52 protein-coding genes (2 of these 52 running past the window's edge) are annotated in these 56012 nt (G+C 71.8%); 29 read left to right on the top strand and 23 right to left on the bottom strand.

The annotated features are described in order from the left end of the window. A protein-coding gene (locus ACERZO_RS16625) for an AurF N-oxygenase family protein (protein WP_372665584.1) crosses the window boundary here: on the bottom strand, window positions 1-449 show its 5' portion. The gene continues 442 nt to the left of window position 1, outside the view; the window shows 449 of its 891 coding nt (coding positions 1-449); its start codon is at window positions 447-449; its stop codon lies off the left edge, out of view. A gap of 86 nt (window positions 450-535) precedes the next feature. Here ACERZO_RS16625 and ACERZO_RS16620 point away from each other — a divergent pair, with 86 nt between their 5' ends. Beyond that, window positions 536-1183 (top strand): TetR/AcrR family transcriptional regulator, encoded by a 648-nt coding sequence (locus ACERZO_RS16620; protein ID WP_372665541.1) that lies wholly within the window; start codon window positions 536-538, stop codon window positions 1181-1183. Here ACERZO_RS16620 and ACERZO_RS16615 read toward each other — a convergent pair. Both ACERZO_RS16615 and ACERZO_RS16610 read right to left on the bottom strand, forming a co-directional pair. Next, window positions 1180-2205, bottom strand: coding sequence for a DNA polymerase IV (locus ACERZO_RS16615; RefSeq protein WP_372665540.1), 1026 nt, complete (start codon window positions 2203-2205; stop codon window positions 1180-1182). The genes ACERZO_RS16620 and ACERZO_RS16615 overlap by 4 nt on opposite strands. Window positions 2206-2221: 16 nt before the next feature. After that, complete coding sequence (locus ACERZO_RS16610) at window positions 2222-2485, bottom strand: DUF3040 domain-containing protein (protein ID WP_372665539.1); 264 nt, start codon at window positions 2483-2485, stop codon at window positions 2222-2224. Window positions 2486-2714: 229 nt separating this feature from the next. Between ACERZO_RS16610 and ACERZO_RS16605 the strand changes: the two genes are divergently transcribed. After that, a complete protein-coding gene (locus ACERZO_RS16605) occupies window positions 2715-3773 on the top strand; it encodes a cobalamin-independent methionine synthase II family protein (RefSeq protein WP_372665538.1) in 1059 nt (352 codons plus the stop codon). Window positions 3774-3801: 28 nt separating this feature from the next. Here the strand turns inward: ACERZO_RS16605 and ACERZO_RS16600 are convergent, their stop codons facing one another. Further along, entirely contained in the window at window positions 3802-4431 is a 630-nt protein-coding gene (locus tag ACERZO_RS16600; RefSeq protein WP_372665537.1) for a LysE family translocator, read from the bottom strand. Between the two features lie 158 nt (window positions 4432-4589). Between ACERZO_RS16600 and ACERZO_RS16595 the strand changes: the two genes are divergently transcribed. After that, window positions 4590-5195 carry a GTP cyclohydrolase II gene (locus tag ACERZO_RS16595; RefSeq protein WP_372665536.1) on the top strand — a complete coding sequence of 202 codons (606 nt, stop codon included), beginning with the start codon at window positions 4590-4592 and terminating at the stop codon, window positions 5193-5195. Here the strand turns inward: ACERZO_RS16595 and ACERZO_RS16590 are convergent. Further along, window positions 5192-5725 carry a MarR family winged helix-turn-helix transcriptional regulator gene (locus ACERZO_RS16590; protein ID WP_372665535.1) on the bottom strand — a complete coding sequence of 178 codons (534 nt, stop codon included), beginning with the start codon at window positions 5723-5725 and terminating at the stop codon, window positions 5192-5194. The two genes, ACERZO_RS16595 and ACERZO_RS16590, sit on opposite strands and share 4 nt — an antisense overlap. 98 nt (window positions 5726-5823) lie before the next feature. Between ACERZO_RS16590 and ACERZO_RS16585 the strand changes: the two genes are divergently transcribed. Then, complete coding sequence (locus tag ACERZO_RS16585) at window positions 5824-6786, top strand: MBL fold metallo-hydrolase (RefSeq protein ID WP_372665534.1); 963 nt, start codon at window positions 5824-5826, stop codon at window positions 6784-6786. Beyond that, window positions 6783-8318, top strand: coding sequence for an FAD-dependent monooxygenase (locus ACERZO_RS16580; protein ID WP_372665533.1), 1536 nt, complete (start codon window positions 6783-6785; stop codon window positions 8316-8318). The genes ACERZO_RS16585 and ACERZO_RS16580 overlap by 4 nt, the downstream gene beginning before the upstream one ends. On the opposite strand, the gene ACERZO_RS16575 is transcribed toward ACERZO_RS16580, so the two are convergent. Then, window positions 8220-10433, bottom strand: coding sequence for a discoidin domain-containing protein (locus ACERZO_RS16575; RefSeq protein WP_372665532.1), 2214 nt, complete (start codon window positions 10431-10433; stop codon window positions 8220-8222). The two genes, ACERZO_RS16580 and ACERZO_RS16575, sit on opposite strands and share 99 nt — an antisense overlap. A gap of 473 nt (window positions 10434-10906) precedes the next feature. Here ACERZO_RS16575 and ACERZO_RS16570 point away from each other — a divergent pair, with 473 nt between their 5' ends. Both ACERZO_RS16570 and ACERZO_RS16565 read left to right on the top strand, forming a co-directional pair. After that, entirely contained in the window at window positions 10907-12613 is a 1707-nt protein-coding gene (locus tag ACERZO_RS16570) for a discoidin domain-containing protein (RefSeq protein ID WP_372665531.1), read from the top strand. Next, the gene (locus ACERZO_RS16565; RefSeq protein WP_372665530.1) at window positions 12610-15531 is read left to right on the top strand and encodes a glycoside hydrolase family 3 C-terminal domain-containing protein; all 2922 of its coding nucleotides are present in this window, start codon (window positions 12610-12612) and stop codon (window positions 15529-15531) included. The genes ACERZO_RS16570 and ACERZO_RS16565 overlap by 4 nt, the downstream gene beginning before the upstream one ends. Here the strand turns inward: ACERZO_RS16565 and ACERZO_RS16560 are convergent. Together ACERZO_RS16560 and ACERZO_RS16555 are read right to left on the bottom strand one after the other, a co-directional pair. Continuing rightward, window positions 15474-16520: a LacI family DNA-binding transcriptional regulator gene (locus ACERZO_RS16560; protein WP_372665529.1), complete on the bottom strand. Its 1047-nt coding sequence runs from the start codon at window positions 16518-16520 to the stop codon at window positions 15474-15476. The two genes, ACERZO_RS16565 and ACERZO_RS16560, sit on opposite strands and share 58 nt — an antisense overlap. A 70-nt stretch (window positions 16521-16590) precedes the next feature. Continuing rightward, complete coding sequence (locus tag ACERZO_RS16555; RefSeq protein ID WP_372665528.1) at window positions 16591-19608, bottom strand: discoidin domain-containing protein; 3018 nt, start codon at window positions 19606-19608, stop codon at window positions 16591-16593. 649 nt (window positions 19609-20257) lie between these two features. Here ACERZO_RS16555 and ACERZO_RS16550 point away from each other — a divergent pair. The 6 genes from ACERZO_RS16550 (at window position 20258) to ACERZO_RS16525 (ending at window position 26777) form a co-directional block, all read left to right on the top strand. Then, window positions 20258-21010, top strand: a complete 753-nt coding sequence (locus tag ACERZO_RS16550) for a sulfite exporter TauE/SafE family protein (RefSeq protein WP_372665527.1) — start codon at window positions 20258-20260, stop codon at window positions 21008-21010. 45 nt (window positions 21011-21055) lie between these two features. Then, window positions 21056-23320 (top strand): xanthine dehydrogenase family protein molybdopterin-binding subunit, encoded by a 2265-nt coding sequence (locus tag ACERZO_RS16545; RefSeq protein WP_372665526.1) that lies wholly within the window; start codon window positions 21056-21058, stop codon window positions 23318-23320. Next, window positions 23317-23787 (top strand): (2Fe-2S)-binding protein, encoded by a 471-nt coding sequence (locus ACERZO_RS16540; RefSeq protein ID WP_372665525.1) that lies wholly within the window; start codon window positions 23317-23319, stop codon window positions 23785-23787. The genes ACERZO_RS16545 and ACERZO_RS16540 overlap by 4 nt, the downstream gene beginning before the upstream one ends. Continuing rightward, window positions 23784-24593 (top strand): FAD binding domain-containing protein, encoded by an 810-nt coding sequence (locus ACERZO_RS16535; RefSeq protein WP_372665524.1) that lies wholly within the window; start codon window positions 23784-23786, stop codon window positions 24591-24593. Before ACERZO_RS16540 ends, ACERZO_RS16535 begins: the two co-directional genes overlap by 4 nt. Window positions 24594-24686: 93 nt before the next feature. Further along, on the top strand, window positions 24687-25382 hold the full coding sequence (locus ACERZO_RS16530; RefSeq protein ID WP_372665523.1) for a flavin reductase family protein: 696 nt from the start codon (window positions 24687-24689) through the stop codon (window positions 25380-25382). A gap of 168 nt (window positions 25383-25550) precedes the next feature. Beyond that, on the top strand, window positions 25551-26777 hold the full coding sequence (locus tag ACERZO_RS16525) for an HNH endonuclease signature motif containing protein (RefSeq protein ID WP_372665522.1): 1227 nt from the start codon (window positions 25551-25553) through the stop codon (window positions 26775-26777). An 847-nt stretch (window positions 26778-27624) separates the two neighbouring features. On the opposite strand, the gene ACERZO_RS16520 is transcribed toward ACERZO_RS16525, so the two are convergent. Beyond that, a complete protein-coding gene (locus ACERZO_RS16520) occupies window positions 27625-28539 on the bottom strand; it encodes a hypothetical protein (protein ID WP_372665521.1) in 915 nt (304 codons plus the stop codon). Window positions 28540-28655: 116 nt separating this feature from the next. Here ACERZO_RS16520 and ACERZO_RS16515 point away from each other — a divergent pair, with 116 nt between their 5' ends. From ACERZO_RS16515 to ACERZO_RS16480, 8 genes are all read left to right on the top strand, one after another. Beyond that, entirely contained in the window at window positions 28656-29579 is a 924-nt protein-coding gene (locus ACERZO_RS16515) for a 2-dehydropantoate 2-reductase (RefSeq protein WP_372665520.1), read from the top strand. Window positions 29580-29731: 152 nt separating this feature from the next. After that, window positions 29732-30574 carry an ESX secretion-associated protein EspG gene (locus tag ACERZO_RS16510; protein WP_372665519.1) on the top strand — a complete coding sequence of 281 codons (843 nt, stop codon included), beginning with the start codon at window positions 29732-29734 and terminating at the stop codon, window positions 30572-30574. A 20-nt stretch (window positions 30575-30594) separates the two neighbouring features. Next, a complete protein-coding gene (locus ACERZO_RS16505; RefSeq protein ID WP_372665518.1) occupies window positions 30595-31062 on the top strand; it encodes a hypothetical protein in 468 nt (155 codons plus the stop codon). An 8-nt stretch (window positions 31063-31070) separates the two neighbouring features. Further along, window positions 31071-33038: a hypothetical protein gene (locus tag ACERZO_RS16500; RefSeq protein WP_372665517.1), complete on the top strand. Its 1968-nt coding sequence runs from the start codon at window positions 31071-31073 to the stop codon at window positions 33036-33038. A 4-nt stretch (window positions 33039-33042) separates the two neighbouring features. After that, window positions 33043-33384 (top strand): type VII secretion target, encoded by a 342-nt coding sequence (locus ACERZO_RS16495; RefSeq protein ID WP_372665516.1) that lies wholly within the window; start codon window positions 33043-33045, stop codon window positions 33382-33384. Further along, window positions 33381-33926 (top strand): YbaB/EbfC family nucleoid-associated protein, encoded by a 546-nt coding sequence (locus tag ACERZO_RS16490; protein WP_372665515.1) that lies wholly within the window; start codon window positions 33381-33383, stop codon window positions 33924-33926. Before ACERZO_RS16495 ends, ACERZO_RS16490 begins: the two co-directional genes overlap by 4 nt. Before the next feature lie 54 nt (window positions 33927-33980). Then, entirely contained in the window at window positions 33981-34526 is a 546-nt protein-coding gene (locus tag ACERZO_RS16485) for a GNAT family N-acetyltransferase (RefSeq protein ID WP_372665514.1), read from the top strand. Next, complete coding sequence (locus tag ACERZO_RS16480; protein ID WP_372665513.1) at window positions 34523-35797, top strand: MFS transporter; 1275 nt, start codon at window positions 34523-34525, stop codon at window positions 35795-35797. The genes ACERZO_RS16485 and ACERZO_RS16480 overlap by 4 nt, the downstream gene beginning before the upstream one ends. On the opposite strand, the gene ACERZO_RS16475 is transcribed toward ACERZO_RS16480, so the two are convergent. Both ACERZO_RS16475 and ACERZO_RS16470 read right to left on the bottom strand, forming a co-directional pair. Further along, window positions 35783-37003: an SGNH/GDSL hydrolase family protein gene (locus ACERZO_RS16475; RefSeq protein WP_372665512.1), complete on the bottom strand. Its 1221-nt coding sequence runs from the start codon at window positions 37001-37003 to the stop codon at window positions 35783-35785. The two genes, ACERZO_RS16480 and ACERZO_RS16475, sit on opposite strands and share 15 nt — an antisense overlap. 403 nt (window positions 37004-37406) lie before the next feature. Beyond that, window positions 37407-37673, bottom strand: a complete 267-nt coding sequence (locus ACERZO_RS16470; protein ID WP_372665511.1) for a hypothetical protein — start codon at window positions 37671-37673, stop codon at window positions 37407-37409. A gap of 228 nt (window positions 37674-37901) precedes the next feature. Between ACERZO_RS16470 and ACERZO_RS16465 the strand changes: the two genes are divergently transcribed. Next, on the top strand, window positions 37902-40253 hold the full coding sequence (locus ACERZO_RS16465; RefSeq protein WP_372665510.1) for an alpha-L-fucosidase: 2352 nt from the start codon (window positions 37902-37904) through the stop codon (window positions 40251-40253). Here ACERZO_RS16465 and ACERZO_RS16460 read toward each other — a convergent pair. Genes ACERZO_RS16460 through ACERZO_RS16450 form a run of 3 tightly spaced genes read right to left on the bottom strand, consistent with a single transcriptional unit; the run spans window position 40250 to window position 44284 of the window. Continuing rightward, window positions 40250-41434, bottom strand: coding sequence for a 4-hydroxybenzoate 3-monooxygenase (locus ACERZO_RS16460; protein ID WP_372665509.1), 1185 nt, complete (start codon window positions 41432-41434; stop codon window positions 40250-40252). The genes ACERZO_RS16465 and ACERZO_RS16460 overlap by 4 nt on opposite strands. Before the next feature lie 26 nt (window positions 41435-41460). Next, window positions 41461-42954: an ArnT family glycosyltransferase gene (locus tag ACERZO_RS16455; protein ID WP_372665508.1), complete on the bottom strand. Its 1494-nt coding sequence runs from the start codon at window positions 42952-42954 to the stop codon at window positions 41461-41463. 40 nt (window positions 42955-42994) lie between these two features. After that, window positions 42995-44284: a diaminopimelate decarboxylase gene (locus tag ACERZO_RS16450; protein ID WP_372665507.1), complete on the bottom strand. Its 1290-nt coding sequence runs from the start codon at window positions 44282-44284 to the stop codon at window positions 42995-42997. Window positions 44285-44366: 82 nt separating this feature from the next. Here ACERZO_RS16450 and ACERZO_RS16445 point away from each other — a divergent pair, with 82 nt between their 5' ends. After that, on the top strand, window positions 44367-45260 hold the full coding sequence (locus tag ACERZO_RS16445; protein WP_372665506.1) for a LysR family transcriptional regulator: 894 nt from the start codon (window positions 44367-44369) through the stop codon (window positions 45258-45260). A 172-nt stretch (window positions 45261-45432) separates the two neighbouring features. Next, on the top strand, window positions 45433-45627 hold the full coding sequence (locus ACERZO_RS16440; RefSeq protein WP_091388895.1) for a DUF2630 family protein: 195 nt from the start codon (window positions 45433-45435) through the stop codon (window positions 45625-45627). A 4-nt stretch (window positions 45628-45631) separates the two neighbouring features. On the opposite strand, the gene ACERZO_RS16435 is transcribed toward ACERZO_RS16440, so the two are convergent. The 3 genes from ACERZO_RS16435 to ACERZO_RS16425 are packed head-to-tail and all read right to left on the bottom strand — an operon-like array spanning window position 45632 to window position 48635. Next, window positions 45632-46750 carry an Rv2629 family ribosome hibernation factor gene (locus ACERZO_RS16435; protein ID WP_372665505.1) on the bottom strand — a complete coding sequence of 373 codons (1119 nt, stop codon included), beginning with the start codon at window positions 46748-46750 and terminating at the stop codon, window positions 45632-45634. Window positions 46751-46786: 36 nt separating this feature from the next. Beyond that, window positions 46787-47335, bottom strand: a complete 549-nt coding sequence (locus ACERZO_RS16430) for a hypothetical protein (RefSeq protein WP_372665504.1) — start codon at window positions 47333-47335, stop codon at window positions 46787-46789. A 10-nt stretch (window positions 47336-47345) separates the two neighbouring features. Beyond that, on the bottom strand, window positions 47346-48635 hold the full coding sequence (locus ACERZO_RS16425) for an NAD(P)/FAD-dependent oxidoreductase (protein WP_372665503.1): 1290 nt from the start codon (window positions 48633-48635) through the stop codon (window positions 47346-47348). Window positions 48636-48802: 167 nt separating this feature from the next. Here ACERZO_RS16425 and ACERZO_RS16420 point away from each other — a divergent pair, with 167 nt between their 5' ends. Continuing rightward, the gene (locus ACERZO_RS16420; protein WP_372665502.1) at window positions 48803-49165 is read left to right on the top strand and encodes an STAS domain-containing protein; all 363 of its coding nucleotides are present in this window, start codon (window positions 48803-48805) and stop codon (window positions 49163-49165) included. A gap of 39 nt (window positions 49166-49204) precedes the next feature. On the opposite strand, the gene ACERZO_RS16415 is transcribed toward ACERZO_RS16420, so the two are convergent. Genes ACERZO_RS16415 through ACERZO_RS16405 form a run of 3 tightly spaced genes read right to left on the bottom strand, consistent with a single transcriptional unit; the run spans window position 49205 to window position 50183 of the window. Then, complete coding sequence (locus ACERZO_RS16415) at window positions 49205-49468, bottom strand: DUF4235 domain-containing protein (RefSeq protein WP_372665501.1); 264 nt, start codon at window positions 49466-49468, stop codon at window positions 49205-49207. Then, the gene (locus tag ACERZO_RS16410) at window positions 49465-49773 is read right to left on the bottom strand and encodes a DUF3618 domain-containing protein (RefSeq protein ID WP_372665500.1); all 309 of its coding nucleotides are present in this window, start codon (window positions 49771-49773) and stop codon (window positions 49465-49467) included. The genes ACERZO_RS16415 and ACERZO_RS16410 overlap by 4 nt, the downstream gene beginning before the upstream one ends. Continuing rightward, entirely contained in the window at window positions 49770-50183 is a 414-nt protein-coding gene (locus ACERZO_RS16405) for a phage holin family protein (RefSeq protein WP_372665499.1), read from the bottom strand. The genes ACERZO_RS16410 and ACERZO_RS16405 overlap by 4 nt, the downstream gene beginning before the upstream one ends. A 129-nt stretch (window positions 50184-50312) precedes the next feature. On the opposite strand from ACERZO_RS16405, the gene ACERZO_RS16400 reads away from it, so the two are divergent. The 3 genes from ACERZO_RS16400 (at window position 50313) to ACERZO_RS16390 (ending at window position 52225) form a co-directional block, all read left to right on the top strand. Further along, a complete protein-coding gene (locus ACERZO_RS16400; protein ID WP_372665498.1) occupies window positions 50313-50774 on the top strand; it encodes an SRPBCC family protein in 462 nt (153 codons plus the stop codon). Between the two features lie 80 nt (window positions 50775-50854). Further along, a complete protein-coding gene (locus tag ACERZO_RS16395) occupies window positions 50855-51688 on the top strand; it encodes an aldo/keto reductase (RefSeq protein WP_372665497.1) in 834 nt (277 codons plus the stop codon). Window positions 51689-51763: 75 nt separating this feature from the next. Beyond that, window positions 51764-52225 carry a hypothetical protein gene (locus tag ACERZO_RS16390; RefSeq protein ID WP_372665496.1) on the top strand — a complete coding sequence of 154 codons (462 nt, stop codon included), beginning with the start codon at window positions 51764-51766 and terminating at the stop codon, window positions 52223-52225. A 94-nt stretch (window positions 52226-52319) separates the two neighbouring features. Here the strand turns inward: ACERZO_RS16390 and ACERZO_RS16385 are convergent, their stop codons facing one another. Together ACERZO_RS16385 and ACERZO_RS16380 are read right to left on the bottom strand one after the other, a co-directional pair. Further along, a complete protein-coding gene (locus tag ACERZO_RS16385; RefSeq protein ID WP_372665495.1) occupies window positions 52320-53120 on the bottom strand; it encodes an ANTAR domain-containing protein in 801 nt (266 codons plus the stop codon). A gap of 35 nt (window positions 53121-53155) precedes the next feature. Continuing rightward, on the bottom strand, window positions 53156-53716 hold the full coding sequence (locus ACERZO_RS16380; RefSeq protein WP_372665494.1) for a hemerythrin domain-containing protein: 561 nt from the start codon (window positions 53714-53716) through the stop codon (window positions 53156-53158). A 124-nt stretch (window positions 53717-53840) separates the two neighbouring features. Between ACERZO_RS16380 and ACERZO_RS16375 the strand changes: the two genes are divergently transcribed. Further along, the gene (locus ACERZO_RS16375; protein WP_372665493.1) at window positions 53841-55355 is read left to right on the top strand and encodes a CYTH and CHAD domain-containing protein; all 1515 of its coding nucleotides are present in this window, start codon (window positions 53841-53843) and stop codon (window positions 55353-55355) included. Between the two features lie 96 nt (window positions 55356-55451). Here the strand turns inward: ACERZO_RS16375 and ACERZO_RS16370 are convergent, their stop codons facing one another. Further along, a protein-coding gene (locus ACERZO_RS16370) for a SigB/SigF/SigG family RNA polymerase sigma factor (RefSeq protein WP_372665492.1) crosses the window boundary here: on the bottom strand, window positions 55452-56012 show its 3' portion. The gene runs 231 nt beyond the window's last position; only the last 561 of its 792 coding nucleotides appear in the window; its start codon lies off the right edge, out of view — the gene reads right to left on this strand; it ends in the stop codon at window positions 55452-55454.

Below are 56012 nucleotides of genomic sequence, written 5' to 3'. Positions count from 1 at the left end.
GCGGTCGCGCCGAACACCTTCGCGGCGCGGTGCACGACCTTCGGGACGCCGTAGCGCGGCACGCCGAGCCGGTCGGCGGTGCGGGCGAACATCACCGAGTGCCGGGTCTCGTCGCCGATCTCGGTCATCGCGTACTGCGCGTGCTCGGTGCGCGCGTCGAGGTCGAAGACGTACCGGGCGAGCAGCTGCATGAGGACGATCTCGAACCAGAGGCCGACGCTCATGATGCTGGCGATCTCGTGCTTGGACAGCTCGATCCGCTGCTCCGGCGTCAGCTTCGCCCACAGGACGGTGCCGTAGAGCGAGACGCGCTCGAGCGGCATGTACGCCTTGCCTTCGGCGAGCGGCGCGGCCCAGTCGATGTCGACGTACGGGTCGTAGGAGTTCTTCGCGGAGCTTTTCAGCAGCCTCGCCGCGGTGACGTCCCGGTCCTGGGCCTCGACGCCCATGGCGACCTCCGGAAGTAGGGGGTACACGCTGTACTAGTTACTTTGGGAGCGTACACCGGTTCGCGGGGCTTGAGTAGGCTTCCCGGGTGACCAAGGTCGACGGACGGGCTACGCGCTGGGCGGGCCAGCAGGAACGCCGGCGCGCGGAGTTCGTCGACGCGGCCCTGGCGGCGATCGCGGAGCACGGCCCGGACGTCTCGACCGAGCAGATCGCCGAGCGCGCCGGCGTCGCCCGCACGCGGCTGTACAAGCACTTCGCCGACGCGGCGGACCTCCAGCGGGCCATCGCCGAGCGCGCGGCCGAGCTGGTGACGGCGGAGCTCGAGCCGCTCTGGCACCCGTCGGGCTCGCCGAACGAGATGATCTCGACGGTGATCGCGACGCACCTGCGCTGGCTGACCGAGCACGTCCACCTGCACCGCTACCTGGCCCGCGCGGCCCCGGGACCGGTGGACGTCCGCGGCACGATCGCCCGCCACCTGAGCGGCCTGTTCGCGGGCTACCTGACGGCGTTCGGCCGCGACCCGGCCCCGGCGGACACGATCGCGTTCGGCCTGGTCGGCTACGTCGAATCGGCGACGACCCGCTGGCTCGACCACCCGGGCGCGCTCACCCTGGACCAGCTGACGGCCCAGCTGAGCGGCACGATCTGGGCGATGCTCGACCACACGCTGCGGGCGGTGGGCGTGGAACTGGACCCCGACCGGCCCCTGCCGCTCCCCGACGGGCTCTAGTCCTCGCGCGGGAACTCCGCGCGCACGCCCAGCAGCCGCACCGCGCGGGTCAGCTCGAACATCCCCAGCACCTCCTGGGCCGCGCGGTCGATCTCCGCCGCGTCCGACGTCGGCTCGGGCAGCGTGACGCTGTGCGTGTGGGTCAGGAACGGCACGAACCGGACCTTCACCGCGACCCGCGCCGCCGGGCGGCCTTCGTCCAGGACGTCCTGCGACACGCGCTTCGCCAGCGCCGACACCTCTGCCGCCATCTCCGCCGGGTCGGTGAGGTCGCGCTGGAACGTCGTCTCGCGGCTGCGGGAGCGGGCCACGTACGGTGTCGCGCTCACTTCCGCGTCGCTGATCCCGCCGCCGAGCAGGCGCAGCCACGGGCCGGTCTTCGGGCCGAACCGGGCCGCCAGCTCGGCCGGGTCGGCGCCAGCCAGGTCGAGGACCGTCGCGATGCCCAGCTCGGCCAGCTTCTTCGCCGTCTTGCCGCCGATGCCCCACAGAGCGTCGGTCGGGCGCGCCGCCATGACCTCCCACCAGTTCGCCTGCGTCAGCCGGAAGATCCCGCCCGGCTTGCCGAACCCGGTGGCGAGCTTGGCCCGCAGTTTGTTGTCCCCGATCCCGACCGCGCACGACAGCCCGGTCTCGCGCGCCACGGCCTCCTTGATCGCCGCCGCCAGCGCCTCCGGGTCGTCGGTTTCCGCGCCGACGAACGCCTCGTCCCAGCCCAGCACCTCCACCACGACGGGGAATTCCCGCACGGCGGCGAAGACGTGCTCGGAGACCTCGAGGTAGGCCGGCGGGTCACTGGGCAGGAAGACGGCGTCCGGGCAGCGCTTGGCCGCGATCCGCAGCGGCATGCCGGACTGGATCCCGAACTCGCGGGCCTCGTAGGACGCGGTCGCGACGACGGCGCGTTCGGTGGGGTCGCCGTTGCCGCCGACGACCACGGGCTTGCCGCGCAGCTCGGGGTGGCGGGCGATCTCGACCGCGGCGATGAACTGGTCGAGGTCGACGTGCAGGACCCACTTCACGCCGCCCAGTGTTGCCTCAGAGGCGGTGGCGCGCCACGTGGGTCCAGACGGTGCCGGTCAGGGCGAGGATCCCGCACAGCGTCACGCCGGGGTCGGGCAGGATCAGCCCGAGCACCAGCAGTGTCACGGCGACGACGTCGACGACGATCAGGAGAGCGCTGCGGAGCGCGCGCGACTTCGGGCGCCGGCCTTCGCGCAGCGCGGTGGCCAGGTCGGGGTCGGTGACCTCGAGGTGCCGCTCGATCTTCTCGAGCTCGGTGCGATCGTGGTGGCTGAGCATCGGGGTACTCCTTCGGCGCCGAACCCGCCGTATCGCCAGAGCGAATACCCAATCGTCCTCCCGGCGAACCGCCAATCGCCTTCTCATTTCGTGCTTTTTGCTGCTCCGACCGGGTGATCCGCGCTCCGTGACCGGCCGGGAACACGTTACGTTCGCGGAGCACGAGGCCGGTCCGGCCGGCTTCGCGCCGGTCGAGGCCGGTCAGGACCTTCAAGCAGCGGAGGACTCCATGACCCTGCCCACCGAACCGATCGGCAGCATCCCGCGCCCCGAGTACCTGATCGAGGGGCTCGGCGCTTTCACGGCCGGACGGATCGACGCCGCCGCGCTCGCCGAGCTGGAGAGCCGGGCGCTGACCGACACGATCAGCCGGTTCGAGGAGACCGGCTCGCCGGTCGTGTCCGACGGCGAACAGGGCAAGCCGAGCTTCGCGACCTACCCGCTGGCCGGGCTGACCGCGTTGGCGCCGGACGGCGTCGTCATCCCGTTCGCCGACGGCCACACCCGGCAGCTGCCGCGGCTGACCGCGGGCCCGTTCCGCTACGCCACGCACGCGGACGCTTACCTGACGCGCGCGAAAGCCCTCACCGGCAAGCCGGTCAAGCAGGCCGTGATCGCCGCTTCGGCGCTCTCGCTGATCTACCCGGCCGACGGCATCGACGGGTATTCGCAGGAGCAGTTCGTGGCGGATCTCGTCGACGAAGCCGAAGCCGACATCCGGCGCAGCCTCGACGCGGGGGCGCACAGCGTCCAGATCGACTTCACCGAGGGGCGGTTGTCGCTGAAGCTCGACCCGTCCGGCGGGCTGCTGCGGCAGTTCGTCGACCTCAACAACGCCGTGCTGGACCGCTTCACGGCGGAGGAGCGCGCGAAGATCGGCGTCCACACCTGCCCCGGCGGCGACCAGGACTCGGTGCACAGCCTCGACGTCGACTACGCGGGTCTGCTGCCGGCTCTCTTCGAATTGAGGGCGGGCAACTTCTACGTCCAGCTCGCGAGCGAGGCCGAGCCGGAGCGCGCGCTGCAGGTGATCGCCGATCACCTGCAGGACCACCAGCGGGTGTTCGTCGGCGTGATCGACCCGATCGACCCGCGGGTGGAGACGCCGGAGGAGGTCCGCGACCGCGTGCTGACCGCGGCGAAGTACCTGCCCGCCGAGCGGCTGGGCACCTGCGACGACTGCGGGTTCTCGCCGTTCGCCGACGACACGTCGACGTCGCGGGACATCGCGTTCGCCAAGATCAAGGCGCGGGTCGAGGGGACCGCGCTGGCGGCCGAGCAGCTGTGACGGGCCGGGGCCCGCTCCGGCGGGCCCCTCAGGCCGTCTCGGCGGCGACTTTCAGCCCGAGGGCGACGAGCACGCTGCCGAGCACGGCGTCGAGACCCCGGCGGACGCGGCCGTCGGCGAAGAACCGCTTGAGCGCGCCGACGACCAGGGCGAGGGCGGCGAACCAGACGACGGTGCCGGCGGTGGCGATGGCGGCCAGTTCGAGGGTCTGCAGGGTGGAGCCGTCGGCGGGGAGGAACTGGGGGAGCAGCGCCAGGAAGTACACGGCGACCTTGGGGTTGAGCAGGTTGGTGAAGAGCCCCTGCCGGAAGGCGGCCCCGGCGTTGAGGGCCTTGGTGGTGTTCTCGCCCAGGTCGCGGTACTCCCCGCGCCGCACGGCGAGCCAGGCCTTGACGCCGAGGAAGACGAGGTAGCCGGCCCCGGCGAGCTTGACGACCATGAAGGCCACGGCGGAGGCGGTGAGTACGGCGGCCACGCCGAAGGCGATGGCGACGACCCAGGCGAAGACCCCGAGCGAGATCCCGGCCCCGGCGGCGATCCCGGCCCGCCGGCCCCCGGTGAGGGAGGAGCGGGTGACGACGACGAAGTCGGGCCCGGGTGACATCGCGCCGAGGATCACGACCAGCAGGAACGAGGCGGCGGTGGCACCGGGGATCATGGGTTGAGCATACGAGGCGAAGGCCACTGGTTTTCGCGCACCGGATCGGGAAGAAGCGGTGATCCACTGGTGTTGCCACGGGTACCGGCCCGAGCCCGGATGTTCGAATTTGAACTTCCGGTAGGGTCGGCCGAGTGGGCGATCCCAGGGGAGAGAGCATGACGGCTGAGGTGCGGACGCGGGTGCGGATCCCGCTGCGGCTGCACGGCGGCATCGAGGTCGACGCCGAAGCCGTCACCTTCCGGAACCTCGCCGATGACGGTGAGCACCTCGCCCTCGTGCTCGGCACCCCCGGCGACGTGCCGCTCGTGCGGCCGCACTCCGAATGCCTCACCGGGGACGTCTTCGGCTCCGCGCGGTGCGACTGCGGCCCGCAGCTGGCCGAGGCCGTCGGCCGGATCTCCGCCGCCGGTGGCTACCTGCTCTACCTGCGTCAGGAAGGCCGGGGGATCGGCCTCTACAACAAGCTCGACGCCTACGCCCTGCAAGACCAGGGCCTCGACACCTACGCCGCCAACGCCGCGCTCGGCCTGCCCGAAGACGCCCGCGACTACACCGTCGCCGCGCAGATGCTCGAAGCGCTCGGGGTCGCGGAAGTGAACCTGCTGTCGAACAACCCCGACAAGGCCGCGCAGCTCGAAGCGGCCGGGATCGCCGTGCGCGAGCGCGTGCCCACCGGGGTCTTCGCCACCGACAACAACGTCCGCTACCTGCGCGCGAAGGCCGAGCAGACCGGGCACACCCTGCCCGGGCTGGCCAGCTAGGCGAGCCGCTGCGCCGCCGCGGCCGCCGGGCTCGTGGTGAGCTTCTCCAGCAGTCCGATGAGGACCGTCTGCTCCGCCTGCGTCAGCGTCCCCGCCCAGGCTCGTTCACGCGCATTGTGCGCCTGGTAGGCGTCGGTCACCGCCCCGTGGCCCGCGTCCGTCAGCGCGAGCTGCACCGCCCGGCGATCGCGCGGGACCTGTGTGCGCGTCACCAGCCCGTCCCGCTCCAGCGTCTTGACCAGTGCCGACACCGCCGCGCGGCTCATGCCGGCCAAGCGCGCCGCGTGGCGGGACTCGAGCGGGCCGGCCAGCCACAGCACGAACAGCACCCGGAAGCCGCCCCAGCTCAGGCCGCGCGGGCGGTGCACCGTCGACTCCCAGTCGTAGACCAGCGCGCCCGCCAGCCGGTGCAGCGTCAGGCCGAGGCGCATCGCGACGGGGTCGGTGTCCGGCAGCTCCGCCTTCGTCTTCCCGATCGCGTAGTCGACGAACGAAAGGTAGTCGAGGTCTTCGGCCGGTCGGTCGGTCATGCGGCCCAGGTTAGGCGACGAGGGGGTTCCGCGCGGCGGCCCGGCAGGTTAGCCTGGCGCGGCCGGTAGTCAAACCTTTGATCAAAGGAGCGCTCGCCGTGACGAAGAAAGCTTTCGCCTCTTCGGCCGACCTGGCGGAGAAAGCGCAAACCCTCGAAGTCCTGGACGACGGCGTGTACGCCCTGACCGCCGAGGGTGACCCGAACATCGGCGCGATCGAAGGCGAGGACTTCCTCGTCTGCTTCGAAGCGCTGGCCACGCCGGTCGCGGCGGGCGAGTGGCTCGCGAAACTCCGCGAGCACACCGACAAACCCGTGCGCTACCTGGTGCTGAGCCACTACCACGCGGTCCGCGTGCTGGGCGCGTCGGCGTTCGACGCGGACGTGATCGTCGCGCACGAGAACACCCGGGCGCTGGTCGCCGAGCGCGGCAAGGAGGACTGGGAGAGCGAGTTCGGCCGGATGCCGCGGCTGGCCAAGGGCGCGGACTCGGTGCCCGGCCTGACCTGGCCGACGCTGACCTTCTCCGACCGGCTCACCATCGACCTCGGCGGCGACCGCGGCGACCTCGTCCTGCAGTACTGCGGGCGCGGCCACACCGAAGGCGACATCGTGGCGTGGCTGCCACGGCAGAAGATCCTCTTCGCCGGCGACCTCGTCGAAGCCGAAGCCGCGCTCTACACCGGCGACGCGTTCCACCGCGACTGGGCATCGTCTACTTTGGACCGGGTGGCCGCGTTCGGCGCCGAGTCGCTGATCGGCGGCCGCGGCGGGGTGAGCCGCGGCCGGGAAGCCGTCGACGCCGCCATCGCGCAGACCCGGCACTTCCTGGACACGATGATCCGCGAGGTCGGCGCGGTCCGCGAGGCCGGCGGCACGCTCAAGGAAGCCTTCGAGCGCACGCACGCCGCCCTGAACGACCAGTACGGCCACTGGCCGATCTTCGAGCACTGCCTGCCCTTCGACGTGTCCCGGCTGTGGGACGAGCTCGGCGGTATCGAACGGCCGGTGGTGTGGACGGCCGAACGCGACCGCGAAGTCTGGGACCAGCTCCAGGGATGAGGGTCGCCGTCCTGGGCAGCGGCCCGGTCGGCCAGACGGCCGCGCTGCTGCTGGCGCGCTGGGGTGTACCGGTCGTGCTCGTCGACGAGCACGAGGTGCGCGATCCCGTGGGATCCAAGGCCATCTGCCAGCAACGGGACACTTTGGACGTCTGGGCGTCACTCGGCGCGGGCCGCCTCGCCGAGGAGGGGCTCACCTGGACGACCGCGCGGACGTTCCACCGCGCCACCGAACTGTTCTCCCTGAAGCTGCCCGACGGCGGATCGGCGCTGCCGCCGTTCGTGAACCTGTCGCAGGCCCGCGTCGAGGAGGTCCTGGACGAGCTGATCGAGCGGCAGCCGCTGATCGACGTGCGCCGCGGCCACCGCGTCCGGGGCCTGACCCAGCCCGGCCGGGTGGTCGTCGAGTGCGACACGGCGGACGGGCCGCGCCGGATCGAGGCCGACTTCGCGATCGCCTGCGCGGGCGCGCGCGGCGACACCGTGCGGTGGGCGCTCGGGCAGCACCTCGACGGCGTCTCGTTCCGGGACCTGTTCCTGATCTGCGACATCCGCGCCGACCTGCCGGGCTGGGCCGCCGAACGGCGGTTCTACTTCGACCCGCCCTGGAACCCGGGCCGCCAGGTGCTCATCCACCCGTGCCCGGGCTCGCAGTTCCGCATCGACTGGCAGGTGCCCGAGGACTACGACCTCGCGGCGGAGGAGTCGGGCGGGGCGATGGAGGCGCGGATCCGGGCGATCATCGGATCGGCGCCGTACGAGGTGATCTGGCGGTCGGTGTACCGCTTCCACACGCGGCTGGTGCCGCGGATGCGGGTCGGCCGGGTGCTGCTGGCCGGCGACTGCGCGCACCTCGTCGCGCCGTTCGGGGCGCGCGGGCTCAACTCCGGCGTGGCCGACGCGGAGAACGCGGCGTGGAAGCTGGCCGCCGTCCTGCGCGGCGACGCGGGGGAGGAGCTGCTGGAGAGCTACCACGCCGAGCGGCACGCGGCGGCGGTGGAGAACGCGGCCGTCACCACGGCCACGATGGACTTCCTGGTACCGCAGGACGACGAGCAGCACCGGCGCCGGCTGGACGTCCTGACGCGCGCGGCCCACGACCCGGCAGCTTGCGAACAGGTCGACTCGGGCCGGCTGGCGGAACCGTTCTGGTACGTGGATTCGCCGTTGACCACGACGGATCCGCTACGGCCGTTCGCCGGCCGGCCACCGCGTGGAGCGGTCCCGCCGCCGGGGCCGGGCGTGCTGCTGCCGGACGTGACCGTCGCGAGTGGACGGGTGCGCGACCTGGCCCGGCAGGGGTTCCTGCTGCTGACGACACCCGGCGTGCGGGCGGAGGGCGCGCGGTCGGTGGAGATCCCGGTGGGCGGGGTGCTGGGTGCGCGTCCGGGCGAAGCCTGGCTGGTCCGCCCGGACGCGTACGTCGCCGCCGTGCTACGGGTAGGAGACCAGCGGGCTCACCTGGTGCCCGGTGTTCGCGGCGTCCCCCGAATCGTTGATGACGTGGGCGATCGTGCCCACGCCGCCGAGTGACACCGACACGAGGTTGTGGAACCGGACACCGCTGGTGTTCGGCACCTCGAACGAGTGACTGGCCACAATGGACGGGTTGGTGTTGAAGAAGCAGTAGCTCCCCAGCCCCCAGCCTTCGTGACTGGTCACCGAGTCGGCCACCTTGTACGCCGCCCAGCCCTGCCGGCCGCCGCCGCTGGACCAGGACGCCTGGTCCGGCGGGTCGTAGGGCATTTCGTTCTGGAAGAAGTACGTCCGCCCGCCGTTGCCGTTCCAGAGCACCTCGTACTGCTGGTAGTGCTCGACGAACAGGCCGTACATCGTCACGTTCGCGCCGTTGACGACGAGACCGTTGGCCGCGGTGTTGACGTTCCAGCCGACGCCGTAGGAGTGGTCGCCGCGCCAGAGCCACATGTGGTCGCCGATGACGTTGTTCGAGTTGACCACCAGCGTCTGCGTGGCCTTCCCGACGGCCGCGCCGCCGATGCGGAAGAACACGTCGTGCAGCGACGTCGGGTCGGCCGCGTGGTTCGCGGTCGACCCCGGCTGGCCGACCTGGACGAGCACCGGCGAGTTCACCGCGCCCGCGTCGATCAGCAGCCCCGCGATCTTCACGCCGTCCACATCGGACGTGGTGATCGCCGCGGTCCCGTTGGTGGGCATCAGCGTCGCCAGGCCGAGACCGAGCACCACGGTGTCCGGGCGCGTGACGTTCAGCGCCTGGTCGAGGTGGTAGACACCCGGCGTGACGAGCAGGTTCTTGCCCGCTGCCAGCGCCGCGTTGATGGTCGCGGCCGAGTCCGACGGGTGCGCGACGTAGAACTCGCTGAGCGAGATCGACTGCCCGGCCGGGGCGCCGTGGCCCCAGCTCGTCCCGGAGGAGTTCTGCCGCAGCGCCGGGACGAACACGTTGTAGCTGCCCGAGCCGTCGACGTAGAGGAACGGCTTCTCGCGGACCACCGGGGTCTGGCCGACGACCGTCTCCGGCGGGTTCGGGAACGACGCCGGCGGGGTGCCGGTCGAGCCGACGAACACCATGTTCCAGACGCCGCCCTGCCAGCCGCCGAGCTCGCTGTTGCGGGTCAGGAACTGCTGCTGCGAACCGGAAACGGCGACGCCGTCGATCTTGCTGTCGGCGATCAGGCCGCCGCTGGCCCAGCCGTCGCCGCCGTTCCACAGCTGGATCTGGCTGCCCTTGAGGTGCATCCGGCGGTAGGGCGCGGCCTGCGCGACGGCCCAGCGCTCGACCTGGCCGGCCGGCAGCGTCACCGACAGGTTTTCGGCCGACCGCCAGAAGTTCTGCGTCGCGTTGCCCTTGTTGTTCGGGTTGTCGCCTTGCTGCAGCCAGTCCGCTTCGACGCGGACGTGGCCGTTGAGGTTGACGTCGTCGGGCGAGAGGCCTAGCCCGGCGACCTGTTCGTAGAAGCCGAGGTTGACGTCGGCGTTGTAGCTGCCCGGCTTGAACAGCACGGCGTAGCGCTCGTTGCCGAACTGGTTGGTGTGCTGCTGGTCCGCGATCTGCGTCAGCCGGTTCTGAATGGTCGCGGCCGGCGTCGACGGGTCGAACACCGACACGTTGGGCCCGAGGTCCGGGTTGCGCGGGTCGGTCGGCGGGATGGTCGTCCCGCCGCCGGTGCCGTGCACGGCGACTTCCCAGAGCGAGTAGCCGTAGCCGGTCGCCCGCTGGGTGCCGTAGACCCGCAGGTAGCGCGCGGTCCCGGTGAGGGGCACGGTCTGCGTGCCGCCGGCGCCGGTGGTGGTCGAGTACGCGGTCGTCCAGCTGTTCGCGTCCGAGGACAGCTGCACGGAGAACGCTTTCGCGTACGCGGCTTCCCAGGTGAGGACCACGTCGCAGAGCTGCTGCGCGGAGCCCAGGTCGACCTGCAGCCACTGCGGGTCGCTGAACGCGCTGGACCAGCGCGTGCCGGTGTTGCCGTCGACCGCGGCGGACGCGGGCGTCCCGCCGTTCTCGGTCGAGGACGCGGTCGCCGGGTGGCCCTGCGCGAGGTTCGCCGTGCCGCACGCGGCGGCCTGGGCCGGCGCGGAGCCGACCACCGCCGCGGTGGTGACCGCGGTGACGAAGGTGGTGGCGATGACTAGGAGGCGGTGTACGGGGGAGAACGTCGTTGATCTCATCGGCCTGCCTGCTGATCGGGGGGAGGACGTGCGAAACGGACCGGGCGAGCCCCACAGCTCGCGCCGGCGTCGGGTGGTGCGGCGGGTCCGCCCCCAGGTCACCCGCCCGGCGCCGTGAGCCGGAGGAGCGGTACCGGGTGGTGCGAGGAGCGCGAACCAGTCAGCCCGAAGGGTGCGTGTCGCGGCGGAGCCGTCCCGGTGGCGGTCACGGAACCGGTTCCGTCGGTGAGATCGCAGTTAACAGCGCCGGGTTCGGCGGAGTCAAGGCTCCGGCGCGGATTCTCCTCGCCCGGACCAGTCCGTGGGCCGGCCGCGACCGTCCGGCGCAGGGAAGTTGACATTTTACGGTCCTTTATTTATATCCTGAACTAAGAGCGTGCCGACGGCGGGCCCCACACCCGCGCCGAGGACCACGTGAGCCGATCCGCGCCGGGGCAAGGCCGTCCCGGCGCCGGTTCGCCGTGGAGGTGCCCATGCAACGCCGCATGCCGAGGATCCGGGTTCTCGCCGTCCTCGCCCTGACCCTGGCCGCCCTGCTCACCGCGCCGGTGGCGCAGGCCGCGCCCGTCCTGCTCTCCCAAGGCCGTCCGGTGACGGCGTCCTCGACCGAGTCCGCCGCGTTCCCCGCGTCCGCCGCGGTCGACGGCGACCCCGGTACCCGCTGGTCCAGCGGCTTCAGCGACCCGCAGTACCTCCAGGTCGACCTCGGCTCCGGCCAGCAGCTCTCGCAGATCGTGCTGAACTGGGAAGCCGCCTACGCCAAGGCGTTCACGATCCAGGCCTCCGCCGACGGCGCCACCTGGAGCACCCTCTACTCGACCACCACGGCGACCGGCGGCAACCAGACGCTGACCGTCACCGGCAGCGGCCGGTACGTCCGGCTGACCGGGACCCAGCGCGCCACGCAGTACGGCTACTCGCTGTGGGAGTTCCAGGTCTACGGCGGGGGCGGCACGACCCAGCCCGGTGACGTCCTGCTGTCCTACGGCAAGTCCGGCACCGCGTCCTCCTACCAGGACGACGGCGCGTGCCCCGGCTGCCTGCCGGCGAAGGCCTTCGACCACGACCCGGCCACGCGCTGGGCGACCAGCGCGACCACCGGCTGGGTCGACCCCGGCTGGATCACCGTCGACCTCGGCGCGTCCGCGACGGTCCACCAGGTCGTCCTGCAGTGGGACCCGGCCTACGCCGTCGCCTACCAGCTCCAGGTGTCGAACGACAACGCGAACTGGACGACGCTCTACTCGACCACCACGGGCAAGGGCTTCAAGGAGACGCTGACCGTCAACGGTTCCGGCCGGTACGTCCGGATGTACGGCACCGCCCGCTCGAACGGCTACGGCTACTCGCTGTGGGGCTTCGACGTCTACGGCACCGGCGGCAACCCGACGCAGCCGCCGCCCGCGCCGCCGGCCCCGCACTTCCCGGGCACGCTGATCTGGAGCGACGAGTTCAACGGCGCCGCGGGCGCGAACCCGGACGCGAGCAAGTGGACCGCCGAGACCGGCCCCGGCGTCAACAACGAGCTCGAATACTACACGAACAACAACAACGCCAAGCAGGACGGCCGCGGCAACCTCGTCATCCAGGTCCGCCGGGAAGCCACCCCGGGCAGCGCGTGCCCGGTCGACCCGGTCAGCGGCAGCGGCACCTGCCAGTACACCTCCGGCCGGATCAACACCGCGGGCAAGTTCAGCTTCACCTACGGCCACGTCGAGGCGAACATCAAGGTGTCCGGCACGCAGGGGCTGTGGCCCGCGTTCTGGTTGCTGGGCGCCAACTTCTTCAGCGGCACGCCGTGGCCGAACTGCGGCGAGATCGACATCATGGAGCACGTCGGCAAGTCGCCGAACCTCGCCTACTCGACGATCCACGCACCCGCGTACAACGGCGCGGGCGGCATCGGCGCACCCCTCGACCTCGGTCAGGACGTCTCGGCGGGCTTCCACAAGTTCGGGCTCGACTGGGACGCGAACCACATGACCTTCTACGTCGACGGGAACGCGTTCGAGACGATCAACCGCGACACCGTGGAGAGCACGCGCGGGCCGTGGGTCTACGACCACCCGTTCTTCCTGATCCTCAACAACGCCATCGGCGGCGACTTCCCCGGCCCGCCGGGAGCGGGGACCGTGCTGCCGCAGGACATGGTGATCGACTACGTGCGGGTCTACCAGTGAGGCGGCTCGCCCTCGGCGCGGTGGTCGCGGTGGGCCTGCTCACCGTGCCGCTGTTCACCGCCCAGGCGGCTCCGGCGCTGCTCTCGCAAGGGCACGCCGTGACCGCGTCGTCCACCGAGAACGCCGCCTTCCCGGCGTCGGCCGCGGTGGACGGCGACCCGGGCACCCGGTGGTCGAGCCTGGCCGCCGACCCGCAGACGCTGCAGGTCGACCTCGGTGGATCGCACACCCTCAGCCAGGTTGTGCTGCAGTGGGAAGCGGCCTACGCCAAGGCGTTCACGATCCAGGCGTCGGCCGACGGCAGCCAGTGGTCCACTGTGTACTCGACGACGACCGGCACCGGCGGCACGCAGACGCTGCCGGTGTCCGGCACCGGCCGGTACGTCCGCCTGACGACGACCCAGCGCGCGACCCAGTGGGGCGTGTCGCTGTGGGAGTTCCAGGTCTTCGGCGACGGATCGGCCCAGGCTTGTGGCAGTGCCAACGCGGCTCTGCGGCAACCGGCGACGGCGTCGAGCGTCCAGTCGGACGCGTTCCCGGCGAGCGCGGCGTTCGACGGTGACGGCGGGACCCGCTGGTCGAGCCTGGCCGCGGATCCGCAGTGGATCCAGGTCGACCTCGGCAGCTCGCGCCCGGTGTGCGGCGTCGATCTGACGTGGGAGGCGGCGTACGCGAGCGCGTACACGATCCAGCTGTCCACCAACGGCACGTCGTGGACGACGGCGGCGACCGTGACCGGCGCGGGCGGCACCGAGCACCCCGCGGTGTCCGGCACCGCTCGTTATGTGCGGCTCAACGCGACCGCGCGGGCGACGCAGTGGGGGATCTCGCTGTGGGAGTTCGCGGTGCACACGTCCGACAGCGCCCCGCCGACGACCACGCCCACCAACCCGGGTGGCTGCCCGTGGGTGGGATCGACCGCACCCGTCGCCGACCGCGTGAACCAGCTGATGGCGGTGATGACCGCGCAGCAGAAGATCAAGGTGCTGCACGGCAACGGCGCGACCGGGCCGTACATCGGCAACACCGACGCCGTGCCGGAGCTGTGCATCCCGGCGCTCGGGCTGCAGGACGGCCCGGCCGGGGTCGGCGACGGCCTCGACGGCGTCACCCAGTTCCCGGCGCCGGTGTCGGCCGCCGCGACCTGGGACACCGCGCTGATGAACCGCTACGGCAGCGCCATGGGTGCCGAGTTCGCGGGCAAGGGCGTCGACATCGCCCTCGGCCCGACGATCAACCTGGTCCGCGACCCGCGCTGGGGCCGCAACTTCGAGACCTACAGCGAGGACCCGTACCTCGCCGGCGCGGCCGGGACCTCGACGATCCAGGGCATCCAGAGCCAGGGCGTAATGGCGCAGGCCAAGCACGCGGCCGCGTACAACGTCGAGGCCGGGGCGTCGCGCGGGACGCCGTCGGACAACGTCATCATCGACGACCGGACGCTGCACGAGCTGTACCTGCCGGCGTTCCAGCAGGTGGCGAGCCAGGGCCAGGTCGCGTCGATGATGTGCGCCTACAACCAGATCAACGGCGTCCCGGCGTGCCAGAACAGCGGCGTGCTCACCACGGCGATCAAGCAGGACGCCGGGTGGGGCGGGTTCGTCGGCTCCGACTGGGGTTCGGCGACCGGCGGCCCGCGGCAGCTGGCCAACGGCGGGCTCGACATGGAAATGCCCGGTGGCGCGTTCTTCGGCCAGGGCCTGCTCGACGCCGTCTCGCGCGGCGAGGTCACGCAGGCCCGCGTCGACGACATGGTCCGGCGGGTGCTGACCCAGATGTTCCGGTTCGGCGTCTTCGACCGGGCTCGCCGGGGCACCCCGCAGTCGGTCGTGACGAACGCGGCGAACGTCGCCACGGCGAGGGACGTCGCCGCGGCCGGGTCGGTGCTGCTGAAGAACACCGGGGTGCTGCCGCTGGGCCCGTCAGTCAAGTCGATCGCGCTCTCCGGCGGCGACGGGATCGACCCGCAGAACATCGGCGGCGGCAGCGCCAAGGTGAACCCGTCGCCGGCGTCGGTCAACCCGATCGACGGCATCAAGGCCCGCGCCGGCTCCGGGGTGACGGTGTCCTATGTGGACGGCGCGGGCGAGCACGTGCAGACGCCGAACATCCCCGGCGCGGTGGCGGCCGCGCGCACCGCGGACGTCGCGATCGTGTTCGCCAGCTACGGCGAGTCCGAAACCCAGGACCTCGACACGATCGATCTGCAGAACCAGCAGAACGACCTGATCGACGCCGTCGCGTCGGCCAACCCGCGCACGGTGGTCGTGCTCAACACGGGGTCGGCGGTGACCATGCCGTGGCTGGGCAAGGTGGCCGCGGTGCTCGAGGGCTGGTACCCGGGCCAGGAGAACGGCAACGCGCTCGCGTCGCTGCTCTACGGCGACGTCAACCCGTCGGGCAAGCTGCCGATCAGCTTCCCGAAGCAGATCGCCGACCTGCCGACGGCGAACGTCCAGCAGTTCCCGGGCGCGAACGACCGGATCGAGTACTCCGAAGGGCTCAACGTCGGCTACCGGTGGTACGACAGCCGGAACCTCGACCCGCTGTTCCCGTTCGGCTTCGGCCTGTCGTACACGACGTTCGGGTTCTCGAACCTGGTCGTTACACCGCAGGGCACGAACGGCACCGCGACCGTGACGGCGACGGTGACCAACACCGGCACCCGCGCGGGCGCCGACGTCGTCCAGCTCTACGTCGGGCAGCCCAGCGGGAACGGCGAGCCGCCCAAACAACTGAAGGGGTTCAAGAAGGTGCAGCTCAACCCGGGGCAGAGCGCTCAGGTCTCGTTCCCGCTCACCCCGCGGGACCTCGCGCACTGGACCGGGTCGTGGACGACGAACGCGGGCCAGTACCGCGTCTACGTCGGGGATTCCTCGCGCAACGTCCCGCTGTCGGCGGTGCTGACCGTCAGCTGAGTCGATTCGCGGATCACCAGGGACGTCGGCACGATCAGCGGCTCGTCCGGCCGGGGCGCCCCACCCAGCCGGTCGAGCAGCTGCCGCGCCGCCGTCTCGCCCATCTCCCGCAGGGGCTGGCGGATCGTCGTCAGCGCGGGCTGCGTGTGCGCGGCCAGGGGGATGTCGTCGAACCCGACCACGGCGACGTCCCCCGGCACCGCGCGCCCGGACTTCCGGAGCCCGGCCAGCACCCCGGCCGCCGTGAGGTCGTTGTGGGCGAAGACGGCGTCGAACTCCGGGCCGGTGGCGAGGAGCTGCAGGATCGCGGCCTCGCCGCTTTCGCTCGTGAAGTCGCCTTCGATGATCAGGCGCGAGTCGAGCGTCAGCCCGGCTTCGCGCACGACGTCGTTGAACCCGTTGAGGCGATCGGTGGTGCAGCCGAAGTCGCGCGGGCCGGTCACGGTCGCGAACCGTGTCCGCCCGGTGTCGAGCAGGTGCCGGGCCGCGGCCGCGCCGCCCTGCCGGTTGTCCGTGCCCACCGACGGGAACGCGGGCCGGCGGCCGCGGTCGTCGATCACCACCACCGGCAGCCCGGAGTCGTGCAGCACGCGCAGGTGCCGCACCGCGTCCGGCGGCTCGACGAGCAGCAGCCCGTCGAACGCTTTCGCCGACACCTGCCGGGAGAACTCGCCGAGGGATTCGGTGCCGCGGTTGGCCGTGGACAGCAGCAGGCCGTAGCCCTTGGCCTCCACGACGTCGGCGACGCCCTGCAGCACCTCGCCCATCCACGGCCAGGTCAGCCCCGGCACCAGCATCCCGACCGTGCGGGTCACCCCGCGCGCGAGCCCGACCGCGCCGGCGCTCGGGATGTACCCGGTCGCCGCGATCACCTCGCGCACCCGGATCGCGGTCGCCGCGTCCACATCGGCCTTGTTGTTGAGCACTCTCGACACGGTCGTCTTGCTCACCCGCGCCCGGCGGGCGACCTCGGCGATCGTGACGCGCATCCGTCCTCCCGGGGGCCCTGTGGTGCCAAGGTACTCGCCCTCGGGGCCGCCGCGAACGGTGCGAGATCGATCAAGTCCGGACAGACAACCGCGAAAGGCTCGCGTCGCCGCTCCGCCAGCGCGTCCGGACCGCCACGTACCGCGCCGGTCCGGTGTCCGCCGTCGTGTAGGTGACGCCGTCGACGCTGGTTTCGACGCTCGCGGCGGGCACGCGGCCGTGGGTCCAGGCCAGCTCGACCGCGGAAACCGCCGTCACCGCCCCGAGATCGACGACCATCCGGCCGTCGGGGCCCGGCCGCCACGCCGTCGCCGGGTCGTCGTCGACGGCCGCGGCGGGGCTGGACATCCCCGGTGGCAGGGGCTCGGCGGGGAAGGTGGTCCGGCCGAGCGCGCGGTCGGTCAGCGGGTACGGGCGGACGTCGCCGAAGACGACGGGCACGGTCCGGCGCGGCGGGAGCAGCACCGGCCGCGCGCGACCGCCGTCCGGGGTCACCGTGACGAGCACGGGCAGCAGCCCGGCCGGCGCGGTGAGCTCGACCCGGCTCGCGTCGCGGACCACCGCCTTCACCCCGGCCGGGGCCTTCAGCGTGAACCGTGGGGGCTCGATGCGGCCTTCCGCCGCGGCGAGGGAGTAGGTGTATTCGGTGCCCGTGCGGGTGACGGTCTGCTCGCCGCGGTACAGCCGGGTTTCACCCTCGAGGATCGCTGTTCCGCTCTTTGCTGCTCCATCGAGGTTGAGCAGGACCAGGAAGCCGTCGGTGACGGTGGCTTCGACCGCGGCGGTGCCGGTCGTGACCCGGCCGCTCGCCTTCGCCGGGCCGGGGCGCAACTCGGCGACGAACGTGGCGGGCGGGCCGTCGGAGAGCGTGACGCGGTCGCCGGTGACGGCGAGCGGGTTCGGGCCGGCGACGGTGATCCCGGCCCGGCCGTCGATGTCCAGCCGGCCTTTCGTGCTGCTGAGCGCGGGCACCGGGTAGGTCACCGCCGTCGTCCAGGTCACGCCGTCCGGCGAGGTTTCGACGCGGTACTTGCGCCCGGCGGCGGCCTCCCAGCTCAGCCGGACGCGGTCGATCGTCCGCGGCGCACCGAGGTCGACGGCGAGCCAGCTGTCCGCGCGCGGCCGGTCCGATGTGGACACTGCCCACCGGGTGGTGGCGTTGCCGTCGTTGGCGTACTTGGCCTCCTTGCCCGGGCTCGCCGAGGACGCCGACGCGGTTCCGGACCGCGCGAGGTCCGGGCCGTCGCCGTCACGGACCTCGAAGGCCCAGACCGAGTAGCCGTACTGCGGGTCGGGCTGGACGCCGAGCATGCGGACGTGCCGGGCGGTGACCGGGGCGAACGTCAGGTCGTCGGTCCGGGCACCGGCGGTCGGCGCCTTGATCGTCACGGTGCCTTCGGCCGCGGTGTAGGTGCGGTCGCCGTCGAGACCCGGGACGCCGGGCATGGCGAGGTTGTAGACGTTCAGGACGCCTTCGCCCTCGGCGACGCCGGTGCTGGCGTACACGGCGGCCCCGGTGGGAAGGGTGGCGAAGGCGGCGTACCCGGTGTCGAAGCGGAGGACGCCGACGGTGCCGTCGAAGCCGTCGCGGACCTTCGCGTAGGTGGTGGCGTGGCGTTCCTTGACGGCGATGTTCGTGGCCGGCAGGAGCATCGGGTTGGCGCCGCCGAGGACGAAGAGCCAGTCGTCGTGGTGCGGCTGCCAGGCGAACTTGACGAAGCCGGGCTTGGTGACGGTGCCGGCCCAGGCGGCGGGGGAGCGGTGGGCGAGCAGCCCGGGGCCGGCCCCGAAGTCGACGGCTCCGGCGGCGTGGGTGTCGAACTCCGGCTTGGTCACCGGGGTGATCGGGCGTTGCTTCGCGCGCCATTCGTGGAGGAGGTAGCTGATGGCGAGTTCGGCGCGGGCTTCCGGCTCGTACTTGGGCTCACCGGAGAACTTCGTGATCCGGTCGGCGGGCGCGTAGGCCTGGTAGGGCTCGAGCCGGGCGGCCAGCTGGGCCTCGGCGTGGGCGGCGTGGCGGTCGCCGAGGACCTGGGCGCGGAAGGCGAGCGGGATGACGTCCCGGCCGTAGAGGTGCTCGCGATCGGCGACCATCGGCATCAGCGGCTCGCCGGCGTCGCTGGTCATCAGCAGCATGGTGCGCCAGAGCAGTTCGCCGTTCGGCTGGGCGGTGAGGACCTCGGGCAGCGGCGTGCCGGCGGCGAGGAAGTGCATGGCGTTGCGGCCGGAGGTGCGCCAGAGCTCTTCCTGGTAGTGCGGGCCGAAGGAGCCGTGGTTTTCGACGAGGAAGGTGTCGTAGAGGTTGGTGGCGGTGTTGGCGTCGACGGGCCGGCCGTCGACGAGCCGCGGGTTGGCGAGGTCGGCCGCCGGCAGCCCGCCTTCGTTGCGGCTCCAGGTGCCGAAGGCTTCGCGCCAGTCGTTCGCCCGGGCGTCGTTCGGCGCCCAGGCGAGCGCGGGGGCGAGGGATTGGGCGTAGACGCCCATTTCTTCCAGTTTGGTGTCGCCTTGGAAGCCGCCCTTGAGCCCGTTGGGCGTCCAGCTGCCGGAGGCCGGGTCGTCGGCGGTGCCGAGCGCGGTGGTGTAGGCGGCCTGTTCGGTGGTGATGCGCTCGACGTTCTGTTTCGTCATGTCGTCGAGGTCTGTCCACAGTAGACGGGCGGCGAGCACGAAGTACGACTGGAAGGTGGTGTCGAAGAACAGCTTCCGGCCCCACTCGGTGCCGCCGGTGAGCAGGTTCGACGCGGCGAAGTGCTTGATCGTGGCGAGGGTGTGGGCCTTGAGCTGGTCTTTTTCGATGCCGGCGACGGCGGCGTCGTAGCCGTCGCGGGTGAGGAGGAGGGCGTTGCCGAGCACGACGGCGAAGGTGAAGTCCTTCGCGGGGTAGATCCCGGCGGTGGCGTCGAACTGCTGCTCGGCCCAGCGGGTGTGCCGGAGCAGAACGCGCAGGTAGGTGGCGGCGACGGGATCGGGCGGTCCGCCGGCGGCCCGCCCGCCGGCGGCGGCCGTCGTGCCGGGCAGCAGCCCCGAGGCGAGGAGGGCCGCGACGCCGCCCGCGCTCAGGAGGGCGGTACGTCGGTTCAACTCAGCCATGGTCCGGTCTCCACTCGATGACAACCTTGTCAGCGGGGATTCTGTGACGGCTCGGTGGGGCGGTGCAAGGGTGGAGGCGGATCCCGTCCGGTTTTGGACAACACGGGGGTAATTCGTATAACGACCTATACTGCGCGGGTTGGTGGCGTTCGCTTGCCTTGTCTTGAATGAGTCATTCAAGACAACCGGCGTAGGAGCGCCACCCCGGCCCGGCCCGAACTGACGTGAATGACTCATTCATGTCACCCAGCGACTTGAATGAGTCATTCAAGACCTCCGAAGACCTGAATGAGTCATTCAAGACCTTTGTACCGGCGGCCTCGGTCACCACTCGCGCCGCCTGCGGCCGCGGTCGCGACTCGTGCCCACGGTGGCATGGTCACTCGCGCTGCCGGCGGCCGCAGTCGCCACTCATGCTGGCGGCCGCAGTCACCTCTCGCGCTGCCAGCAGCCGCGGTTGCCACTTGCGCTGGCCGCGGTCGCGAGTCGTGCAGGCGCGGCTGTAGTCGCCACTCGCGCGCCGACGGCGGCCTCGGTCACCACTTGCCGCCGGCGGCCGCAGTCGCTACTCGCGCCGCTGCTAGCCGCGACCATGCCATGGGAGCAAGCTCACCGCGGCCCACCCACCCAGCCGTGCTGAGATGACAACGTGATCACCAACCCCGGCACCTTCCTCCTCCTCGTCCTGGCCGGCATCGGAGCCGGCTTGACCGGAGCCACCGCCGGGCTCGCCTCCCTCGTCTCCTACCCCGCCCTCCTCGCCGCCGGCCTCCCGCCGGTGACCGCGAACGTCACCAACACCGTCGCCATGCTCGGCACGACCGCCGGAGCCGCTGCCGGCGCGCGGCCCGAACTCGCCGGTCAGCGCCGGAAACTCATTCCGCTCTGCCTCATCACCACCGTCGGGGGCGCGGCCGGCGGCCTCGTCCTCCTCCTCACCCCGTCCGATGCCTTCACCGCGATCGTCCCGTGGCTGATCGGCGGCGCCTCGATCGTCCTCATCGCCGGTCCGCGGCTGCGGCGCCTGGCCGAAGGCGCCGAGCACCACGGCCTGAGCCCCGCCACCGCCGTCGCCGCGTTCTTCATCGGTGTCTACGGCGGCTACTTCGGCGCCGCCGCCGGCGTGCTCATGCTCGCGCTGCTCGTCTCCGTCTGGAGTCAGCCCCTCGCTCGGACGAACGCCGCGAAGAACCTGGTCACCGGCTCGGCGAACCTGCTCGCCGCGATCGTCTTCGCCTGCACCGGCAAGGTCGCCTGGGTGGCCGCGCTCGCCGTCTGCCTCGGCTCCCTCGCCGGCTCGTGGCTGGGCTCGAACCTCGTCCGCCGGCTCCCGGCGACGCCGTTGCGCATCGGAATCGGCATCGCCGGACTGGGACTCGCCGTGGTGCTGGCGTTCTCCTGAAACGACAGGGCATGATCGGCGGGGTATCGGCGAGCAGGAGACCAGATGAGCATTGTCGGGACCAGGGTGGTCCGCCAAGAGGATCAGAACCTGATCACCGCGGGCGGCACCTACGTGGACGATCTGCGGGAGGAAGCGCTTTCCGGCGCCGCGCATGCGGTGTTCGTGCGCAGTCCGGTCGCGCACGCGCGGATCGAAAGCATTGACGTCAGCGAGGCGAAGGCGGCGCCGGGGGTGCTCGGCGTGTTCACCGCCGCCGACCTCGGCCTCGACCCGCACGACGCGGGACCGGTGAAGGAACCGTGGCTGGCCGACGGCGTGGTGCGCTACGTCGGCGAGCCCGTCGCACTCGTCGTCACCGAGGAGCGCTACCAGCTGGCCGACGCGGCCGAGCTGGTCGACATCGACTACGACCCCCTCGATGCCGTCGCGAGCATCGACGCGGCACTGGCCGGCGAGACGCTGCTGTACCCGGACAAGGGCAGCAACGTCATGCAGGTCAACGGCGCGGAGGAGTTCGACGACGCGATCTTCGCGGACTGCGACGTGGTCGTCACGACGACCATCGTGAACCAGCGCGTCGCGCCCGCGCCGCTGGAGGTCCGCGGCGCGTCGTGCGCGTGGGGCGAGGACGGGCGCCTGACGGTCTGGCTTTCCACGCAGAACGCCCAGATCGCCCGCACGCAGCTGGCCATGAGCCTCGGCGTCGGCGAGGACAACGTGCGCGTCGTCGCGCCGGACGTCGGCGGCGGCTTCGGCGCGAAGATCGGCGCGGACCCCGAGGCGACCGTCCTCGGCTGGGCCGCTCGCGAGCTCCGCCGCCCGGTCCGCTGGGTCGAGTCGCGCAGCGAGAACCTCACCTCGATGACGCACGGCCGCGCGCAGCAGAACACCGTGACCGTCGGCGGCAAGCGCGACGGCACCGTCCTCGCGTACCGCCTCGACGTCATCCAGGACGCCGGCGCGTACCCGCGGACGCTGTTCCTGCCGACGCTGACCGAGCTCATGGCCGTCGGCGTGTACCGGTTCCCGAAGGTGGAGACGCGCAGCCGCGCCGTCGTCACGAACACGACGCCGATCGCGGCCTACCGCGGCGCGGGCCGCCCGGAGGCGACGGCCGCGCTCGAGCGGGCGATGGACCGCTTCGCCGCCGAGCTCGGGCTGGACCCGGCCGACGTCCGCCGGGTCAACTTCATCCGGCCCGAGGAATTCCCGTACCAGACGCCGACCGGCGCGTCCTACGACACGGGCGAGTACGCGGCGGCGCTGGACAAGGTCCTCGAAACCGCCGGCTACGCGGAGCTGCGCGCCGAGCAGGAACGGCGCCGCGAAGCGGGCGACCACGTCGAGCTCGGCCTCGGGATCGCCGCGTACGTCGAGATCACCGGCGGGGACGCCGGCGGCGAGAGCGGCCGCGTCGACATCCACCCGGACGGCTCGGTCGTAGCCTGGACCGGCAGCTCCCCGCACGGCCAGGGCCTCGGGACGTCGCTGGCGATGCTGCTGTCCGACCAGCTCGGCGTGCCGCTGGAGAAGATCACCGTCCGCCACGGCGACACCGACGAGGTGCCGAAGGCCGTCGGCACGTTCGGCTCGCGGTCGCTGCAGCTCGGCGGCTCGGCGATCCGCCAGGCGGCCGACGAGGTCATCGCGCAGGCCCGTGAACTGGCCGCCGACCTGCTCGAAGCCGCGCCGGAGGACCTCGAGCTGGACGCCGAGCGCGGCGTCTGGCAGGTCCGCGGCGCGCCGTCGAGCGCGGTGCTCAGCTGGGCGCAGGTCGCCGAGACGGCCGGCGGGGGCAAGCTCACCGCCGACGTCTGGTTCGGCGGCGGCAAGCCGACGTTCCCCTTCGGCGCGCACCTCGCGGTGGTCGAGGTCGACACCGAGACCGGCAAGGTCGAACTGCGGCGCATCGTCGCCGTCGACGACGCCGGCCCGATCGTCAACCCGCTGACCTTCCGCGGGCAGCGCCACGGCGGGCTCGGCCAGGGCGCCGCGCAGGCGCTCATGGAGGTCGTCACCTACGACGAGGACGGCAACCCGACGACCGCGACGCTGGCGGACTACTCGTTCATCACGGCCGTCGAGCTGCCGGACTTCGAGCTGGTCGACATGGCCACCCCGACCGACCGGAACCTGCTGGGCGTCAAGGGGATCGGCGAGGCCGCGACGATCGGCTCGACGCCGGCGGTGCACAACGCCGTGGTGGACGCGCTTTCCGCCCGCGGGGTGCAGCACCTGGACATGCCCACGACCCCGATCCGGGTCTGGGCCGCATTGGAAGAAGCTTCGAAGGGAAACGCGCGGTGAAGGTTTCGATCGAGGTCAACGGGCGCCCGGTGGCCGAGGAGGTGCCGGACCGGACGCTGCTGGTGCACTTCCTGCGCGACACCGCCGGGCTGACCGGCACGAACATCGGCTGCGACACGACGTCCTGCGGCGCCTGCACGGTGCTGCTCGACGGCGAGTCGGTCAAGTCCTGCACGGTGCTCGCCGCGCAGGCTGACGGCCACGCCGTCACGACGGTCGAAGGACTGTCCTCATCGGACGGTGAGCTGCACCCGGTGCAGCGCGCGTTCCGCGAGCAGCACGGGCTGCAGTGCGGGTTCTGCACGCCGGGCATGATCATGGCGTCGGTGTCGCTGCTGGCGGACAACCCGAAGCCGACGCGCGACGAGGTGCGCGCCGGGCTCGAGGGCAACCTCTGCCGCTGCACGGGGTACCACAACATCGTCAGCGCCGTGATCGACGCGTCCGGCCAGGAGGTGGACCGGTGATCCCGGCTTCGTTCGAGTACCAGCGTGTGTCCACAGTGGACGACGCGCTGTCCCGGCTGGCATCCTTGGGTGACGACGCCAAGGTGCTCGCGGGTGGGCATTCCCTGCTGCCGCTGATGAAGCTGCGCCTGGCTGCCCCGGAGTACCTGATCGACATCGGCCCGGTCGACGAGCTGCGGTACGTCCGCCTCGACGGCGACGACGTCGTGATCGGCGCGTTGTCCCGCTACAGCGACCTTTCGCGGGACCCGGTGCTGCTGGAGCACGCGCCGTTGCTGGCGCACGTGTCGGCGTCGGTGGGCGACCGCCAGGTCCGCCACCGCGGCACGATCGGCGGTTCGCTGGTGCACGCGGACTCGGCGGCGGACCTGCCGGCGGCGATCCTGGCCTCGGACGCGGTCCTGGTCGCGCGCGGCCCGTCGGGTGAACGCCGGATCCCGGCGTCGGAGTTCTTCCTGGGCCCGTTCACGACGCCGCTGGAGCCGACCGAGCTGCTGACCGAGGTCCGGGTGCCCCGCCAGACGGGCATGGGCTGGGGCTTCGAGAAGTTCACCCGCCGCGCGATCGACTGGGCGATGGTGGGTGTCGCGGTCGTCGGCGGCCGGGTCGGCCTGGTGAACATGGGCGGAGTCCCGCTGCGGGCGACGGCCACGGAGTCGGCATTGGCCGCGGGGGAGTCCATCGCCGAGGCGGCCGCACTGGCGGCGTCGGACACCAACCCGCCCGACGAGCCCCACGCGACGGCGGAGTACCGCCGCCACTTGGCGCGGGTGCTCACGCGTCGTGCGTTGACAGCAGCCGGGTGACAGCTGTCGATCACCGGCGCCCTTCGTGGCGCCGGTGATCGCGACGGCCGATTCCCGCCAGCCCGGCCTTCGTGCCGTGGGCAGGATCGAGGCGTGAACACTTCTGCGCACACGCCCATCGAGCCCGGAATCCTGTACTTCGGCACTCCGGTCGTGTTGATATCCAGTGACAACGAGGACGGGTCGGCCAACCTGGCGCCGATGTCGTCCGCGTTCTGGCTCGGGTGGCGGGCGATGCTCGGGCTCGGGGCCCGGTCCAAGACCACTCAGAACCTGTTGCGTACGCGCGAATGCGTGCTGAATCTGCCTTCGGATTCGTTGGCTGCGGCTGTTGACCGGTTGGCGTTGACCACCGGTTCCGATCCCGTTCCGCCTGGGAAGGTCAAGCGTGGGTACTTCCACGTCGGCGACAAGTTTTCGCGTGCCGGGTTGACTCCGGTTGCGTCCGAGACCGTTTCGCCGCCTCGGGTTGCTGAGTGTCCGGTTGCGATGGAGGCCGTGGTCGAGGCCGTGCATCCGGTTGCCGATGAGGATCCCTTGCAGCGTGGGGGGATTGTGGCTGTCGAGGTGCGGGTGCAGCGGGTTTTCGTGCATGACTCCATTCGGGTTCCGGGGAGTCCTGATCACATCGATCCTGATGCCTGGCGGCCTTTGATCATGAGTTTTCAGAAGCTTTATGGTCTTGGGGCGCAGGTTCATCCTTCTACGTTGGCTCGGATTCCGGAACGGTTGTATCGGGGGCCTGATATTGATCGTTCTCGTTCTGTTGTTTCCGGGGTTCGTGGTTGAGTTTACTGATACGGCTTCGCCGGGGCGTGGGAAATCGGCGCTCCTTGTGGTTGCGTTCTGGTGGTGGTCGGCAGCGCCGATTCCCCACGCTGCGGTGCCCCTACCGGAGTTCCCGGTACTACCTGATCGTGTGATGATCATGCGTTCGAGTTCGGCTAACCTTGTTGTATGGCAACAGAAGCAGTGTGGAAAACAGATGCGGCGGTGCTGGCCGATCGCATCTCCACCCTGCTCGCCGTCGTCCGCTCCGCCGAGGCCGAGATCGGTGCGCTGCTGGCCGAAATCGAGACCCGCGGGGTGATGGAACTCTTCGGCTACCGCTCCACCGCGCGGCTGCTCGAGCACCTCGCGGACATCCCCAAGTCCGCCGCCGAGACGATGGTCAAACGCGCCCGATCCCTCCACCCCAGCCACCACCTCGACAGCACCCCTGCCGTCGCCCCCGCGACCGCTGCGGCCGCCGCGGAAGGCCGCCTGAGCAACCCGATGATCGACACGATCGTCGGCGCCCTCACCCAGATCCCACCCGAGCACCGCGAGGACGCCGAGCAGCACCTGCTGGCTCTGGCCGCCGACGCAGGCCACAAACAAGTCGCGGCCCTGGGTGCCCGCATTCTCGCCCACCTCGACCCCGACGGCCCCGAACCCGACACCACCGAACCCGCGATCCCTCGCCGTGAACTGTCCCTCCGCCGCAAAAGAACCGGGGTATGGGAACTGCACGGCCGCTTCGACGACGACACCGGCAGCCGGGCCAGTGCCCTGCTCGACGCGCTGGCCGAACGCCGCACCACCACCGGCGAGGGTGCCGACCTGCGCTCCCCGCAGGAACGCTACGGCGACGCCTTCTCCGACACGATCGACCTGGCCCTCAACTCTCCGACCCTGCCGATGCAGGCTGGCGAACGAGCCCACGTCATGGTCGCGGTCCACCTCAACGACCTCAAGACCGGTCTCGGCCAGGCCACCCTCGGCGACACCGGCACCATCACCGCGGCCGAAGCCCGGCTGCACGCCTGCGACGCCATGCTCATCCCCGCAGTCCTCGGCGACAAAAGCGAACCCCTCAACCTCGGCCGCCTCCGCCGCTTGATCTCCGCAGGCCTGCGCCGAGCGCTGTACCTGCGCGACCGGGGTTGCGCGTTCCCGGGCTGCCACCGCCCGCCGAGGCATTGCCAGGGCCACCACATCCACCACTGGTCCGAAGGCGGCCCAACAGACCTGAACAATCTGGTCTTGATGTGCGCCCACCACCACCGGCTGCTGCACCGCTCGGGTTGGGAAGTCCGCATCGCCGCCGACGGCCTCCCGGAGTTCCTGCCACCAGCGTTCCTGGACAAGGAACGAAAACCCAGGCGCAACAACCTGCACCAACCGCTGCCCTTCGCAGCGTGACACAACCAAACATGGGACAGGCCCGCAGCCACACGGCTACGGGCCCACACCCACGTCCTCACTCGCCACCGGCAGATCCCACCAACCGTGCCGCGCCCAATCGATTGCCCGCTGCAGCCGGCAGACACCGCCAGCGCGACCGACTTCCTTTGCCACCCAACCAGAACCGCCGCCATCTCAGCCAAACCGGCCGCCCCCGCCTTGCCCCATAGGCAAGCGCAAGAACCACGAGGCCCGTATCTACCGCAGATTGCCAGTCGCCCGCCGCCGGTTGCCTGGGTCTCGCCTTCGCATTGAAAGCGCCAGCTGCCCGCAGGCCGAACCTGCATTCCGCTCTCGTCTTCCTGGCCTGTGTGTGTCGTCGGTTGGCTGGTGCCGTGTCCCAGTTGGCTGCACTGGCTTTCGGAAGTCGACCCTGCATTCGGTTCTTGCCGTCCAGCCTGTGTGTCGCCGGTTGGCTGGCGTCGTGTCCCAGCTGGATGAACTGGCTTTCGCAGGTGGAATCTGCATGCGGCTTTCGTCGTGGCCTGTGTGTCGCGGATTGCCTGGCATCGTGTCCGTACTCGAGGCGCCGGCATTCCGCAGGCCGAACCCGACATCCGCGCCGGTGCGCGCCGTCCGACTGGCCTTACCGCCCTGGTGGTAGCGCTCGCTTCTCGCGCGTTGGGTGCCAGTCGTGAGTCGTGCGCCGGCGGCCGCACAGGCTTCCTGCCTCGCTCGAGGTGGGTGCGCGCGTGGTGAGCTTGCCGCCGCTGCCTGAGTCGCTTGGCCGCCTGAGCCGCGTTCTGTTGCTGGAGGCGCCTGCCGTTCGCAGGTGACCTGCTGCCGTGCGCCGGCTCTCGACAAGTCACATTGCGTCGAGCCGGCCGAGCAGTGGTGCCAACGTCTTGATCCCCGCCGTCACGGCCGCTCGCCCCTTCGCCGAACTCACCGACGGCTGCTGCGTCAACAAAACCACCACATACCGCCCACTCACGACCCCGGTCGTGTTCAACACCAGCGCGTTCCGCAGGATCATCCACCCCTGCTTGATCTGCCACGACCGCCCAGTCAAGCCGTCCGGGATGCCGAAGTACTGGTCCCACCCGTCGTCCGCCGGATTTCGTGCTCCCGCCAAGGCCGCCAGCAACGGTGCCGCCACCTCGTCCGGGATCACGTCCAGCAGATACTCGTACGTCGCCACCACGTCGGACGCGCTCGTCTTCGCCATTCCCCACTGCGTCGGGTCCGTCGGTGGCGTTGTGTGCGTCAACCCGATCAACTCCGCCGTGCGGGTCACTATCGCGTTGCCGCCGTTGCTCTCCCAGAACGCCGATGCTATCGCGTCGTTGCTGCCCTCCAGCATGTCCGTCAGATCCTCGACCGCCTCCGCGTCCGGGAGCGCCCACGTTCCGTCCTGGTGGACCTCGTCGATCGCGATCAGGAGCTTGACCACGGATGCCGTGTAGTACGGGCTTTCCGCGTCCAGCGACGCCAGCTCCTTGTCCGACTCGCGGTCGTACAGGACGAACCCGACATCCGTTCCCCGGGACGCCGCCGTCACCGCGTCGCTCAGCGAGGCAGCCACCGATGACAAGTCGGGATACGGGGCCTCAGACGCCACCGGGCTGATCGCCGTGTCGTCGGGCGGCGCCGAAGCCGCCGATCCCGAAGGTGAAACCGGCGTTGCCCGGTGCGCGTCGGTCGCGACCACCATTCCGGCCGTCAGCGCCGCCGCCGTCAACCCCGCGGCCGCCAGGCTCCGGCGGATCCGTCTTCCCATGCCCGCTCAACGTGCGGTGCACCCCGAACGACCTGTCGTTTTGCTGTGTCTTGCTGTGGAAACGCTGTGGCCGGGAGCACACCGGGACACCCGCGCGGCAGGCGTAGCTTCGAATCGTGAGCGACTTGAAGATTCTCGTGGTCGGCGCCGGGGCGACCGGTGGTTACTTCGGCGGACGGCTGCTGCAGGCCGGCCGCGACGTCACCTTCCTCGTGCGGCCCGCCCGGGCGCGGCTGCTGCGGGAACGCGGGCTGCGGATCGTCGGCCTCGGCGAGGACACCGTTCTCGACGCGCCGCTCGTCGAGACCGGCTCCCTCGACCGGACCTACGACGTCGTGCTGGTCGCCGTCAAAGCCACCGGCCTCGCCTCCGCCATCGACGATTTCGCCCCCGCCGTCGGGCCCGGGACGCTGATCCTGCCGTTCCTCAACGGCCTCGCCCACGTCGACGTCCTCGACAAGCGGTTCGGCTCCGACGCCGTGCTCGGCGGCGTCGCCAAGGTGCAGACCACCATCGACGACGACGGTGCCGTCCGGCGGCTCGGCCCGCTGCAGAGCCTGGCCTACGGCGCTCGCACCGACCCCGCGCCCGAAAAGCTCGCCGCTGTCGACGCTGCCCTGAAAGACGCCGGGTTCACCGCCGACCTGGACCCGCGGATCACCGAGTCGATGTGGGCGAAATGGGTGTTCATCGCCGCGATCGGCGCGGTGAACAGCCTGATGCGCGGCACCATCGGCGACGTCGTCGCCGTCCCCGGCGGCACGGAGTTCGCCGAGGCCGTCGTAGCCGAAGCGGCCGCCGTCGCCGCGGCCGCCGGGTACCCGGTGCCCGCCGCCGACCTCGCCGCCACGCGGAAGACCGTCACCGACCCCGCGATGGGGGGATCTTCGCTGTACCGCGACCTGCTCGGCGGTCACCCGGTCGAGGGGGAGCAGATCTTCGGCGACCTCACCGCGCGTGCCCGTGAGCTGGGCGTCGCGACGCCGCTACTCGATCTTGTCACCCTTCAGCTGCGCGTTCACCAGCACCGCATCGGGTGACGTGCTCACCCAGCGCGCTTTGCCCGCACAGGCCGGGGATCGTGGTCTTTCGGGCACCCGCGTGGCGGCGCCGACGCGGGGTTCCCGGGCACTGCTAACCTTCGGCAGGAAGGTTGCTTGAGGGTTTGACGAACGGAATGCAGCGAGGGGAAATGGCGGACAGGTTCGAGTTCGTCCTCGAGGTCGTCGAAGCCCTCGTCGTCGGCCAGGCGACCGGCGGCGACATCCGGCGGTACCCGTTGCGCGCGGGCAACCTCCCGGCGGACCCGGTGCGGTTCGTGCGGGTCGCGCGCCAGGTGTACGACGCGCTCGAGGAGCGACGGCTTTCGGTTTCCGGCGAGCTGCACCCGGGCGTGCGGACGGCGTTCGAGCTGCTCGCCGAGCCGCGGGTTTCGGTTGCGGTCAGCGGGATCGACGGCCTCGGCGCCGACGTCGCCGTGCTCGTGGTCACCGACGGCGCCCAGGCGCTCGGCATCACCCAGGCCCCGGACAACGACGAGCTGCTGTTCTCGCTGTTCGCCGACGAGGAGCTGGTCGAGGTCGTCACCGGCGTCCTGCCGCCGGCCCCAGCCGCGACCACCGGCAAGCACGTCGTGCACCGCGCGGCCGGGCGCGAGGTTTCCGCGATGACGGCGAAGCGGATCGCGGACGCCGAGTTCGACGAAGAAGAGACCGACGCCTTCGGCATGATCGAGGTCAAGGCCGTGGTGCGGCCGGGCCGCCGGCCGCCGGCGCCGAAGCCGTCGGACGTCGCCGTGCTCGAACGCGTGCTCGCCGAACCGCGGCTCGGCGGCGGCCACATCGCCGTCAGCGCCCAGGGCCGGCGCGGCGAGCGGCTCGCGGGCGACCCGCTGAGCTGGCTGGACACCGCCGACGGCCGCTACCTGGTGCGCACCACGACCGGCGAGGCCGGCGAACTGACCGCCGAGTACGTACCGGCCGGGCGGGCCGACCTCGCCCGCGCGATCCGCGACGCCATCGCCGCGGTGTACTGACCGGAAAGGGAACAGTCCTGATGACGGAAGAGACCGAGGCGGTTGCCCAGGCTCTCCAGGCGACGGTGCAGATGCAGACCGCGACCGAACCCGCCCAGAAGGCGATGGCCGCGGTCCGCGTCGGACTGGCCGGCGCCCAGCTGAAGCGGCTCGCGCAGACCGGCGGCTTCGCCATCGACGACACCACGGGCAACCAGCTGATCGAGGCCCTGGAAGGCGTGCTCGAGACGCTCGAGCAGCGCTGGGCGAACCTGCAGCGGCTGCACGACGCGCCGGCGATGAGCCGGACCGCGACCGGCCAGTGGGTCTCCGCGCACATGGTGAGCACCGCCGCCGACGAAAACGGCCTGGTCACCCAGCTGCAGGCGGCCCGCCAGGAGTTCCCGACCTACATCGAGGCCATCAAGCTGGCCAAGCAGAACTACAAGTCCCGGGAAGAGACCACGCGCGCGACGCTGACCTCGCTCCCGACCGCCGACCAGAGCTGAGGGAGACCGTGGCAGCCACCGCCGAGTCCGTCTCGGACCCGTCGTCCCCGGACTACAACCCGCGCAGTCCGCTCTACGACGTGACGGCCGATTCGTCGTCGAAGTACTACGTCGGGCCGCTGAAGGCGGACAACGTGCCCTCGGGCGACGAGATCCGCGAGATGGCCACCCAGCAGATCGACGACGAGATCCGGGCCGGCTGGCTCGGCCCCGCCGTGGACCCGGTGCTGCGCGACAAGAAGATCCAGGAGCTGTACCAGCAGCACCTCGACAACGCCAAGCACGGCCTCGACGAGGGTCTCACCATGCGTGAGAACGGCGGCGCCCCGAAGACGCTCTGGGCCAATGCCAGCCACGAGCAGATGAACGACGCCATCACGCAGGACGCCAACCCGGCGACCGTCGCGGAGACGTCGGAGGAGTGGGTGAGCGTCGGCAACGACCTCGGCACCCACCAGAAGACCCTCGGCGACGCGATCAACGCGAGCACCAGCAACTGGCAGGGCGACGCCGGTGACGCCGTCCGCGAGCACCTCGCCGGCGTCGGCAAGTGGCTCGGCGCGACCGCGCAGGGCGCGACCCTCGCCGGGCGCCAGCAGGAGATCCACTCCCAGGCGCTGAACGAGACCCAGCGGCAGATGGTCGCGAACCCGCCGGTGCAGTTCGACCTGCAGAGCACCAACCAGAAGCTGATGTCGATGACCGACCCCGTGCAGTACGCGGCGGCGGCCGGCGAAGCGATGCAGACCTACCGGGCCCAGCAGGCCGCGCGGGACCACGCCGCGCAGATCCTGACGCAGTACGACGAGACCATCGGCGCCGCGGTCGCGACGCCGCGGTTCCCCGCCCCGCCGAAGCTCCCGACGGCCACCGCGCAGCGGCAGGGCGTCGCGGCCTCGGGCTCGGGTGGCGCGGGCGCGAGCGGCGCCCAGCCGCTCATGGCGCGCACCGCGATGGACCCGGCGCTCGACCCCACGGCCGCGGGCCGCACCCCGGCCGGCCTGGACGCCGCCGGGCTCGGCGGCGCGGGCGGCGCAGGGGCCGGCGGTGCCGGGGGCAGCGGTTCCTTCGGCGGCGCGGGCATCCCGGGCGGCGGCGGTCCCGGCACCGAGGGCTTCTCCGGCAGCGGCATCCCCGGTGGCGGCGCCGGCGGCTCGGGCTTCTCCGGAGCCGGTATCCCGGCCGCCAGTGGCGGCGGGGCCGGTGGTTCGGGCTTCTCGGGAGCAGGCATCCCCGAGATCCCCGGCGGCAGCTTCACCGGGTCCGGCATCCCCGGCTCGTCGGTGCCGGGCTCCGGCGACTCGACGACGACGTCCGGCTTCAGCCCCTCCGGGATCCCCGGGGGCGGCGGTACCGGCGGCAGCTCCTACACGCCGCCGTCGATCCCGAACATCCCGGACGTCTCCGGTGGCGGCGGCGGTGGCATCCGCGGCGGCAGCCCGATCCCCGGCTTCACCCCGCCCGGCATCGACCCGATCACCGGCCTGCCCACCGGCACCGGCCCCGGGGGCGTTCCCGGCGGCGGCATCCCCGGCGGCGGCACCGGCAAGATGCCGACCATCGGCCGCGGCGGCGGGATCAACGGCGAAAGCATCGCGAGCCGCCTCGGCGGCATCGGCGGCGGTGCCGGTGGCGGCTCCCTCGGCGGGATCGGCGGCGGTGGCGCGGGTGCCGGCGGCGTCGGCGGTGGCGTGCGCGGCACGGGCGCGGGCAGCCTGGGCGGCGGTGCCGCGTCCGGTGCGGCCGCGGAGGCCGAAGCGGCGGCGGCGCGGAACGCGGGCCTGGCCGGCAAGTCCGGCGCGGCGGGCAGCCCCGGCATGGGCGGCATGGGTGCCGGCCGCGGCGGCAAGAAGGAAGACGACAAGGAACACAAGTCGGCCGACTACCTCGAGAGCGACGACCCGAACTTCTTCGCGGGCGAGCAGGTCGTGGCGCCGCCGGTGATCGGTGACTGGAAGAACCAGGATTGGAAGTGAACGCATGACGGCCGCGGGCTTCGAGGTCGAGCCGGACGAGCTGGTCGCGCACGCGAGCCACGTCGAGAGCCTGGTGGACCGGCTCGACACGGCGTCGGCCGCGGCCGACTCGGCGATGTCGGACCACGCCTACGGGCTGCTGTGCGCGTTCCTGCCGCCGATCATCCGGCCGACGGGGGAGAAGGCGAAGGAAGCGCTCACCGCGTCGGCGGAAGGCGTCCGCGGGCTCGCCGACAACGTCAAGACGGCCGCGCAGTCCTACCGCGACGGCGAAGAGGCCAACGCCCAGCCGTTCGAGCGCCAGCTCGCCGCGTCACCGCGCACGGCGGAATCGAGGCAGGCGTGACGTCCCCGAACAACGGCCTGGGCGACCTGATCCGCGACCCGGACGAGGCGATCCGCCGGATGGACGACTGGGCGGCCGGGTTCGCGGCCAAGGCGCAGCGCTACCAGGCGGCGCAGGAGGAGACCGAACGGCTGCGGCTGACCGCGAGCAGCAGCGACGGGGCCGTCAGCGTCACCGTCGGCGCCGACGGCACGGTCACCGACCTGACGTTCAGCAACAAGGTCAAGTCGTTCCCGCTGGACGAGCTGTCCCGGGCCATCCTGACCACCATGCGGCGGGCGCAGTCCGGCATCGCCGAGAAGGTGGCCGGGGTGATGTCCGAGCAGCTCGGCGACGAGGACCGCGAGACCCGGACGCTGCTGCTGGACAACCTCCGCGGCCGGTTCCCCGACCCGGACGAGCCGGAGGACCAGCCGCCCGCCGAGCCGCCGCCGGCGCCGTCCGGTGGCGCCGCGACGCCGCCCGCGTCTTCGGGGCCGGGGACGCCGCCGCGCCGCGGGACCGCGGCCGATCCGGACGAGCAGGACAACAACCCCTGGTGACGAGCGGCTGAACGACGTCTCGACAGGACGGCTTCCGGGGTCGACACTGAGCCGATGACCGGCCTGATCCCCGGAAGCCGCGTCCGGCTGCGCCCTGCCGCAGCCGAGGACGCCGCCCGGTTCGAGGAGATCCTGTCGCACCCGGACATCGCCCGCTGGTGGGCGGACGCCGAAGAACCGGTGGCCACCCAAGTGTCCTACCTGCTCGACCCCGACGAGGGCACGACGACGTACGCCATCGAGCTCGATGACGTGTCGGGCACCGTCGTGGGCATCGAGCTGGCCTTCGAGGAGGCCGACCCGCAGTACCGGCACGCCGGGATCGACATCGCGGTGCACCCGGACTGGCAGGGCCGCGGCATCGGAACGGACGCGATCCGGACGCTGGCCGAGCACCTGTTCACCGTGCGCGGGCACCACCGGCTGGTGATCGACCCCGCGGCGGACAACAAGTCCGCGATCCAGCTGTACCGGTCGCTGGGCTTCCAGCCGGTCGGCCGGATGCGGGCGTACGAACGCGGTCCGGACGGCAGCTGGCACGACGGGCTGCTGATGGACCTGCTGGCCGAAGACCTCGTCCCCGCGCTGGCCGGCTCGTGAGCACCCCGGTCGCGGCACGACAGCTGCGGCGGGTGGCCGTGGCGAGCGCGATCGGGACCACCATCGAGTGGTACGACTACTTCATCTACAGCACGGCGACGGCGCTCGTGTTCGGCAAGCTCTTCTTCACGACGCTCTCGCCCGCGTCCGGCACGCTGGCCGCGTTCGCGACGCTCGGCGTCGGGTTCCTGGCCCGCCCGGTCGGCGGGATCCTCTGGGGCCACTTCGGCGACCGCGTGGGCCGCAAGGCGATGCTGGTGCTGTCGCTGCTGCTGATGGGTTTCGCGACGGTCGGCGTCGGCCTGCTGCCGACCTACTCGGCGATCGGTGTCTGGGCCCCGATCCTGCTGCTCGTCCTGCGGTTGCTGCAGGGGTTGAGCGCGGGCGGCGAGTGGGGCGGCGCGGCGCTGATGGCGGTCGAGCACGCGCCGGAAGACCGGCGCGGGCGGTACGGCGCGTTCTCGCAGATCGGCGTCCCGGCCGGGCTGATCCTGGCGCAGCTGCTGTTCTTCATCCTCGGCCGGTCGCTGACCGACGCGCAGTTCGCTTCGTGGGGCTGGCGGGTGCCGTTCCTGGCGAGCATCGTGCTCGTCGGCGTCGGCCTGGTGATCCGGCTGCGGATCGAGGAGACGCCGGTGTTCGCGCGGCTGCGGGAGGAAGAAGCGCGCAGCAGCCGGCCGATGGTCGACGTCTTCCGCGAACGGCCCCGGGCGCTGCTGGTGGCCTCGGGCAGCTTCATCGCCAACACCGCGGTCGGCTACATCTTCCTGGCGTACCTGCTTTCCTACGGCACGTCGGTGCTCAAGATCGACCGCACGACGTTGCTGGTCGTGGTCATCGTCGGCAGCCTGACGTGGCTGGTGAGCATCCTCGTCACGGCGGCGTGGTCCGACCGCGTCGGCCGCAAACCGGTGTACCTGGCCGGGTCGATCCTGCTCGTCGTCTGGCCGATCCCGTTCTTCCTGCTGGTGGACACCAAGGCCGTGGTCTGGCTGATCGTCGCGGTCGTGGTGCTGAACATCGGGCTGGGCGCGACGTACGGGCCGCAGTCGGCGTTGTTCGCGGAGCTGTTCGAGCCGCGGTACCGCTACAGCGGCGCGTCGTTCTCCTACGCCGTCGGCGCGGTGCTGGGCGGCGGGTTCGCGCCGCTGATCGCGACGGCGCTGCAGACGTCCACCGGTACTTCGCTTTCGGTGTCGCTCTACCTCGTCGCGGTGGCGCTGCTGAGCTTGGTGGCGGTGCTGTTCATCCCGCGGTCACAGCCGGTCTAGCCGGACCGCGGCGGCCATCCGCTCGTAGCCCGCGTCGCCCGGGTGGAGGTGGTCGCCGGAGTCGTAGGCCGGGAGCATCCGCAGCGGGTCGGCGGGGTCGCGGACGGCGGCGTCGAAGTCGACGAAGCCGTCGAAGACCCCGCTGGTGCGGATGAACGCGTTCACCGCGGTGCGGGTCGCTTCGAGGGTTTCGTCGTAGACGCGCCAGCCCTTGAACGGCGTGAGCGTGCCGCCGAGGACGCGGATGCCGCGCGCGTGCGCCTGCGTCACCAGCTGCCGGTAGGCCGACGTGATCGCGTCCGGGTCGGTCTGGTGCGGGTCCTGCTGGATGTCGTTGATGCCCTCCAGCACGATCAGCGTCCGGACGCCGCCGACGCTCAGCACGTCGCGGTCGAAGCGGGACAACGCGTTCTGGCCGGCGCCGGAGCCGGGGACGTCGAGCAGCAGCCGGTTGGCGCTGATGCCGGCGTTGAGCACGCCGAAGCGGCCGTGCAGGCGGTCGGCGAGGTAGTCCGGCCAGCGGTGGTTGGCCCCGGCGACCGAGCCGACGCCGTCGGTGATCGAGTCGCCGAGCGTCACGATCGAGGCTTCGGCGCCGCCTTGGACGTCGACGCCGGAAACGTAGTGCCAGACGGACGTCTGCTCGGTGTAGGGCGCGCCCGCCTCGCTGCCGGCGAAGTCGCCGGCGCGGGTGAAGTACGACGTCTGCGACGCGGCCGGGTGGTAGGTGACCGGGCCGGACTTCGTGGGCACGTAGGTCGTGACGAGCAGGTTGGCGTCCGCGGGCACCCGCAGGGCGACCGGATCGCTGAGCGCTTCGGCGCCGGCGGGGACGACGACGCTGGGCGCACCGCCGAAGGTGAGCGAGCGCAGGCTGCCGGGGACGGCGTCGGGACCGTTCGCCTGCACGGCGATGGTGACGTGCCCGAAAGTCAGGGGAGCTGCGCCGAAGGCGTTGGAGAGGTGGACCCGCGTGCGGTTGCCGCCGGCGCTGGAGTGCACGACGTTGCGGATCGAGAAGCCGGGGTAGCCGTCCGGGGTGTTGGCCACCGCGGCCGCGGGCGCGGCGGCCCAGGTGCCGACCCAGCCGTTGACGGCGTGCTCGGCGGCCGCCGGGAGAGCGCTTTCAGGTTTCGCGCTGCCGGATGTCGTGAGGATGCCGAACCCCGCCAGGACTGCCGCGCTCACGGCCAGGAAGCGTCGCATCCACTCACAGTGGCGCGGCTGTTCCGGACCGGGGACCGCTGATCAGGTGAGCGAATCGGACAAGATCCCGGACAGTGCCCGGGAGGCCGGGGGCGGGCCCGTCCGGGATTCTGGGGATGCCGGACGGGCCCGCGCGAGGTGGCCGTTGCCGCGACGGCCGCTCGCCGGAGTGCCCGGTCCCGATCGGGCGGAGGCTGGCCCGGATCGTTTGCTTCGTGGCGACTCCGGAGGGCGTGTGCGAGACGCCCTCACCCAGAGCACGGCCGCCGGTGCGCGGCGGTTCACGCAGTTCCCGAGGTTTTTCGCGAGGCGGCGGACCCCGAACGACGTGAATGACTCATTCATGTCACCTGACGACAGGAATGAGTCATTCACTACGTTCGAAGCCCGCCGGCGGCTCCGCTCAGGCGGCAGCGGGAAAGCCGCCGCCCAGTGCGCGGTGGCCGGCGTCGGTCAACCGGGCCGGCGCCCACTGGCCCGGCGACGGCGTGCCGGCCGCGCGGATCAGCCCGGCGCGGGCGAGGTCGTGGGCGGTGTTCTGGTCGCAGCACGGCAACCCGTCCACGCGGAGGTCGGGTGCACAGCTGCAGCGGAGCTCGGCGCGCCCGTCGAGGACCGCCTTGAGCATGGCGATCGCGCGGCGGCTCAGCGCGTTCTGAGGGGTCGGCATCGGTCTGGCCTTTCGGTGCGCGGCTGGTTCTGACGACGAGTGCTGCAGCTCGTACCGAGAACCACGAGCCGGATCCGAGCGAGGTTCACTTCGATCGCCTCTTGACACCGACTGACCCAGCGAGCAGGGTCAGTCATCGGATGAATCAGCCCCGCCAACGACAGAACGGCCAGCAAAGGCCGAACTCTGCCGTCCTTCCGCCGTAGTCATCCGATCCCTGGAGGTTCAGTGACGACCTTCCCCCGCCGGCAAGCCCTCGGCATCGCACTCGGTGGCGCCGTGGCGCTCAGCGCGGCCGGCCTCACCCCCGCCGGTGCCGCCGTGCCCGTGGACGCCGCCCCGGACAGCCCCGGCACCCCGATCGTCCCGCCCCCGCCGCCCGTCCCCGTCGCGCTCGACCCGTGGTTCTCCAACGACGGCATCGACAGCGCGTCCGCAACCGGCGGCGACTTCGACGGCTCCGGCTACACGTTCCCCGCCGAGCACCTGCCCGCCGGTCGGACGACCACCGTCGGCGGCGTTCCGTTCACGCTCGGCTCCGCGGCCGCCGGCGCGAAGAACAACATCGCCGCCACCGGCCAGACGATCGACCTGCCGAAAGGCCGCTACTTCGTCGCGTACTTCCTGGTCGCCGCCAGCTACGGCACGACCGGCGGCACGGCCACCGTGCACTACGCCGACGGCAGTACGAGCACCGGTTCCCTCTCCGGCCCCGACTGGTACACCGGCACCGGCGCGCTGGTCTCGCCGTTCCGCTACGCACCCGGCGGCGTCGTCGACAACAACCCGGTTTCCCTGGCCACCGGCCAGGTCTGGGTCGACCCGGCCCGCGAAGCCGTCGCCCTGACCCTGCCCACCACGGCCAACCCCGCACCGAACATCTCCAGCCTGCACGTCTTCGCGCTCACCCTGCAGCCGGTGGCCGTCGGCCGCTCGGCGCTGGTCCTCGACAGCCGCTCGACGGTGAACATCCTGGCCGACGGCGGTCCGCAGGCCGCCGAGGCGACCGTCGTCAACGCCGGCACCGTGTGGCTCGGCGCCGGGGACCGGGTGAGCGTCACCGTCGACGTCCCCGGCGGCCGGACGACCGTGCCGGCAACCATCCGTGCACTGGCGCCGGGGGAGCAGGCGACCGTCCGGCTCGGCATCGCGCCGAACGCGTCCGTGCCGCCGGGGACGACCACGAACGGCCAGGTGCGCGTCACCGCCGGCCGCGGCACCCTCGCGACCCAGCAGATCCCGATCACCCTCGGGATCCCGGACTTCCGGCCCACCGACGCCTCGCTGTCGACGCACCGGGCGCCGTATTGGTTCACCGACAGCAAGTTCGGCATCTTCATCCACTGGGGCGTGTACGCCGTGCCCGCGTGGGCGCCGGTCGGGCAGCAGTACGCGGAGTGGTACTGGCAGAACCAGCAGGACCCGAACGGCGCGACCTACGCCTACCACCGGGAAAAGTACGGCGAAAACTTCGTCTACGACGACTTCATCCCGCTGTTCACCGCGGCGAAGTTCGACCCGCGCAGCTGGCTGAAGCTCATCGCGGACGCCGGCGCCGAGTACTACGTCCTGACGTCGAAGCACCACGACGGCTTCGCGTTGTGGGACACCAAGGTCAGCGACCGCAACTCCGTGAAACTCGGTCCCAGGCGCAACATCATCGACGAGCTCTTCACGGCGTCCCGGAAGTACACGCCCCAGCTGCGCAACGGCCTGTACTTCTCGCTGCCCGAGTGGTTCAACCCGGACAACCCGTGGATGGGCCACGCGCCGCGCAACCCGTACACCGGCGCGCCGCTGCCCTACACCGGGTACACCGCGGGCAAGGACTTCGTCCGCGACTACCAGGCGCCGCAGGTGCTGGAGCTGATCTCGGAGTTCGACCCGGACGTCCTGTGGTTCGACATCGGCGGCGTCAACGACACGCGGAACACGATCACCGAGTACTTCAACCACGCCAAGAACCGCAAGCGCCCCAAGGACGTCACCTACAACGACCGCGGCGGCATCCCCGACCACGACTTCACGACGCCGGAGTACACGACGTACCCGAACACCGTGGTGGCGAAGTGGGAAGCGAGCCGCGGCCTCGACCCGTTCTCCTACGGCTACAACCGCGCGACCCCCGACGACCGGTACATGACGGCGGAGGAGGTCGTCCGGACGCTCGTCGACATCGTGTCGAAGAACGGCAACTTCCTGCTCGACATCGGCCCGGACTTCGACGGCACGATCCCGGACGTCATGCAGAAGCACCTGCGCGACGCGGGCGCGTGGCTGAAGGTGAACGGCGAAGCCATCTACGGCACGACGTACTGGTCACGAATGGCCCAGCTCGGCGACCTGCGGTTCACGGTCAAGCAGAACGAGGCGTTCTACGTGCACTCACTGGTGGCGCCGGGCAGCAGGCTGGTGGTCGACGCACCGGTCCCGATCCGCGCCGGCGACCGCGTGACGCTGCTGGGCTACCGCGGGAACCTGCACTGGACCGTCGAAAACGGCGCGCTGGTGATCGACGTCCCGGCCGCGGCCCGGCAGGCCGGCCGCTACGCGTGGGTGTTCAAGGTCGCCTGGAGCTAGAGGTCGGCGTTCTTGCCGATGTACAGCTCCGCGAACGCCGCCGCGGCCGCGGGCGAGCCCAGCAGGCGACGCATCCGGGCTTCCGCGATGCGCGCCGCGAACGGGTTCTCGTCCGTGGCCGCGGTGTGGTGGAAGATGTCCGACAGCCACTGGGAAAACTCCTGGTACTGCCACACCAGCGGCAGGCACGCGTCGGAGTACCCGGCCAGCTTCGTGGGGTCGCCCGCGTAGTGCGCCCGGTAGGCCTCGGCGAGCAGGAACGCGTCGTGCAGCGCGAGGTTCATGCCCTTCGCCGCGATCGGCGCGACCAGGTGCGCCGACTCGCCCGCCAGGTGCAGCCGGCCGTGCGCCATCGGCTCCACGACGTAGTTGTGCATGTCGAGGATCCGCTTCTCGATCAGCTTCCCCTCGGTGATCGGCCCGTCCGGCACCGCCAGCCGGGCCTTCAGCTCCGTCCAGACGCGCTCGTCGGGCCAGTCGGCCTCGGTCTCACCCGCCGCCGTCTGGAGGTAGAACCGGGTCACTGCCGGCGTGCGGGCCATGTGCGCGCCGAACCCGCGCGGGTGGATGCCGAACAGGACGCCGTCGGCGGACGGCGGTGCCTCCGCGAGCAGGGCCAGCCAGCCGATTCCGTAGTCGTGGTGGGCCTTCACGGTGGTTTCCGGCGGCAGGTACCCCTGCGTGACGCCGCGGGCGCCGTCGCAGCCGGCGACGAAGTCGCACTCGATCCGGTGCTCCCCGGCGGCGGTCCGGAACGTGACGGCGGGCGAGTCCGACGTCAGGTCGTGCAGCCGGACGCCGGAGACCTCGAAGACGGCATCGCCACCCGCGTCGGTGTACTGCGCGACCAGGTCGGTCACCAGAAGCTGTTGCGGGTAAACGAAATGCCGCTGCCCGGTGACGTCGCCGTAGCGGAAGGCGTGCCGGCGCCCGGCGAACCGGAACTCGAACGCCTCGTGCCGCGGTGCCTTCGCGACGAGCTGCTCGCCGAGGCCGCGCTCCTCGAGCCCGCGGACGGCCCACTCCTCGATGAACCCGGCCCGCGGCCGCTGTTCGATGAACGCCCGGCTTTCGGTTTCCAGCAGCACGCAGGGGATCCCCGCGCGCCGCAGGAGGTTCGCCACCGTGAGCCCGGCCGGACCCGCCCCCACCACGGCCACCGCCGTGCGCGTCGCCACCATGCGCCCGAGGGTAGCGCGAACCGGGCTCAGTAGAACTGGCGCAGTTTCGGCCACGCCGTCGACCACGGCTCGGTCAGCGTGCACAACGACAGCGGGGTGCCGTTCTCGTCGTTGTCGACGCCTTCTGCCGGGTGGTACTTGGTCACCGTCCGGCACCCGGTGATCAGCCGCGACGCGGGCGACCCGCGTTCGAAGCCGCCGACGAGCAGGACCGGGCCGACGAGCCGGTCCGGCGGCGGACCCCAGTCGGCGTAGGACATGTGCGGCGAGTACGGCTGGGGCAAGCCGAGCGCCGGCCCGTAGTGCTCGAGTGCGCCGGCCTCCCCGTAGTTCCCCGCGACGATCACCGCGGTGTCCCGTTCGGTGGCCGGGATCCGCGCCCACGCGCCGGCGACCGATTCCGCGAACCCGGGCCAGCCGACCTGCTCGCCGGGTTCCTTGTTGACCGCCAGCAGCGGGCCGTCCAGCGCCGACGCCGGCACCACCGGGAGTCCGGTGAGGACGGACACGGCCACGCACACCGCGACCGCGACGCCGGTCAGCGCGCGCCGGGCCGTGCCACCCCGGCCGAGCCACCGCAGCGCCGGGTCCGCGCCGAGCGCCACGAGCGGCAGCAGCAACGGCACCGAGTAGTACGGCTTCCCGCCCAGGACCAGGAGTTCGGCGCAGACGACCGCGTAGGCGATCGCGAGGGCGCGGGCCCAGCGCAGGGCGGGATCGCGCCACGGCGGCACGAGCCCGGCGATCCACACGGGCACGAGCACGGGGGAGAGGTACACCAGCTGCATCGGCACGAACAGCGCGCGGTTCTCGCCGCCGTCGTCCTCGCTGATGCCGCCGGCGACGGTGAGCATCGGCCAGCCGTGCGCCGCCTGCCAGACCACCACGGGCGCGGCCAGCGCGGCGGCGATCCCGGTGCCGGCGGCGAGCCACCACGTCCGCAGCACCCGGCGCGGCCCGGCGACGGCCACGCCGATGCCGAGCCCGGACAGCAGGAGCAGGACGAGCCACTTGTTCGCCATCCCGAGCCCGGCGGCGGCGCCGACGGCGAGCCACCACCGGCCGTCGCCGGTGCGCAGGAGCTTCAGCCCGAACAGGGCGATCAGCGACCACAGCAGGACGTCCGCGGAGTTCGTCGCCAGCATGTGCGACACGACCAGGACGTACGCCGAGAGCGCCGTCGCGATCGCCGTGAACAGCTGGGCGCCGCGGCCGCCGCCGAACTCGCGGGCGATCAGCGCGACGACCACGACGGTCGCCATGCCGAGCAGGGTCGCGGCCACGCGCAGGCCACTCGGTGTCTCGCCGAACAGCGCCGTCGACGCGCGGGCGAGCCACGGCGTGATCGGCGGGTTGTCGACGTAGCCCCAGTCCGGCCGGTGGCCCGCCGCGACGAAGTACAGCTCGTCGCGGTGGAAGCCGTACCGGCCGGACAGCGCGGTCAGCACAACTGCTTGGACGGCGACGACGATCCCCACTGGCAACGCGGCGAACCGCGGCAGGTCACGACCGGCCCCCATGGCAGTCTCCCCTCGGCGTGCCCGGATCGTACGCCGGTGATCACGCCTCCGGGAGCGCTCCGACGTATTCGGCGCCCGCGTCCGCGACCAGTTCGGTCAGGGACTGCGCGCGGCGGATCGGCGTGAACTCGACGTCTCCGTTCGCGGACACGGTGAAGCCGTGGACGGCCGGGCGCGGCAGCGTGTTGTAGGCGTAGTGCGCGCCGAAGTAGTAGGCGCCGGTGTCGTGCGCGACGACGAGGTCGCCGGGCTCGAGCAGCGGCAGCGGCCGCTCCTTCGCCAGGAGATCACCCGCGAAGCAGAGTGGCCCGGCGATGTCCTGCGGCACTTCGGGCCCGGTCTTCGGGCGGCCGTGGGCGTCGAGCGCGGTCAGCCGCAGCGGCCAGTGCTCCGGCTGGAGGACCGTACGGGCGGCGACCTGCGCGCCCGCGTGCGTCACGGCGATGGGCCGGCCGCCCGCGACCTTCGTGTACTCGACGGTACTGACGAGGAAGCCGTTCTTCGCCAGCAGGGACCGGCCGAACTCGGTGACGAACGTGTAGTGCCCGTCGGCGAGGGCGGGGACTTTCGCCAGGAGCGTCGTGACGTAGTCGGCGTAGGTGGGGCCCGGGTCCTCGGAGGCGAAGTTCACCGGGAGGCCGCCGCCGAGGTCGATGCTCGTGACCTGCCGGCGTTCGGCGTTGATCTCCTCGGCGAGAGCGTGGACCGCGGCGACGCCGTCGGCCATCAGCTCGGGCGGGCAGCCCTGCGACCCGACGTGGACGTGCAGCCGGGTCAGCCACGGCCTCCGCGCGAACGCTTCGACGATGGCGTTCCGGTTGTCCTGCAAGGGAATGCCGAACTTCGACGTCGAGGTCGCGGTGCTGGTGTCGCCGATCCGGCCGGCGCCGACCTGGGGGTTGATCCGGAGGCCGAGCACCGAGCGCGGGTTCGTCACCAGGTCGTCGAGCCGGGCGAGCTCCTGGAAGTTGTCGGCGTTGATCGCGGTGCCTTCGGCCAGCGCGTGCGCGAGTTCGGCGGTCGTCTTGGCGGGGGAGTCGAGGACGAGCCGGGCGCCGCGCAGGCCGGCGGCTTCGGCGACCGCTGTCTCACCGGGGCTCGCGACCTCGGCGTCGACCCCGAGATCGGCGAGGTAGCGCAGGACGGGTGCGAGGCCGCACGCCTTCGCGGCGACGGTGTGCTGGACGCGCCCGAGCGGCGCGAACGCCTTGGTCAGGTCCTCGACGGCTTCGCGGATCCCGGCGAGGTCGACGAACCCGGCCATGGGGTCGAGGAGGTGCCGATCCGCGGCGGCGGCGAGGGCGTGGAGCTTGCGATCGGTGCGGTTCACGCGCTCCAGTCTTGGACCGCTCCGCGGGAGGGGTCCAAGACTTCGTCCCTCTTGATCCATAGGCCGGCCCTATAGTGGCTGGGTGGACCTGCGCCGTTGGCACTACTTCGCCGTGCTCGCCGAGGAGATGCACTTCACGCGCGCGGCGGCGCGGCTGTTCGTGTCGCAGCCGTCGCTGAGCCAGCAGATCCGGGCGTTCGAGGCGGAGCTGGGGGTGGCGCTGCTGGACCGGTCGGGGCCGCGGTTCGCGCTGACGGAGGCGGGCCGCGTGGCGGCGGCGGAGGCGCGGGAGCTGCTGTCGCGTTTGGACCGCGCCCGCGGCGTGATCGCGGCGGCCGGCCGCGGCGACGCGGGACGGCTGCGGATCGCGTACACGCGTTCGGCACCGGGCCCGCTGGCCGGCGACCTGGTGGCGGCCTACCGGGCGGCATTCCCGGAGGTGGAGCTGGCGTTGGAGACGGGCTGGACGAGCTTGAACCTGGCCCGGCTGTCGGCGGGCGAGATCGACGTGGGCTTCGTGCGGCCGCCGGTGGTTTCCCCGGGCATCGAGGTGGCGGTGGTCGGGTCGGAGGAGGTGCTGATCGCGGTGCCGTCGGGCCACGCACTGGCCCGACGGCGCGGCCGGTTGCGGCGGGCGTGGCTCGCGGCCGAGCCGGTGGTGTTCTGGCCGCGGGAGAACGGGCCAGGGCAGTACGACGCGATCAGCGCGCAGGTATGGCCGGCCGGGGTGCCGCCGATCGTGCGTGAGGAGCCGGAGGACGAGCAGCTGATGCGCGCGGTCGCGGAGGGGGCGGGCATCGCGGCGGTACCGGAGCACCGGGCCCGGGGCTTGAAGCGGCGGGGAGTGGTGTTGCGAAGGTTGGAGGACCCGGTACCGGTGATCGACCTGGGCTTGGCGTGGCGCGCGGGCACGGTGGCGCCGGTGGTGCGGGGGTTCGTGGACCTGGCCCGCGCCCCTTCCGGTCGTCTTGAATGAGTCATTCAGGACCTCCGACGACCTGAATGACTCATTCAAGACAGCGCGGGAGCGGCAGCCCGAGGTACGTGTCGGCGAGCCCGCGCGCTCGCACCAGCTCGGCGACCTCGATCACCCGGGCGAGGGTACCCGCGCGGCGTATGCTCGCGGACGGACAGGAGGGGAACTTCCCATGGCAGGCCACGAAATCACCGACCGCATCGCCGACCTGATCGACGAGGAGCACCGCCTCCGCAAGGGCGCCCTCCACCACGGCGGGCTGACCCCGGAGGAACGCCTCCGGCTCAAGGACCTCGAACACCAGCTCGACGCCGCCGTCGACCTGCTGCACCGCCGGCAGGCGCTGTCGGTCTTCGACGACGACTGACGGCTTACCCGTGGCGCAGGATCGCGCCGAAGCCCTCCCACAGGTCGACGCGCTCGTCCATCACCGCCACCCGCGCGCCGGTCGCCACCGCCGCGAACGGGAGCGCCTCGTCCGCCCGGCGCTCCTCCGGCTCGCTGACCCCCAGCGCCCGCAGACCGGCCTTGCCCACGGCCACCTGCGCCGGGTCCGGGCCGCCGAACACGGCCGTGTCGCTCGGCGAACCCACCAGCAGCGTCTCGACGTTCGCCTCGGTCAGTGCGGTCGTGACCGCCTCCAGGCCGCTGACCGCCAGGCCGTCCTCGCGGCCCGTGCCGGCGCGGAACTGCTCGGCCAGCTCGTCGAGCGCGGCGAGGTGACGCTCGGCCAGCAGTTCGTGCACCTGCCGGTCCAGTTCCTCGCGCGACGAGCCGTCGGCGCGGGTGGCGCCCTCGACCTCGTGGGCGATCCGGCGGACGGCCTCCGGCAGGATCTCGTGCAGGGCCGTGCGGGCCTGCTTCTCCCCGGCGAGGACGACGAGCTGCGCGCCGGACCGCTCCACCGCCTTCGCGACGTGATCGGCCACGGTCGCCAGGTTCCGGCGGGCCGTCTCCTCGGCCGAGTTCTGCATGTGGTGGTGGGACGGGCCGCCGCCCCGGACCTTGTGCACGGGGTGGTCGGCGCCCTCGACCGTTTCGGTGCGGGGCTCGCCGCCGGCGTACTCGGTGATGTCGGCGCCGATGCGGTCGGCCAGGACCACGACGTGGTTCGGGGCTTCTTCGGCGTGGGTCGCCAGCGGCAGCAGGTACGGCAGCGCCGAGAAGCGCACGACCTGCGCCGGCGGCGGGGCGACCAGGCACCGGTCGAGCAGCACCTCGCCGTGCGCGGCGACGATGCTCCGGCCCGCCTTGCCGGCCGGCGGCTCGCTCTCGCGGACCGCTCGCAGGACGGCTTCGATCGTCGCCTGGTCGGCCTGCTGGTCGCTCAGGCCCGCTTCGATCTCCTTCAGCCGGAGTTCGAGGAGCTTTTCGGCGTCTTCGGTGTCGTGCGAGAAGTCGAAGTGGACGGACGCGAACGGCCCGTCCGCGGCGGTCAGGTCGCGCAGCGGCGAGGTGTCCACAGTGGACTCCCTTCCGGATCGGGTCACGGGGTTCGGCCCTCCGGTTACCGCGCGCCCGCGGGGCTAAACGTCGCCGAGCGCCGCGCGCACCGCCGCCACCACGTCCGGGTGGCCGAGCGGCAACGGCGGGGGCACGCGGTCCTCCGGCCCCTCGGTCGTCGAGGCGATCACACGCACCTCCGTGCCCGCTTCACGCAGCTTCGCGACGACGTCGTCGCGTTCGGCCAGCCACTCTTCGTTCGCCTTCGCGGCATCACCGGAAGGCAGGAACGCGTCCGACGCCGGGTCGACCAGGAGCAGGTGCGCGGCGCCGCCCGGGTGGCGTTCGACCAGCTGGAGGGCTTCGGCCGCGAACGGGCCGCTCGCGACGACGGCGATCTCCGGGTCACCGGGCCCGTGGTCGCCCACGAGGTCGTCGGCCTCGGTCAGGGCGCCGCCGGCGGGCACCCGGCACCAGAAGATCCCGCGCTGCTCCGCCAGCGGGCGCCAGGTCGCGGGCAGCTCGTCGTGCCGCGCGGCGCCGGCCGGGTCGAGCACGATGATCTTCGGCCCGGACGGATCGCCCGCGGTCACGACCGACGGGCCTTCGGAACGAGCGGGTTCGGCGGTCATGGAAGTCCTTTCAGCGGCGGGGGAGTTCGGGGGAGTCGGTGTCGAGCGGCACCGAACCGGACCGGACCAGTCCCAATTGGACGGTCTGGCGGCCGGTCAGCCGGTCCAGGACCCAGTCGACCGCCGTGCGGACGCGGTTCCCGGGCATCGCCATCAGGTGGTAGCCGCGCGTGACGGCCTTCGCCGGGAGCCCGGACAGCGGGATGTGCAACGGGTTCGCCGCGGCGGCGCCGGCCCCCAGGTCGACGACGAAGCCGAGGTCGTGGTGGCGGTAGGTGCCGGGGCGGCCGTAGCCGAGCGACGCCGCGACGTTGCGCCCGGCGAGCTTGCCCTGCCGCTCGGCGTGCTGCGCGGTCATCGCGGTGTACTCGCCGGGCCGGGTGAGGTCGGGCACCGCGGCGGCGTCACCGCAGGCGAAGACGTCGTCGCGCCCGGGCACGGCCAGCTGCTCGGTGACCACGAGCCTGCCCTTGGCGGTTTCCAGCCCGAGGTCGGCGACCAGCGGGTCCGGCCGCACGCCGACGCACCACACGAGCGTGTGGGTCGGCACCGGCTCGCCGGTGGTCAGCGTGACGCCCTTGGCGTCGGCGTGGTCGACGGAGGTCTTCATCAGCACCTCGACCCCGCGGGCGCGCAGCACCTCGTCGGCGGTCCGGCCGAGCCGCTTGCCCAGCTCGGGCAGCACGCGCTCGGCGACGTCGAGCAGCAGCCAGCGGATCTTCTGCCCGGCCAGCTCGGGGTGGCGCCGGGCGAGGGCCTCGGTGAACGCGGGCCCCTGCGCAGCGACCTCCGTACCGGTGTAGCCGGCGCCGACGACCACGAACGTGCAGCGCGCGTCGCGTTCGGCGGGGTCCTCGGCCGCCGCGGCGAGCTCGATCTGGCGCGTGATGTGGTCACGCAGGTAGAGCGCCTCGGGCACGCCGCGGAAGCCGTGCGCGCACTCCGGCACGCCCGGGATCGGCAACAGCTTGTTGACGCTGCCCGCGGCGAGCACCACCCGGTCGTAGCGGATCCGGTGCTCGCGGTCCTCCGGATCGGTGTAGCAGACCTCGTGGGCGTCGAAGTCGACGCCGGTCGCCTTGCCGAGCACGAGCCGCACGCCCGGCAGCGTCTCCGGGATCGACACCGTCACCCGCCGCGGGTCGAGGATCCCGGCCGCCACCTCGGGCAGCAGGGGCAGGTAGAGGAAGTAGTCCGTGGGGTTGAGCACGACCACTTCGACGTCTTCGCCGGCGGTCTTCCGCAGGCTCTTGGCCGCGTGGTAGCCGGCGAACCCGCCGCCGACGATCACGACACGCATGGGTCTCCTTCCGGGCCGGATTTCCGTCCTCGGCGGTTACCCGAGGTGGTGGCGAGGAAACCCGCGGGGTTGACCTGGGGGCCCAGGGGCGTACGGTCAGGGTGTTGGCTGTTGTTCAGACTCACGTGCTCCGGTCAGCGCCCCTGCACGCTGCGATAGGGAGCGCCATGTACTTCCGCACGATCGACGAGCCGTCCGGCTTGACCTTCACCACCACCACGAGGCCCGGCGACGTCCGCGTCATCACGCTGGTGGGTGACATCGACGCCGCCACGGCCGGCACCCTCGACGAAGCTCTCGCCACCGGCGAGCGGCTCGTCGTCGACCTGACCCGCGTCGCCTTCCTCAGCTGCGCCGGCGTCCGGTCGCTGCTCGAGGCGAACACCCGCGCCGACGTCGCCGTCGTCACCGGCGGCCACGCCGTCACCCGTTCGCTGGAGGCCACCGGCGCGGACCTGCTGCTGACGATCCACCCCCGCGTCGGCGCGGCGATCGCCGAGCTGACCCCGTTGCCCGGCCGGGAGGCGTGACCGCCCGGCGGTCCCGCCTCCCGCCGTCCACAATGGACGTCAGTCGTCCGGCCAGTCGCCGGTGGCCTTCTGGTAGCCCACGGCACCCGCCCGCTCGGTGGCGGCCTTGACGGCGGCGAAGATCGCGCCCTGCACCGCCGCCGCGATGATCACCTGCTGCCAGGTGTAGTCGCGGTCGGTGGCGTCGGGCGCGTCCTCTTCGCCGGCCACGCGCTTCCAGACCTGCTTGAACGCCTGGCCGGCGAGGACGCCGCCGAGGGCGCCGACGATCCAGCTCAGCGGCTTGTACAGGACCTTGTTCACGAGTCGTTCCTCCGTCGCAGGATCAGCCGGATCAGGATCACCAGGCCCAGCACGCCGGCGAAGACCGGCAGCGGGTTGCTCCGGACGACGTCGGCGCCCTGGCGGAACTTGACCGCCGTCGGCTCGTTCGTCACGTCGGCGACCTTCGCGGTCGCGTGGTCCAGCTTTTCGTCGACGCTCTCCTTGACCCGGGTCTTCACGTCGAGCTTCTGCCCGAGCGCTTCCAGCGTCTCGGTCAGCTCCTCCCGGGTGGTGTCCCGGTCGAGCCGGGCCTCTTCGGCGTTCTTCGGGAAGTCCCCGCTCATGTGTGCACTCCCTGCTTCACCGTGTCCACGTCCTGGCGGACCCCGCTGATGGCTTCTTCGGGCACCGGCGGCACGCCCTGCGTGACTTCCTTCTTGCCGATCAGCGCGGCCACACCGGCGATCAGGAACAGCACGACCGCGACGATCACCGCGGCCAGCCAGCCGGGCACGACCAGCGCCAGCGCCAGCACGGCGGCCGCGACCAGCGTGCCCGCGCCGAACAACGCGAACAGGCCCGCCGCGCCGAACAGCCCGGCGCCCACGCCCATCTTCTTGCCCTTGCGCTGCAGTTCGAACACCGCGAGCCGCATCTCGTCCCGGACGAGCCGCTTGACCTCGTCGGTCAGGTCCGTCACCAGTTCACCGACCGAGCGGTCGGCCGCCGGCTTCTTGTTCACTTCTTCGATCACGGAACACCTCCTTGCCTGGCCGCCGTGTACCCGGGCCGGCGCGGGATCAACCACGCCGGGTTTGACCCGGGTGGCACCGGGTAGCCGATTCGGCGACACACCGACGAGCCCACCGACGAGGAGGAGTGCATGAGCACGATCACCGAAATCGTGGACGTGGAGGTCCCCGTTTCGACCGCGTACAACCAGTGGACGCAGTTCGAGGAGTTCCCGCGGTTCATGGAGGGCGTCGAAGAGATCCGCCAGGTCGACGCCACCCACACCCACTGGGTGACGAGGTTCGGTGGCGTGACGCGCGAGTTCGACGCGACGATCACCGAACAGCACCCCGACGAGCGGGTCGCCTGGACGTCCGACTCCGGTCCGGACCACGCCGGCGTGATCACGTTCCACCGGCTCGACGACTCCCACACGCGGGTCACCGCCCAGATGGACATCGACCCGGAGGGCTTCGCCGAAAACGTGGCGGACAAGCTCGGCGTCCTCGACCGCCGGGTGAAGGGCGATCTCAAGCGGTTCAAGGAGTTCATCGAACACCGCGGCGGCGAGACCGGCGCGTGGCGCGGTGACGTGGACCGCCCGGGCACTTAGTTCACACGATCGAGTGACACGGCGGGGCGGGTTCCGTCCCGCCGTGTTTTGTGCTCCGAACCCTCGGGTAGGTCGCAAGCATGACGACCACCGACGTCCCGGCCGTGGAACTGAACAACGGCGTGCGGATCCCGCAGTTCGGGTTCGGCGTGTTCCAGATCCCGCCGGAGGACACCGCCCAAGCCGTGCGCACCGCGCTGGACGCGGGGTACCGCCACATCGACACGGCGCAGATGTACCGGAACGAAGAAGGCGTCGGCGCCGGGATCGCGGAGTCCGGGCTCGCGCGCGAAGACGTGTTCGTCACGACGAAGCTGGCGAACGACGCGCACGGGCACGACAACGCGATCACCGCGCTCGAAGGCAGCCTGCGGCGCCTCGGTTTCGACTACGTCGATCTCTACCTGATCCACTGGCCGTTGCCGCACAAGGACAACTACGTCCGGACGTGGCAGGGCTTCGAGGACATCCTGCGGGCCGGCAAGGCCCGCGCCATCGGCGTGTCGAACTTCCAGCCCGCGCACCTCGACCGGCTCGCCGAAGAGACCGGAACCGTGCCCGCGGTCAACCAGATCGAGCTGCACCCGGCGCTGCAGCAGAACGAACTGCGCGAGTACCACCGGGCGCACGGGATCGCGACCGAAGCGTGGAGCCCGTTGGCCCAGGCCGAAGTCCTCGAAGACCCGGTGTTGAAGGAACTCGCCGAGAAGCACGGCCGGACGGCCGCGCAGGTGGTGCTCCGCTGGCACATCCAGCTCGGGAACATCGTCTTCCCGAAGTCGTCGTCGCCGGAGCGGATCCGGCAGAACATCGACGTCTTCGGCTTCGAGCTCGACGACGAGGACATGGCGGCGATCGGCAAGCTCGACGACGGTCACCGCACCGGGCCGGACCCGGAAACCTTCACGGGGTGACCACGGCGTTTCCCTCCGCGACCGGCCGGGTATTCCCCTCCAAGAGGTCCCCACCAGGAGAAGGAGCGTCCCGGCATGACCACGAACGCGTACCTGTCGTTCCTCGCGATCGGCGTTGCGCTGGTCCTGATCGACGGGCAGATCATCTACCGCAGCGGCCGCCGCTACCTGGAGAACTCCTACGGCGACCCGGCGGCCGGCGCTTCGATGACCCGCCTGGTCACCGTGTTGTTCCACCTGGCCACGCTGGGTGTGCTGGCGCTGATCTCCACGATCGACATGGGCGGCAGCGACCTCCCGGGCGTCGTGGGGCGGCTGGGCGTGCTGCTGCTGATCCTCGCGATCGCCCACGCCATCACTCTCGCGGTCCTGGCCCGCATCCGCGGCGAGCAGGAGGTGGAGGCGGTGGTCCAGCGCCGGCAGCCGCGGGTGGATCCCGAGCCGCAGGCGACGGTGACCCCAGTGCCCGGCCAGGACGGCCGGTACCCGGCCGCCAGCCCGTCGCTGGAGAACCGGGCCCCGTACTCGGCCCAGTAGCCCAGCGCCCCAAGGCGGCCTTCGTTGCGTCTCACGCACCGAAGGCCGCTTTGGTTGCGTCTCACGCACCGAAGGCCACATTGGGGCGCTCGGGTCAGCGCTCGGCTACCGGGAGATCGATCTCGGTGTGCCGGGTGGCGAGCGTCAGCGCCAGGTCCGCCAGCTTGACGTTCAGGTCCTGCGACGCGCGGCGCAGCACGTCGAACGCTTCGTCGGCGGTGATGCCGCGCCGCTGCATCAGGATGCCCTTCGCCTGGCCGATCACGTCCCGGCTCTCCACCGCGCGGCGCAGGTGCTCCCGCTCCAGCTCGGCCGCCGCGACGGCCTCGGTGTGCGCCAGCGCCAAAGACGCGTGGGTCGCGAGCAGGAGCGCCAGGTCGGTGGAACGGCTGTCGAACGCGCCCGGCCGGCTCGAGTAGATGTTGAGCGCGCCCGAGAGGCGGGGCGGGCGGGCGTCCGGCAGCAGCGCCGTCGCGAGCACCGAGTGGTAGCCGAGCCCGGCCGCGCCGGGGCCGAACGACGGCCAGCGCGGCTCGTGGGCGAGGTCCTGGGACCAGCCGATCGCCGGGCCGGCCGGCCGGGCCGACTCGACGCACGGTCCTTCGTCGTGGTCGTACTGCAGCTGGTCCAGCCGCACCGCGACCGGGTCGGTCTCGACCGGGGTGTGATAGGTGCCGTCGGGCTCGCGGAGGGTGACGCTGACCAGGTCGGCGCCGGGGACGAGCGCGCTCGCGGCGCCGACGACCAGCCGCAGGACGCCGCCGACGGTGGGGGTCACGTCGAGCAGCAGGCGGGTGAGGTCGGCGAACTGCCGCGTCAGCGGACCGGCCGGCGGCTCGCCGTCCTGCCCGAACCGGGCCCGGTCGCGCGCCCATTCGTCTTCGTCGATGCTCATGCCCGCCGTGGTCCTCCTTCGGTGCCGGCCTCCATTCAACCCGATGCCGGCGTCCGCCCGCCCGGCGCTCGACCGGGCGAGTCCGCGGCCCGGCGGAGTGCGTCCCGCGCCCGGTCGACGAAGCCCGGCCCCGGCCACAGCTGATCCACCTGCGGCACCCGGTCGGACAGGTCCGGGTGCGGCACCGTCGCCGCGGCGTCCCGGGCCGCGAGAACCTCCTTGCCCAGCTCGGCCCGCCGCTCGGGCGAGCACGTGAGCCGGACCTGGCGCACCGCGGCCGGGCCCTCGTCGTGGACGTGCCGCCGGACCGCGCGGATCAGCCCGCCCAGCAGCCGCTCGAACCGGGTCTCCTGCGGTCCCGCGCCCTCCAGCTGCCGCATCAGGCCGTCCGCCTCGGCGAGCGCGCCGTCGCCGTCGAGGAAGGACTCCTCGGCGACGGCGTGGCGGACCAGCTCCGCGATGAGGTGGTCGGCGAGGTCCTTGCGGTTCTCCGGGCTGCCCTGGCCGAGCTCCAGTTCGGTGCACAGGCGGTCCAGCTCCCGGTGGTCGCCGGCGAGGACGGTGGTCAGGTCGGTTGCGGGCTGGCTGCCGTTCATGCACGCTCCTGGTCCGGGCTCGGGGGTCACGTCCGGGATACCCGCTGCTCGCGCGGCGAATCCCGTGTCGGGCCGCCGCGCGCCGGGTATCCGTGGGGTGAACCGGTCCCAAGGGAGGATGATCATGGCAGCGCCGTCGTCGGTGACCGAGCGCGAGCGCAAGTACGAGATCGTCGCGGGCAGCGGGGTGCCGAGGCTCGTCGGCGTCGCCGGGGTCACGACGCAGGACGATCCGGTCGAGCAGATCCTCGACGCGTCCTACTACGACACCGAGACCTTCCGGCTGGCCCGGAGCGGCATCACGCTGCGTCGGCGCGTCGGCGGGCACGACGCGGGCTGGCACCTCAAGCTGCCGGTCTCCGCCGACGAACGGCAGGAGATCCAGCTGCCCCTGGGCGGCGACCCGAACAAGATCCCCGGCCGGCTGCGCCGGCTCGTGCGCGCGTTCACGCTGGGCGAGAAGCTGGTGCCGATAGCGCACTTGCGCACCGACCGGTTCGCCCACCGCCTGGCCGACGGCGAGGGCCGGACGGTCGCGACGCTCACCGACGACCACGTCACCGGCGAGGCCGGCGGCGAGAGCGCGCGGCTCGACGAGTGGCGCGAGCTGGAGCTGGAGCTGGAACCCGAGACCGACCCCGGCCGGCTCGTCGAGTTCGACCGGGCGCTGGCCGAAGCCGGCGCCTCGGCCTCGCCGTGGCCGTCGAAGCTGCGGCGCCTCATCGGCGACCGCGTCCCGGCGCCGCCGCGCGGCCGCAAGAAGCCGACGGCGGGCGACGTCGTGCTGGCCTCGCTGCGCGACCACTACGCCCGCCTGCGGCGCGCCGACGTCGGGGTGCGGCTGGACGTCGAAGACTCCGTGCACCAGATGCGCGTCGCGACCCGGAAGCTGCGCAGCGCGCTGCGGACGTTCGGGTCCATTGTGGACAAGGACACGACCGCGCCGCTCGCGGCCGAGCTGAAGTGGCTCGGGCAGCAGCTCGCCCCGGCGCGGGACACCGAGGTCACCGAGCAGCGGTTGCGCGAGCGGCTCGACGACGTCCCGCCGGAGCTGGTGTTCGGGCCGCTGCGCCAGTACCTCACCCGCTACTTCGCCCGGGAGGCCGAGGAGGGGCGGACCCAGGTGATGGCGACCCTCACCGGCAAGCGGTACCTGAACCTGCTGCGTGCGCTGGACACCGTGGTCGAGGAACCGCCGCTGACCGGCCGGGCGCGCAAGCCCGCGAAGGCCGCGTTGCGCAAACCGGTCCGCAAGGCCGCGAAGAAGCTGCGTCGCGCCGAAGCGGCGGCGAGCGGCCAGGACGGCCACGAGCTGGAGACCGCGCTGCACGACGTCCGCAAGAAGGCCAAGCGGGCCCGCTACGCCGCCGACACGGTGAAACCGGTCTACGGCAAGAAGCTGCGCGCCTGGCGCAAGAACGTCAAGGCCGTCCAGAGCACGCTGGGCGAGCACCAGGACACCGTGGTCGGCCGGGATGTCCTGCACCACCTGACCGTCGCCGGGCACGGCGAAGGGCAGAACACCTTCACGTTCGGGATGCTGTACGCGCGTGACGCCGCGGCGGCCGACGAGCTGCGCGAGCGGTTCGCGGGGGAGTGGCGGCAGCTGCGCAAGGGCGACCGGCCGGGCTGGCTCTGAGCAGCACGGCAACGTCTTGAATGAGTCATTCAGGACCGGGGAGGTCCTGAATGACTCATTCAAGACAGAAGAAAGGGGAGCGGGAGCCGGCGGGCGTCAGCCTTCGCCGGTGAGCTTCCCGCGGAGCTGCTCCAGCGTCTGCGACAGCAGGCGGGAGACGTGCATCTGGGAGATCCCGACGCGGTCGGCGATCTGCGTCTGCGTCAGCCCGCCGAAGAACCGCATCACGAGGATCGCGCGTTCCCGCTTGGGCAGTTCCTGCAGCAGCGGCTGGAGGGCTTCGTGGTTCTCGACCATGGCCATCTCGTGGTCGGGTTCGCCCATCGTGTCCGCCAGCGACAGCGCCTCGGCGTCGTCGTGCACCGGCTTGTCGACCGACAGGGCCTGGTAGGCGTTGCCGGCCACCAGTCCTTCGCGGACCTCTTCGACGTCCAGGTTGAGGTGCTCGGCCAGCTCGGTCGGCGTCGGGGCGCGGCCGAGGCGCTGCGACAGCACCGCCGAGCCCTGGCTCAGGGACAGGTGTAGCTCCTTGAGCCGCCGTGGGACCCGCACCGACCAGCCGGTGTCGCGGAAGTGCCGCCGCACCTCGCCCATGATCGTCGGCACGGCGAAGGACAGGAAGTCGTGGCCCCGGGTGGGGTCGAACCGGTCGACGGC

The sequence above is a fragment of the Amycolatopsis kentuckyensis genome (assembly GCF_041679295.1).
In the GTDB taxonomy this organism is placed as follows: Bacteria; Actinomycetota; Actinomycetes; order Mycobacteriales; family Pseudonocardiaceae; genus Amycolatopsis; species Amycolatopsis kentuckyensis_A.
This window is presented reverse-complemented; position numbering and strand designations above follow the sequence as displayed.

Bases quoted from the DNA above. Each gene is read 5' to 3' on its own strand.
- ACERZO_RS16425 (WP_372665503.1), bottom strand. From the start codon at position 48,635: ATGCGTGTCGTGATCGTCGGCGGCGGGTTCGCCGGCTACCACGCGGCC.
- ACERZO_RS16470 (WP_372665511.1), bottom strand. From the start codon at position 37,673: ATGCCGACCCCTCAGAACGCGCTGAGCCGCCGCGCGATCGCCATGCTC.
- ACERZO_RS16420 (WP_372665502.1), top strand. From the start codon at position 48,803: ATGTACTTCCGCACGATCGACGAGCCGTCCGGCTTGACCTTCACCACC.
- ACERZO_RS16610 (WP_372665539.1), bottom strand. From the start codon at position 2,485: ATGCTCAGCCACCACGATCGCACCGAGCTCGAGAAGATCGAGCGGCAC.
- ACERZO_RS16375 (WP_372665493.1), top strand. From the start codon at position 53,841: ATGGCAGCGCCGTCGTCGGTGACCGAGCGCGAGCGCAAGTACGAGATC.
- ACERZO_RS16390 (WP_372665496.1), top strand. From the start codon at position 51,764: ATGACCACGAACGCGTACCTGTCGTTCCTCGCGATCGGCGTTGCGCTG.
- ACERZO_RS16575 (WP_372665532.1), bottom strand. From the start codon at position 10,433: ATGAGATCAACGACGTTCTCCCCCGTACACCGCCTCCTAGTCATCGCC.
- ACERZO_RS16460 (WP_372665509.1), bottom strand. From the start codon at position 41,434: ATGGTGGCGACGCGCACGGCGGTGGCCGTGGTGGGGGCGGGTCCGGCC.
- ACERZO_RS16525 (WP_372665522.1), top strand. From the start codon at position 25,551: ATGGCAACAGAAGCAGTGTGGAAAACAGATGCGGCGGTGCTGGCCGAT.
- ACERZO_RS16495 (WP_372665516.1), top strand. From the start codon at position 33,043: ATGACGGCCGCGGGCTTCGAGGTCGAGCCGGACGAGCTGGTCGCGCAC.
- ACERZO_RS16580 (WP_372665533.1), top strand. From the start codon at position 6,783: ATGAGGGTCGCCGTCCTGGGCAGCGGCCCGGTCGGCCAGACGGCCGCG.
- ACERZO_RS16570 (WP_372665531.1), top strand. From the start codon at position 10,907: ATGCAACGCCGCATGCCGAGGATCCGGGTTCTCGCCGTCCTCGCCCTG.
- ACERZO_RS16510 (WP_372665519.1), top strand. From the start codon at position 29,732: ATGGCGGACAGGTTCGAGTTCGTCCTCGAGGTCGTCGAAGCCCTCGTC.
- ACERZO_RS16400 (WP_372665498.1), top strand. From the start codon at position 50,313: ATGAGCACGATCACCGAAATCGTGGACGTGGAGGTCCCCGTTTCGACC.
- ACERZO_RS16395 (WP_372665497.1), top strand. From the start codon at position 50,855: ATGACGACCACCGACGTCCCGGCCGTGGAACTGAACAACGGCGTGCGG.
- ACERZO_RS16455 (WP_372665508.1), bottom strand. From the start codon at position 42,954: ATGGGGGCCGGTCGTGACCTGCCGCGGTTCGCCGCGTTGCCAGTGGGG.
- ACERZO_RS16520 (WP_372665521.1), bottom strand. From the start codon at position 28,539: ATGGGAAGACGGATCCGCCGGAGCCTGGCGGCCGCGGGGTTGACGGCG.
- ACERZO_RS16605 (WP_372665538.1), top strand. From the start codon at position 2,715: ATGACCCTGCCCACCGAACCGATCGGCAGCATCCCGCGCCCCGAGTAC.
- ACERZO_RS16485 (WP_372665514.1), top strand. From the start codon at position 33,981: ATGACCGGCCTGATCCCCGGAAGCCGCGTCCGGCTGCGCCCTGCCGCA.
- ACERZO_RS16430 (WP_372665504.1), bottom strand. From the start codon at position 47,335: ATGACCGCCGAACCCGCTCGTTCCGAAGGCCCGTCGGTCGTGACCGCG.
- ACERZO_RS16555 (WP_372665528.1), bottom strand. From the start codon at position 19,608: ATGGCTGAGTTGAACCGACGTACCGCCCTCCTGAGCGCGGGCGGCGTC.
- ACERZO_RS16560 (WP_372665529.1), bottom strand. From the start codon at position 16,520: ATGCGCGTCACGATCGCCGAGGTCGCCCGCCGGGCGCGGGTGAGCAAG.
- ACERZO_RS16475 (WP_372665512.1), bottom strand. From the start codon at position 37,003: ATGCGACGCTTCCTGGCCGTGAGCGCGGCAGTCCTGGCGGGGTTCGGC.
- ACERZO_RS16545 (WP_372665526.1), top strand. From the start codon at position 21,056: ATGAGCATTGTCGGGACCAGGGTGGTCCGCCAAGAGGATCAGAACCTG.
- ACERZO_RS16380 (WP_372665494.1), bottom strand. From the start codon at position 53,716: ATGAACGGCAGCCAGCCCGCAACCGACCTGACCACCGTCCTCGCCGGC.
- ACERZO_RS16600 (WP_372665537.1), bottom strand. From the start codon at position 4,431: ATGATCCCCGGTGCCACCGCCGCCTCGTTCCTGCTGGTCGTGATCCTC.
- ACERZO_RS16595 (WP_372665536.1), top strand. From the start codon at position 4,590: ATGACGGCTGAGGTGCGGACGCGGGTGCGGATCCCGCTGCGGCTGCAC.
- ACERZO_RS16590 (WP_372665535.1), bottom strand. From the start codon at position 5,725: ATGACCGACCGACCGGCCGAAGACCTCGACTACCTTTCGTTCGTCGAC.
- ACERZO_RS16410 (WP_372665500.1), bottom strand. From the start codon at position 49,773: ATGAGCGGGGACTTCCCGAAGAACGCCGAAGAGGCCCGGCTCGACCGG.
- ACERZO_RS16440 (WP_091388895.1), top strand. From the start codon at position 45,433: ATGGCAGGCCACGAAATCACCGACCGCATCGCCGACCTGATCGACGAG.
- ACERZO_RS16385 (WP_372665495.1), bottom strand. From the start codon at position 53,120: ATGAGCATCGACGAAGACGAATGGGCGCGCGACCGGGCCCGGTTCGGG.
- ACERZO_RS16505 (WP_372665518.1), top strand. From the start codon at position 30,595: ATGACGGAAGAGACCGAGGCGGTTGCCCAGGCTCTCCAGGCGACGGTG.